This is a genomic window from Photorhabdus tasmaniensis (genome assembly GCF_011189505.1).
In the GTDB taxonomy this organism is placed as follows: Bacteria; Pseudomonadota; Gammaproteobacteria; order Enterobacterales; family Enterobacteriaceae; genus Photorhabdus; species Photorhabdus tasmaniensis.
On the sequence record NZ_PUJU01000023.1, the window covers coordinates 1 to 57,671 of the forward strand.

Below are 57,671 nucleotides of genomic sequence, written 5' to 3' on the forward strand. Positions count from 1 at the left end.
CTTTCCGGCAAATAAAAGTAATAGATCAAAATTGGCGATTGCCGTCAATCCCACTAATGTCATCAATACAAAAAACCTGTGTAAGATCACATTATTTTTAAATCATAAATACGGTGCGGAATGACGGATAAACAGCCCCTTTAAGTTTGGGTTCAACTATGAAATATAACATTTCTACTTTATTAAAATACAAAACCCAATAAAGTTTAGGGCAGATTATTTTAAGATTATTCGCTGCTATTGATGCTTTTTCAAAATTTCCATATCCTTGAAGTACGGATAATATTGCATTTATTGCCATCCTTCCTAATCTCTGCACTACAACGCTTCTTATTACATTTAAATATATCGCTTCTGTTATTACCATAGTAATACCAGTCTTGACTGACTGCCCCGTTGAATATTTAGCGGAAATTTTTATCATATTAGAATATATTCTTTTTTGTGCCTCTTCATCATTACCATCAAATACTTCCTTAACAATTAAATCTATTATTCTTTTAATGAAGTTAACATTTTTTTAGCTCACCTAAATTTAAATACATCCTTTCATCTTCTTTTTTTTTATCATGTACATCCTCGTAACCTTCAAAATATGGGGAAAGCCTATAATACAGTTCTCTTCTCATACCTAAACCAATCGTTTCAGCGATGTCAACCGCCATATCAGCAACATCGCTTACTGAACGCTTTACTGCTGAAGCGCTTACCCGATGAGCTTCTTGCACTCTCATATCAAAATCATTTTTTTGTTCAAATGCTCTTCGTAATTCATTTTCAATATCAAATCCCATATATACCTCTAATCAATGTGTAATCGAATTTTCTTCAAATTTTAGTGTTAATTGTAGCGGCTCGCAATCCAGTCCGCCGGGCTCACAATAACGAGAGCATAAAAAAGTGTGGGGCATTTATGCAGCAACCGTTTCTGTCCAATAATGCTCCGTTTCGTCACCTAATATTATGCCCGGATACCAATGCTCAAATTGGGTTTTCAAATCATCATTAAGTACCGCTGTGCGTGTCTGAAGTAAGTCATGCGCTCCTTGTTGACTCCATTGCATTTGCTGCTTTTTCACCATCCGTTTAGCGATAACTTCATTGATCGTCGATTCAACAAATGATGAAGAAATTGGTTCGCCATATCGGTACATTTCACCGTAATTCGGGATCATCATGCTGTTATTTTCAATATAGGTATACATTTCATCGAGATGTTTTAACAATGATTTATTGTTACCATAATGCGATATGTCCTCATCACACATCGCAGCACCGAGTTCCGGCGCGTTTCTAGATACCCCTTTGGCATATTGTTTTAGTACGGTCAGGCGCATCGTGATATGAAACCAGTCGAGCACGTGCTGGGATTCAGGGTACAAATTAAATTGCAGATCCCTGAGATTATCAGCGCCATCTGATAAGAAAGTAATTTGTTGATTAGCCTGCATTCCCTGTGAAGATAACTGAGCCATAAGTTTTCTTCGGGCATGATTTTCCAGACATTGCACAAAACCAAAGCGTTTGGTTGGGACATGAGTAGCGAATGATTTTCCGGCGATGACTTCGAAATGATGTTTTCTATCGTCCCGATTTCTGACGTAGCCACCATCAATGCCAACCGTCATCGGTTTTCCCGGTTTGGGTAATTTTTCCCATTCTCTGGGATCACCGGGGAGAAAATCAGGCAACCCCTCTAATTCGGCCTCTTGTCTCTTGGCCGTCTGGCAGAGATGATTTCTGACTGTGGCGGTACAGCATTCTCCCACCGGCAGAATATCTTTGAGCAGACTGGCGGTCAATCCATAAGACATCAGTGAAGCGCACCGGTAAACCCGAAATCCCTCCACGGGGATAATGCCAAACAAGGTTCGATACTGAATTGTCTGTTTGCCTTTTATCCGTCGATTTCGTTGACAATGAGGACAAGCACGACGTTCATTCAGGTATTCAGCCGCCTGTTTCTGGATCACCGATTGCTGGATAGCGTTCAAAAGCAATTTGGATTCAGACAAGGAAAGCCCAACGTCATTTTGTTTTTGCCTCCGATCAAGTAAGCCACATAACGTTGCAGGATATTGTCATTGATGGGTGCGCTACGCTCGGTGCCTGATAAACCGAATGTTTAAATCTGTTTTCCTGTATGCCACTATAAAAAACGGAAAGACTATAATTCCATGGAATGGGTAAGTATTAAAAATTTAAACCAAAAACTAGTTAAAGGAAAGGGGTATAACATGAGCCATATTGCAGCATTGAGAAAAGTCAATAATTTAAAGCAAGAATTTGATTTAATAGAAGAAATTTGGTCACCAAAGGTGATAGCTCAAACAAACGAATATAAGATAATCATATTGCTCGCTGAGGGTGATTTTATATGGCACACACATGAAGATGAAGACAAGGTGTTTATGGTTATTGAAGGTGAACTTCGTATAGATTTTAAAAATGATCACGTAATAATAAAACAAGGTGAGTTTTTTGTGGTACCTAAAGGGGAAGAAAGTAAGCCTTCGTCCAAGGAATTAACCAAGCTACTATTAATAGAACCATATATAGTCGCGAATTCAGATAATTAAGTGCTACGTGTGATTTGAGATGGAGGTAGGGGGAGCGACTGATTAGCTCTCCCTACTCCTACAACCTACAAGTCGGCGCGGTCAATGCTGATTTTTTAGAAGTATACTTTCACACCGATACCCACTTCACGCGGTTCCAGCATGTTTCCTGAAGACCCAGCCGCACGATCATGGTATTTGTATGTCGGCACACGTCTGTCAAAGACGTTATTTCCGTAAGCAAAGAGTTCCAGATTGTTGGTCGGATTATATGATAAACGGAGGTTGGAAACTAAATAAGAACTGACTCGTAACTCGGGATCGTTCTGGTCATTTGAGAAGTAACGATCCACGTAACGAAGATCGCCACTCAAACGAACTTTTTCGGTGATGTTCCAGTCAGCACCAACGTTAAACATGTAGCCAGGCGCTTTAGCGAATTGTTTTCCTTCAAACAAATTGCCTCGATAATCGGCGAATTTTTTGATTTCGGTATGAAGCAATCCAAGCCCACCGCGTAGGCGAAGATTGTCCAGCGCACGATAATCTACCCCCAGCTCAAGTCCATAGGTTACCGCCTTATCGGCGTTGACAAGGATAGAACCGTTAGGTCTGTCTTTCGTGTAATCCTGTACAGAACTCTGGAAGCTCTTATAATCTGTATAAAAGATATTACCGGTTACCAGCAATCGGTTATTAAGCGCGTTACCACGCGCAAACAACTCGTAATTCCAAGCCTTCTCCGGAGCGAAGGTGTAATAGGAATGCCCAGAGAAATTCACACCTGTACCACCCGGCGCATAGCCTTTGCTTATCAGAGTACCGACGGTTATATCGTCAGTAACGTCATAGGCGAGAGAAACTTTCGGCAGAATAGCATGGAACCCTTTGCTATATTCATGATAGACGCCGGGCACATAGCTGGTGACCCCTTCATGCTTGACCTGGTCATATTGATAACGCAAACCGCCAGTCAGAGCCCATTTTTCCGCGAAACGCCGAGTAGTCTCTGAGAAAATACCGACACTGGTGCTGGTTAGATCGGCGTCTGCCTTGCCCAACTGATTATCAAGCACATTCGTGGCCTTATCACGCGAGTAATAGAGCCCTGTCACTCCACTCCAGGTTGAATATTCATCACCGAAGTTCAAACGCGTTTCGTTGGTAATATTGTTCGAATCGCGGTTTGCAATACCTGGAAACATCTTCGTGAAAGTGTAATGGTACTTCGATGCAGAATATTGGAGCTGGTTGGAGAGCACCATATCGTTTTCGAACTCATATTGAAGATCTAAGATACCGACATCACTGTTAGTCTTGGCTCTGTTGGTGTTTAGAGTCGAGTTCTTCAAATCACTGTAGGGCAATGAAGCCGACTCACTGTCAGGGTTTTTTGCTGTCATATGGGAGTAGGTCAGTTTGACCAACCAAGGGCTATCCAGCGGTTGCCAAAGTGCCTTAACTCGGGCATCCAGATTTTCGAAGTCTTTGTTCATATCAGAATCAAAGAAACCGGGATTGGTATATTTGATGAACGTATTTCTGCCGCTGTAATCCATAGCGAGGCGTACTGCGAAATTTTCTGTCAATGGGCTGTTGACGGTAAAGGAAGCGCGTTTCTTTTGGTGGCTTCCATACAAAATCTGCCCATCGAATTCGGGGGTAAAGGTGGGATCGTTAGTCTTGACAATCACCGCACCGGAGATGCTATTTGCCCCCTGTGTCGTGGTTTGTGGACCACGGAATACTTCCACTGAATTCACGTCCCAAACAGGCCCTCGCCCCAGACTAAATTCTGCGGAGCTAATATAACGTCCATCAACACTGATGGTCGCTCGCGGTATGGGTTTGGCAAGAAAAGCATTCCCTCCTACGAGAGGCCCGTTTGTCTCAATACCGCGAATACTCGGCGCGCCTGTACTGCTAGTGTAAAGCACATTGGGTGTACCCTGCAAAATATCAGCGATGGTTGTCGCCTCAGGCTTACTCTGTATCTTCTGCCCGGAGATAACCGTGACTGAACTTGACGTTCTCTGTAGAGATCTTTCTGTTTTTTCACCCGTTACCGTGATGACATCGGCGTCATCGCTCCCTGTTTTGTTTTTCTCTGCTTGAGTCAAAGCGGTAGCTTGGCTCCCCAAGGACGATAAGGAAAACAAAATCGCACTGCTAAGTAACACTTTTCTGCGTGAAAAAAGCAGATTCCCCATCTTTATGCCAATAGGCGTGACTGTTTTTATGGATATCATTCTCATTATCATTATCATTCTCATTAATGTTCACTGGCTGCAAATATTATGTTAACCTCTATATTTGTCAATTGCATATTTGTCAGTTCGCTTCAAATACAGCAGCCACTGCAACGCACATACTGCAAGCAGCATTAGTTCCTAATGTGGCATTTAATGGATATTGGCTCGTATTAATGCATTGTAAAAAACGACTGTTCAGTTTGATAAAACGAGAAAATCCATGTTGAATATTGATTCAGGAAAGTTATCGCACATATCCGTATCCCGTTATGAAGAACATCTCTGGCTACTACAGCAACAGAATCCTAACCGAATTCTCAAGCAGCTCTCAGCCTGGCGGCTTCATGACAATGTTAATATTTCAATGATGGTACATGCTATTCAGTCTGTTATTGAGGCAATACCGGATCTAAACGTACGCTATGAGTTAAATGATGACGGTGAGTTGCATAAAACCCAAGTCGTGGGCTGGCAAACATGCCTTGAGTTTTTTCATGCCAGCTCACATACAGACATGATCAAGCAGATGCTAGCAGTGCAAGCATCTGCTTGGGTTCCTGAACAACATCCACCCTTTAACATATTGATAATACAAAAAAATAATGAAATTTTTTTATCTCTTATTTTGCACGAGATATTGGCACAAACTTGTCATGAAAACGAGATACTCGAAATACTGATCCGCGCTTATGCCGGTCACTGGGTAGAGCCCCCATCCCTAAAACGCGTCTCCTTACTACCTTTCGACGGAAAAGCGACTTCTCTCATATCCTGGCTGCGCTGTTGCAATAGTGAGAATACCATCATCCACTCCTCTTTTGATGTAACAGCCGACCTGAGTAAAGATCGGCTCGCACTGCGTTGGAAAACAGGACTTAAAATTAATGAACTGAAAACGTCCCTTCCTCGCGACAGACTGCCCCACTGTGTGTCGGCTATGATTTCAGCCAAATTCGCCCAGTTCATTGGCCTGCTCGACGGTCAAGAAAAGATTGCACTTTGCCTGTTACAGTCGGACGGTTTCCGCCGCATTATTATCGAGTGTGGCATGGCGGAAACACAGATCATCAAATCCGTCATGGATAGGCTTCAGGCGCAACCAGACGAAGACAATCTGCTCTCCGGTGCTCCCGTAACAGGGAGTGATGAGTCCTGGATATATGTTCGGTTGCTATCTCGTCCGAGCGGCCCAGTTGAACAACAGAGCCTACTAAGTCAGCCCATCCTGTTGCCAACCTATGAAATGCGGCCCGATTTTGAACTGGCAATAGAGTGTGAAGGTACAGAAGAAATTAGCCTTATATTAACAACCGGCCAGGCGATTTCCGGTCATACCGGCGAGTTCCTGCTAAATCGTTTTGTGTCATTCCTTAAAAGTGGTGAAGATGCCATTGCGGGTTTAGTCGCGAACGCTGTGTCTGGCACTGCTGTGCATTCTGCTCACAACATCCTCGGCAAGGAGATCTCCGCTGGTACTGATGAAATAGCAGCGATCATATTGTCAGAGTTCCGTGAAACTTTGGCCGTTACAGATATGACACTGGATGATGATTTTTTTGACTGTGGCGGTCATTCTCTGCTGGCAACGCGCATTATCGGTAAACTGCTTGGCACGCACGGGCTGGAAGTGCACTTCGGTGATTTCTTTAGCCACCCTTCAGCCGCCGCCTTGGCATCGCGCGCAGTGATAACAAATCAGAGTAAGGACGCGGAGCCTTTGGCGCAGACGCAAAACGATCGTTTGACGGCACCCTTGGCACTCGCACAAACCTCTCTTTGGAATGCCTATAACGCTTATGAATTTGGCACCATCTTCAACCTGCCATTCGCGCTGGATTTTCTTGATGAGGTTGACGAAACGCTCCTTGAGCAGGCTTTCTCTGATCTTATCGAGCGTCATTCCAGCCTGCGCACTCTATTCCATGTTCAAAATGGTGAGGCCTGTCAGCAGATTGTCGCCATGTCAGACGTGACTAATGATAAGTGGTTCTGGCACAGTCACGAAAGCAAAGGTGTACATCTTGATGACGAAGCTGCTTATAAGTTCGATCTTTCCCGCGAATTGCCAATCAGAATACGGTTGATCCGCAATCCAGAAACCGGACGTCAAATATTGTCATTCCTCGTTCATCATATGGCTATTGATGAATGGTCGTTGAACGTCCTGATGGAGGAACTTGCCCAAGCTTATTTATCGCGTTCCACAGGTATGGCTCCTGTCTGGAAAAAACCCGCATTGTCATTCCATAAGTTTGCTCTGCAACAGCAGGCAGACGGCTTTAATCAAAAGCATCTCGATTACTGGACTAACATGTTGCGTGATGCGACACGCGGGTTAGAACTCGCCTTATCTGACAACCGGAAAACTATCGCAGCGCATGAAAGTTCGTTAGAAGCCGGCTGGATCGAGTACAAACCTAAACCTGAAATCACTCATCGTCTTTATTCCTTTGCTCGGCAAAATAATGCTTCCCTATTCAGTGTCGTCTACGCTGCAATTGCGCTTTCGCTGCACAAGCTTGGCAACCTAAAGGATATCGTGATCGGCACCTCTGCGTCGGGTCGTACTGATCCCGATACCTATGAAACGGTAGGTTATTTTACCACCATGGTTGCTCATCGGCTGCAATTCTATCCAGAGAAACCCGTCGGTGCACTGATCGAAGACACCAGAGACACTATCAATAATTCAATGCCGTATGCGGATGTACCGCTCGATCTTATTCAACAATCGTTGGGGATGACACCTGAGGATGACCTAATCTTCGACGTTTATATTCAGATTCATGCCAATAATGCGCTGAATGGTACCCTTAAAACCTCGTCTGCTAACGATATACGCTACCGACAAATCGATCCCGATAAAAAAGAATCCATGTTCGGTCTTCAATTCGAGATCATGGAAGATGTCATTGATGGAGAAAGAATAATGCGATTGGTGATAACTTACCGAGCAGATCGTTACCCTGAAGAACACGTCCAACGCATCCGTGAAACAATAGATAAAGTTTTCGCATTCTTCACAACACCTGAGGTCTCAATTCTCCCCCTTGCTCAAATTCCTGTGTGATGTCGATGGGGGTGAACCAACCATTACGTATGTGTGGTTCGGTCAGGGGCGGTTTGTTGCCTGACCGAGCCATATAATCCTACTCCGCTCTGAATCTGAAAGAGAAAACGTTATGCGATCTGCTATTACTGTCATATTACTATGCTTGATAGGGACATCGGCCTTTGCCGCAACGCGGCAGGTCACGGATACTATGGGACGGGAAGTCGTTATTCCTGAGGAGCCACAACGTATTGTGGTGATGAGTGAGCCAGCTATCGGTCTACCCTTAATGGAGCTGGGCGTTCAACCGGTCGGCAGTTATGGCCGTTCGGAAGATGGCACCTATCAGTTTGGTGCAGATTTCATCGATATTGTGCTCGGTGAAGGGCACACAAAACCACAAGGCATCAGTGCTGGTCAGGAAATCGACCTGGAAAAACTTTACGCGCTTAAACCCGACCTCATTATTGGAACAGAATTCGATATCGACAAGGTAAAACAGCTTTCAACGGTCGCTCCTGTCTATCTGCAAAATTTCCTTTCTGGAAAATTCCATAATTTCAATATTGAAGAAAATCTGGCCAGACTTACCGGACGTGAGCAGAACTTTCAAAAACGGCGGGATATATATTTACAACGCGTGGCGGCAACGCGCGCCCTTTTGCCGGAAAATCTGGCTAATAAGACCTACCTGCCAATCATTGTAACAGATCAGATCAACGTCGTCGGAGAAGCAACCGGTTTCACTCAAGCATTAGAAGATCTTGGTTTCACCCGCCTGAATCTCTCGGCACAAGGCGGCCCTTCTGTCACCTCATCTCAACTGCTTTTACAGTTGAGTGCCGACAAATTAGGCGAACTCAATCCGGACGTTCTGGTAGTACTCAACAGTTGGGGTAGCAAGGAGCACGATGAGAACGCTATTCGCTCCGCACTTGATCGGATTGTGCCTGGCTGGGCTCACTATATGAAACCCGTTCGCGAAAAACGGACTGTTTTTCTTAACACAGGCGAAGTTTTTACCCCCACGTTTGCCAGTGCGGAACATACTCTCAGAGCCGTGGGAGAATGGGCTAAGACAAAGCAATAAAATGATCTCATCCGCCAGAGGCTGTGCGAATCCAACTTATTTTTATACTTGCTCCTATTAATCAGGATTTTTCAACCACGTGAATAAACTATGAGAGAATTAACGTCAATGCAGGCAGCCTGCTGGGTCGGGCGTAACGTTCAGACCAATTTGGGAGGCGTTGCCGCGCATCTTTATGCTGAGTTCGACGGCTATGACATTGAGGTAGAACGATTTAAACAGGCTCTGGAACGCGTTTGTTCTCTGCACCCCATGCTAAGACTCTGTGTCAACGCTGAAGGGCTTCAGTCTGTTATTCCATCTGGTGAGTCGCTGTTGCTGGAGATTGAGGATTTTAGGGGATTACCAGAACAAGAGGAGGCAAGATTACTTCTCGTTAAACGCGTGGAGTGGACTCATCAGAAGCTTGATCTTTCTTCTGGTCAAGCGTCCCGTTTTTCGCTCAGTTTGCGAGATGGCGGAAAATTTCGCCTGCATGTTGATACGGATATGATAGCTATCGATCCTTCGAGTTTCAGGGTATTGATGGAGGATCTAGCGATATTTTATGATAACCCGGATCAACCGGCTCCGGTCATCGCGTCGTATTTCGACTGGTGCGACCAAGTGCGCACCGATCCCTATCTAAAAGCTGCCCGTGAAAGGGACAGAATCTGGTGGCGCTCACGTATTCCGCACATTCCGCCTGCCCCCATGTTGCCTATTAACAAAACTTTGCCCAATCAGGCTCGCAGCCATCGGCTGGCGGCATGGCTCCAGCCAGACGAGCGTCAGGCGTTGAAAAGACTTGCCCGAACACACAGGATAACCATGTCGAGCCTGATGCTGGGACTTTTCTCTATTGTTCTTGGAAGGCATACCGGAGATAAATGTTTTCGGCTCAATGTGCCGATGTTCTGGCGTTCCCCCCTTGTGGATGACGTGGAGAGGATCGTCGGCGATTTCTCTAATGTGCTCATCCTCGGCGTGGGTATCAATGAAGCAGAAAGCCCAGCTGACCTTTGTCAACGGCTTAGCGGGCAACTGACAGATTTGCTCGCCCATTCGGCTTATCCGGGTGTGAATCTGATGCGCGATCTTTCCCGACATCATGGCGCGACGCAATTGACTCCTGTCGTCTTCACCGCAGCACTGGATATACCGGGGGGAGAGCTTCTCTCAGATCGTGTCAGACACGCATTTGGTCCCATGAACTGGGTTATCTCACAAGGTCCGCAAGTTGCGCTCGACGCACAAGTTGCTTCCGCCGACGGTGGTATTTTCATCAACTGGGACATTCGTCTGGATATACTGCCAGAAGAATGGATAACCCCAATATTCGACAGTTTTGTCAATTTCGTCCGTGAAGTCGCCACATATCCGCAACGCTTCGATGAAGCAATACATTCACCCGCTGAAATGGCAGCCCCATCACCGATAGCCAGAATCAGAACCACTGACTCTACTGTAAAAATCGGCCAGAAGAACAACACGGAAAGACCATTAACCTCCCTGCAACTGGCATATCTGCTTGGGCGGCGAGCAGAATTACCGCTTGGTGGCGTTGCGATGCAAGAATTTCGCGAGTACCGCGGACGCATGGAATTGACACATCTGCGAAATCACCTAGCGGATATGATTCAGCGTCATGAAAGTTTGCGCACCCGAATAGATACAAAGCGACTCGTCCAATATGTTAGCGCAGAAGCGGATATCAATTTACAACAAATCGACCTGAGCGCTATGTCACGGGAAGAGGCACTCCGTCATGTGGAAAACCACCGTGAAGCATTTGCACATGCGCTTTTCGACTTGGACCGCTCTCCGTGGGACATCACGCTGTTCCGTTTGCCGGAGAATAAACCGGAAGAGGATGATCTGATCGCGTTTGTTCGTTTTGACGCATTGATCCTTGATGGACGGTCGATAGCCGCCCTGATGGTAGAGCTTTTCGAGGGCAAAGTATCCATCGTGGCGGATACGGATGCCCCCTTGGAGGGGGAAGATATCTCTGAAAGGCGCAAGATAGATGAAGCGTATTGGAAAACAAAACTTGAGGCAGTCAGCGGTCCATTACGATTTCCGTGGACAAAGCCACTGGCACAAATAGGCACTTCCCTTTATGCACGGCAAAGCCTGATTGTCGCACGGGAAGATTATAGCGCCGTGTCGAAAGCCGGTACCAAGCACATGCTTTTCAAGAATTCTACCTTCATGGCGCTGGTACTTGAGGTGATGTCCCATTGGTTCGAAGAGGGACGTTTGTTCATCGGCGTTCCCGTCGCGCCGCAGGTATCCGGTGTCTTGTGCAATCGTTCAAGTTTTATTGTGGTCAACTGGAATGCTGAACAGGGCCACTTTTCTGAGCGAGCCAACACTCTACAGAACGATGTGCTGGAAGGGCTTGAACATCTTGCATTTTCAGGTATAGACATTACCCGGCTTCTGGTTGAAAAGCAGGGTGCCAGCCCGGTTTTACCTGTGGTGATTACCAACGGACTTTCGTGGCCGGTATCAGGTCAGGACAGTTGTATGCAGTTGCATAGTGGGCTGACGCAGACACCACAAGTCGCGATGGATATTCGTTTTTCGATCAATGCAGACAAAGCGCTGGTCTTTGACATCGATTATGCCACTGCGGCGGTTGAATCGGCGCTTGTTCGAGACATTTTAAGCGCTATCGACAAGGCAATGCAGACTATCGCAACTTCAGGCGTATTCGCCATTTCGGCGCAGGATATTATCGATACGAACTACTATCGATTGAACAGTATTGAAGCTGATTTTCACTGCGTGCGATTTCTCAGCCGGATAGCCACCAATATTTTCGACAGCAAAAACACCAAAACGGCACTCATCAGTGGCGACAGGCATGTCAGCTATGCCGAACTGGGACGTAATGTGCGTCGAATAATGGGAGCTTTCATGGAGAAAGGGCTTTCCAAGGGGAGTGTCGTTGCCCTCTGTATGCACCGTGGGCCTGAGCACACGGCTGTGACCCTAGCCTGTGCGTTGACGGGGGTAATCTGGGTTCCGATAGACGCAGATTCGCCCTCAGAGCGACTGCACTATCTCCTTGAAAACTGCCATCCAGACCTTGTGGTAACTGCAAAAAGAAAAGGGATTGAACATCCAGCAGAAACGCCTGAAAAACTCTTGTCTGCCGAGCCCTTGGCGGAACTCCCGCTTACGCTTGACGCTCTCTCATCAAGCGAAGCGCCAGCCTACTACCTCTACACATCAGGGACAACCGGAAGGCCGAAATGCGTTGTTTTATCCAATAAATCAACATCGAATGTCATCACCAGCACCTTTGACGAATGGTCCGTAACGCATCGGGATGTCTTCATTTCTGTCACGCCTTTGCATCATGATATGTCGGTCTTCGACGTTTTTGGCTGCCTGACGGCAGGTGCGACCCTTGTTCTTCCCGCTATCGGTGAAGAAAAGGATGCACTACGCTGGAACCAGTTGGTTGCCAAGCACAAGGTGACATTATGGTGCTCTGTGCCCGCGATTCTGGAAATGCTTCTCGCGTGCCGCCAGGTGGATGAATTGAAAAGCCTGCGGCTGATTGCGCAGGGTGGAGATTACATTAAACCTGCTGTTATTGCTAGCCTGCGTCTACTCCTGCCGTCAGTACGGTTGATTTCGTTAGGAGGACCAACAGAAACGACTATATGGAGTATATGGCACGAAATAGGATGGGACGATGTTAGCCTGATCCCTTATGGAAAACCCTTACCGGCTAACCGCTATTTTCTGCTAAACGGGCGTGGCGACCATTGTCCGGTGGGTGTTACTGGCCTTATTCATACGGCAGGCGTCAATGTCGCATTGGGTTATCTGGAAAACGGAAGCCTCACCCAAACCAATTTTGTGACCATTAAGGATACGAACGGAGAAGGGGTCCGCGCGTTCCGGACGGGTGATCACGGGCACTATCGTCGTGATGGCATCATTGTTTTTGATAGCCGTGTCAACGGTTACGTCAAGGTGCGTGGAATACGTATTTCGTTGCCGGACATCGAGAATGAACTGGTTCGCCACCCGTCTGTTAAGCATGTTCTTGTGGTGGACTATGGTGAGGAAATGCACGGTGAGACTTCCATCGGCGTACTTTATGTGCCGCTACAAGAGGATGCTTTGTCAGGAGCAGAATTGCGCAAATATGCCTGCCAATGTCTGCCACCATCGCATATTCCAACACGGATCCTGCCGGTCACCGAATTACCGCTCTCGTCAAATGGCAAGCCTGATCGCGCTAAAGCACGCAGCCTGCTGACGGAATCGGTGCATGAGCAACCGCCTATTCCGCACGACTCTTTCCCTGCGCGAGAAACAGCGATGAAAAATAAGGTGCTGGAAATCTATCTGGACGTACTCGGCCAATCGCGCGCTAGCCACATCGATGGAGCCAGCGACTTTATCAGCATGGGGTTGCGTCCTCAGCATCTGAAAACAATTTCAGCACGGATCTATGAGGAATTTGCGATCGTGCTTTCACTCTCGCAACTGCTACGTTGCCGTAACGTGGCAGAAGTCGAACAGCATTTTAATGAAAAAACTTTAGAAAACAGTCCGGATTATTAATATGAATAATATTGACCTGATCGGTATTGGTATTGGCCCCTTCAATCTGGGATTGGCGGCGCTGCTTTCTCCACACTCTGATCTGACCAGCCTTTTCCTCGAACGTAAGCCTGAGTTTCGCTGGCATGAGGGTCTTCTGTTACCTGGTACAACGCTACAGGTTCCATTCCTGGCGGATCTGGTCACGATGGCAGAGCCGACACACCCTCTGAGTTTTCTTAATTATCTTCATCAGCATGATCGTCTTTACAAATTCTACTATTATGAAAACTTTCAGATCCCACGCCAGGAATATGACCATTATTGCCGCTGGGTGACGCAACAGCTTCCCTCCTGCCAGTTCGGTGAAAATGTCATTGATGTGGCTTATGATCCGGTTTCCGATCATTTCATTATTGAAAGTCAGCCTCATACGGGACCGACACATCAGTATTACAGTCGTAACCTTGCTATCGGTATAGGAACTGCTCCGTTTCTGCCTAAGTGGGCTAAAATCCAGACCAAAGCGCCTATCTTACATTCAGCAGAGTTCATAAACAGACGTGCACAGCTCTCAACGTGCCGGCGTGTCACGGTCATTGGTTCAGGGCAAAGTGCTGCCGAATGCGTGCTAGCGCTCCACAATGCGTTGACGCCTGAAATGATAGAGGCCGGCGCTTCAATCCAGTGGATCACCCGATCTGCCGGTTTTCATCCTATGGAATCATCGAAACTCGGTCAGGAATGTTTCACGCCGTCCTACATGAACCATTTTCACGGTATAACAAGAGAGAAACGCCGCAAGATCGTGGCAGGTCAGGGGGGGCTTTATAAAGGTATCAGCGTCTCAACTATCGCAGATATCTTCGACATTTTATATGAAGGCTCCATCGGTGGCCGTGATCCAGGACTTTTGCTTGTTTCAAACTGTGAGGTCGAGCAGGTGGAAAACACCGGAGACTCTGAGGCGTTACGGGTCGTTTTTCGTCATCGGCATTTCGATAAAGTCGGCGTCATTGAAACCGATGCTATTGTCGCTGCTACAGGTTATGAGCATACCAGCCCCGAATGGTTAGAAGGGCTCAAGAATACAGTACTTGCAACCGACGATTATGGCGATTTTATTGTACAAGAGGACTTTAGTGCTCAACGCCTTGACAAAGGAAAAGGCCTTATTTTCGTCCAGAATGCTGAGATTTTTCAGCACGGTATTGGCTCTCCCGATCTGGGGCTTGGCGCGTATCGCAATGGGATTATTGCCAACCAGCTTCTTGGGCGAGAGTATTATCGCTTGCCTCAAAACTCTTCATTCCAGAACTTTAGTCTGCCAAAGTGTTACGATACCGGAGATAAAAATGACGTTGTCCCTTGCTGATAAGAACAGACTAGATGCGTTTTGGCATTACTGTGTTAAAAACCAGTATTTCAATATCAGCTATCCGGAGTCCTCAGACTTTGATTATTCTTATTTACAGAGATTCATGCAGTTCTCTATCAACAATTGTGGTGACTGGGGAGCGGAGTGCAACTATCTCTTAAACTCTTTTGAGTTCGAAAAAGAGGTCATGAAATACTTTGCTGAACTGTTCAAAATCCCTTTCGAAGACAGTTGGGGTTATGTTACCAACGGAGGAACGGAAGGTAATATGTTCGGCTGCTATCTTGGGCGAGAACTATTCCCGGAGGGGACACTTTATTATTCAAAAGATACGCATTATTCGGTGGCAAAAATCGTCAAATTACTGCGTATCAAATCTTGTTTAGTAGAATCCTTACCCACTGGTGAGATAGATGATAATGACCTGATACAGAAGATCATTGCTCATAAAGAACCACATCCAATCATCTTTGCCAATATCGGCACGACATTGCGCGGTGCGGTGGATAACATAAAGATCATTCAACAACGTATGCAGCAAATTGGTATCGCTCGCGAGAATTACTACCTGCACGCCGACGCTGCCTTAAGTGGGATGATCTTGCCGTTCGTAGATAACCCGCAGCCTTTTACCTTTGCAGATGGTATCGACTCCATCTGTGTCTCCGGGCACAAAATGATAGGTTCCCCCATTCCTTGCGGGATTGTTGTCGCAAAACGGAAAAACGTTGAGCGTATTACCGTCGATGTTGATTACATTTCGGCTCAGGATAAGACCATCTCAGGTTCACGTAATGGCCAGACGCCACTGATAATGTGGGCGGCCATTCGCAGTCACTCGTTTGCCAATTGGCAGCGCCGCACCAAACACTGCCTAGAAATGGCACAATATGCCGTCAAGTGTTTCCGTGCTGCCGGGATAGACGCTTGGCGTCATGACAACTCCATTACGGTGGTATTTCCATGCCCGTCGGCAGCCGTCTGGAAGAAGCATTGTCTGGCAAGGTCGGGAGATGTTGCACACCTAATCACCACGGCACATCATCACGACAGTAGTAAAATCGATGCATTAATCAACGATGTCATTGCTGAATCGCACCAGATAGTTCGAGTGCTGGATGCGGTCATGTGAGAGATAAAAACAACTACATTGGGGCTTACCCTGTGATTTTGGTATGCTAGCCAAATCATAACTATTACACTGTAATTTATTTTATATAAGGTAAAATGAAGGAGCCTTTGGTGCTTACAGCAAAAAATATCACCGCAACTTACGGCAAGAAAACCGTATTGCATGATTTGTCAGTAGACTTTGCCCAAGGGCGCATCACTGCACTTGTCGGGTCTAATGGCTGCGGTAAGTCGACACTTCTGAAGTCCATCATGGGTTTCATCCCCCTGAAAAGCGGGGAAATTCTGTTGGAAGGTAAGCTGATTACAGGGATAGGTCGCAAAGCGCTGGCTCGAAAAGTCTCTTATCTGCCGCAGGAATGCCACTGTCCGGATTACATGACACTGGGAGATTTGATCGAGCTGGCAGCTTGTGGGCGCAATTCGCTTTTCGGCGGGCCATCCTCGCGGGATCGCAAATTGTTTCATGATGTACTGGAAATCGTCGGCTTGGCCGATAAGGCAGGCTCTCAAGTCAACTCCCTTTCAGGAGGGCAACGCCAGCGCGCTTGGGTGGCGATGGTGCTTGCACAGGACACTGACATCATTCTTATGGATGAACCAGTGAACCACCTGGATATCAAATTTCAATACACGGTGCTTAAACTGGTTCGCGATCTCTCACTCCAGCACGGAAAAACCATCGTTGTGGTGTTACATGATTTAAATCTAACAACAACTTTTGCCGATGATGTTGTGATGCTGAATACTGGCAGCGTTATTGCAGCAGGTGCTGTCAATAAAACGATAACGGTAGATAATATCCGGCGCGTATTCGATATTCCAGCCGATATTTTTAGTTACAACGGCAGCCTTGTCTGTCAGCCTTATCCGGACATAAACCATCCTGGAAATCAGTCCGGAGTATGGAAATGAAATCCAGTCTGTTCTTTATATTCGCGCCTTTTGTATTGCTGCTGCTCTTTTTTTCTAGTCTCTCTTCTGGCGTGAATATTGCGTCAGTTTCGCAAATTTATGCGGCCTTAACACAGTCCGAACCGCAAAACTATGAGCAAGCAGTTATTTTATACCAGCGGCTGCCACGGGCTTTGATTTCTGTTTATGTCGGTGCAGTGATGGCATGCAGTGGTCTCGTCTTCCAAGGACTTATCCGCAATCCACTGGCCTCCTCATCAACATTGGGAATCAATGCTGGTGCGACACTGTTTGTCATCATAGGCGCAATCAGCTTTGAGTTCGATCTGACATTACAAGGTATAGCAGCCCTTGCCGGCGGGTTATTCGGCTTTCTGTCATCTCTTGCAATATCTCGCCTGGCGGGTGTTAACGGCGTTTCTCGCGACTTGCTACTGATACTGTCAGGCACATTAATCGCGATGCTTTATCTTGGGATAAGCAATGCTGTTCTTCTTGCCTATCCTGCATTACGAACCGAATATTTGAGCTGGTTAGCAGGGGCTATAAATCATGCCTATATCACAAGACTTCACCATTTCTGGTGGTTCGGTATACTGGCCTTGATGATACTTTTATTACTGGCACGTCCACTGACACTTATTCTGCTCGGTTACGAAAAAGCACTTTCGATTGGCGCGAATGCAACGCTTATTTCACGTATTGCACTAATTGCAGCCATAGTTGCATCCAGTTCTGCCGTTGCCATATGCGGTCCGATTGGTTTCGTGGGGCTGGTTGTCCCCCATATTGTCAAGCCTCTGGTTGGCCAGAATTTTATGTTGTCGCTGCCAGCTTGTGCTCTGACGGGGGCAAGTATCTGCTTGATTGCCAATCTCTGTGCGCAGACACTCTTCCAGCCTTATGTCATACATACCGGCATTCTGATGGATTTTTTGGGAGGGCTGTTTTTTATCTGGATTATCAGAAAGCGCTATCTTTCAGCAACATCGGAGAGATCGTTATGAACTTCGGTCAGGCAACAGACGGACAAAGGGTATTACGTTTCGCCAACGGATTGCAGATGCGTACCCGTGATATAAAAATCGGTTTATGCCTATTTACCATCACGATCATACTCATGGCTATTTCTTTAAACGTCGGGGTTACGAACGTTGGTATACGTGAATTCACGCATATGCTTTTCGGATATTCCCTTGAGCACCACCAGTTTTATGCACTCTGGGTTGTACGGATACCTCATATTTTATTGGGACTGATGGTGGGTTGGTGCGCAGCCCTTGCCGGTGCTATTTTGCAGCCGATTGCTCGCAATCCGCTGGCCGACCCCGGCCTTTTTGGCATAAGTCAGGGATCTATGACGATGATCATAGTCTTGCTGGCGTTTGTTCCTTCTGCACCTAAGATGCTGATCGTCCTTGCCGCACTAGCTGGCGGACTAATTGTTGCGTTGTTTTTGACTTTGATCGTCGGCAATAATCGCGCAAGTGGCTTGGCAATTTTACTGATGGGGATTGCCATCTCGTCCGTTCTTAGTTCTGTCAGCTCTTTTCTTATTCTCTATCTTCCGACAGAGTTATCCTTGAATCTTGCTGGATGGATGCAAGGATCGTTGTTTCAGGCCAGTTGGTCAATTATCGCATCATTCATGCCATTATTCTTATTGAGTATTATCGGAATTCTGATAACTGGCCCCGTCTTAAACCGCTATGAGCTTGGAAACGAACTTGCTATGTCCCTTGGGGAACCGATCAAATATTCCCGTCCGTTGCTAATGATGTTTGCTGTCTTGTTAAGCGCAGCATCTGTCACCGCAGTAGGACCATTGAGCTTTCTGGGGATACTGGCGCCGCATCTGGCCAGCTTTATTTCATCGGCCACAGGCCGCGCCCGACTGTTTCTTTCCGCTCTGGTGGGCGGCAATCTGGTTGTCACTGCGGATATCATGACGAAAACAGCACCTACGGGAGTCTTTCTCCCTGTCGGGTTGAGCTTCACACTCATTGGAGTGCCCCTGTTCATACTGACGATGCGGTTGAGCGCACTACGTAAGCGCTGAATATCTGGGGCGTGATATCCATTTATTGAATTAACCTGAGGTTTGCTTAAGAAGGGAACTAATTGCCTGAGGCACGATCAGAGTTTTTGTCAAAGAAAACAAAATCGTGGAGATCCTCAGGCATGTCTAATTTAGAAGAACTTTACTGCTGCATCGATGACTTTTGCCAAAAATTTATTCCTCTCTGGCATCAACAGTTAATTGAACATGGTTTGCTCAAACCTCGCTGCGAAGCTTCCCTTTCTCTCAGTGAAGTGATGACGCCCCTCATTTCCGTAGTAACATGAAGACAAAAGCGTTATCTCTCTGGGATAAACTGATGTTAAGAAGGCGATTTCTGATAGAAACGGTCGTGGATCAGCTCAAAAATATTTCTCAGATAGCGCATTCAAGACACCGCAGTCAGCTCGGTTTTTTATTGGAAATCGTCGCTGGCCTAATTGCTTATACCTTCCAACCTAAAAAACCGAGCTTGAATTTACGAGATTGTGATATCGCTATTTTTAAACGAAGCTGAGGTTTTTTAGATTGGTTTTTTATTCGTCTAAAATTCTGATCTTGGAACAGAATTTTAGTTCAATTTCTTATCCAGAATTCGGGTTAAATATCTTTTTATTTATATCTGTCATCTCAAAAGATAACTTATTTTCATTAAGATTTTGATAGTGATTTATATATTCGGCAGCATTAAAAAACACAGAAGAAAGTCAAATAAATCATTACCATCCTCTATTATAAAAGTTAATCACTTTTACTGTGTGTAAATATCACCTTTCATATTTAAAATATAATAAACACCTTTATATTCACAGCATATAAAGGTGCCACAACTTTACTATCTCCCCCCCTAAGTTCCCTCTAATGCCAAAAACGGGCGAGTAACAATAATTGGCTACAGTTGCGATAACAACCTTATTTCATCAATATTTCTGTGTAAAAACTCAAAGCAAGCTCGCCTTTGCAAACAATGTAGCCATTCTTTACACGAAAAATCTATTGAAAAAATTTGATTTAATCGCAGTTTCTATAACGTAACCGACAAGTAAGTTCGTCGAATTATGTCGTAACCATCAGAATAAGATCAGACGCGAACTGGAAATTGTTTCTCTCAGAACGTATAAAGGGGTTTTTGCGAATATTTGAAGCCTATCCACCAGAAGAAAACACAACATGAATGAATCTTTAAGCCGAATTATTGCAAGTGAGCTACAGGCCCAGCCACAACAAGTACTTTCAGCGATGAGTCTGCTCGATGAAGGGAATACTGTCCCTTTTATTGCACGATATCGTAAAGAAGCCACCGGCGGTCTGGATGACACCCAACTTCGCCAACTTGAGAGCCGCCTTGGTTATCTGCGCGAACTGTCGGACCGCCGCCAAACCATTCTTAAATCCATTGACGAGCAAGGCAAGCTGACACCAGAACTGACCGAAGCAATTAATGGAACCCTGAGCAAAACAGAACTGGAAGATCTTTATCTGCCATACAAGCCGAAACGTCGTACCCGTGGGCAAATCGCTATTGAAGCAGGTCTTGAACCTCTGGCGAACTCTCTGTGGCAAGATCCACAACAAGAACCGGAGCAAATTGCCGCTACCTTTGTTGATACCGATAAAGGGGTAGCTGATACCAAAGCCGCTTTGGATGGCGCTCGTTATATCCTGATGGAACGTTTCGCTGAAGATGCAGCATTATTGGCAAAAGTTCGTGACTATTTATGGAAAAATGCCCATCTGGTCGCCAAAGTCGCCACAGGAAAAGAAGAGGAAGGCGCTAAATTCCGCGATTATTTTGATTACCATGAACCTATCGCACAGGTCCCCTCTCATCGCGCATTAGCCATGTTCCGTGGCCGTAATGAAGGAATACTGCAACTTTCCCTAAATGCTGATCCCCAGTTTGATGAACCACCCAAAGAGAGCTACTGCGAACAGATTATTACCCAGCATCTTAATCTGCGCCTGAACAATGCACCGGCGGATAGCTGGCGCAAAGCCGTCGTAAACTGGACCTGGCGTGTCAAAGTATTGCTGCATCTTGAAACAGAATTGATGAGCACTTTACGTGAAAAAGCAGAAGATGAAGCTATCAAGGTATTCGCCCGTAACCTGCAAGATCTGTTAATGGCCGCACCAGCGGGTATGCGCGCAACAATGGGGCTCGATCCGGGTCTGCGTACCGGTGTTAAAGTTGCCGTCATTGATGCAACCGGCAAACTGATTGCCACAGACACTATCTATCCGCACACCGGGCAAACTGCCAAAGCAGCCGCCAGCGTGGCCGCATTGTGTATCAAACATCAAGTGGAACTGGTCGCTATCGGTAACGGCACCGCTTCCCGCGAGACAGAACGTTTCTTCGCCAATGTCCAAAAACAGTTCCCGGAGATAAAAGGCCAAAAAGTGATTGTCAGTGAAGCAGGCGCATCTGTTTATTCTGCCTCTGAACTGGCGGCCCAGGAATTTCCTGATCTGGACGTTTCACTGCGCGGTGCAGTCTCTATCGCCCGCCGCCTGCAAGATCCACTGGCTGAATTAGTGAAAATCGATCCGAAATCTATCGGTGTAGGTCAATATCAACATGATGTCAGCCAGACTCAGCTTGCCAAAAAACTGGACGCGGTAGTTGAGGATTGTGTAAACGCCGTCGGCGTAGATCTGAATACCGCATCTGTTCTTCTATTAACCCGAGTTGCCGGACTGACCCGTATGATTGCCCAAAACATCATAAACTGGCGCGATGAGAATGGCCGCTTCAATAACCGTGCACAATTACTGAAAGTCAGCCGCCTTGGTCCAAAAGCGTTTGAACAGTGTGCCGGCTTCCTGCGTATCAATCACGGTGATAACCCGCTGGATGCCTCGACTGTTCACCCGGAAGCCTATCCGGTGGTTGAGAAAATTCTGGCAGCCACTGAACAAAAACTCCAGGAATTGATGGGCAATCCTTCCTCATTGCGAGGATTGAAGCCTCAGGATTTCACCACAGAACAATTTGGTGTTCCAACCGTTACCGATATTTTGAAAGAGCTGGAAAAACCTGGCCGTGACCCACGCCCGGAGTTTAAAACCGCAACCTTCGCTGACGGGGTGGAAACGATGAATGACCTGCGTCCGGGGATGGTACTGGAAGGTGCAGTCACTAACGTGACTAACTTCGGCGCATTTGTCGATATCGGCGTTCATCAAGATGGCCTGGTGCACATCTCTTCGCTGTCCGATCGCTTTGTGGAAGATCCTCACACCGTAGTAAAAGCAGGTGATATCGTCAAAGTCAAAGTGCTGGAAGTTGATCTGAACCGTAAGCGTATCGCGCTGACCATGCGGCTCGATGAACAACCGGGAGAAACCCACTCACGTCGCAGTAGTAATACTCAAACTGACCGCCGCCCTGAACGCAATGACAAAAACCGTACTACTCCGCGCGCTTCAACGCCAGCCGGAAACAGTGCCATGAGTGACGCACTGGCCGCCGCATTCGGAAAAAAACGTTGATAATCTTATAATTGCAAACAATATGCACTGCTTTAGCAGTGCATATCTCATCTCTGCCATCAGGCAAAATCCAAATCCACTTATCCTTGTCAACTTGAGTGACTTACTGAACATCCAATGATTAAAAATGCGATTAATATTGAAATTAATGTTGGTTATTATTCTTATTTGCAATTAACATGCATAGGATGAAAATCGTACTTTATCTAATATAAGTACGACTTTAGTTCTCAAGATTCTTTTACTTATCACACATCCCGGAAGGTTATATGCAATTTCTTCCAGACCACAGTTACAAGATCATTGGCTTTTCTCCCAAGATCAGCCCAGCTTACCGACAGAAATTGCTGTCATTAGGCATGTTGCCCGGTTCCTCTTTTCATGTTGTCCGTTTAGCACCTTTAGGTGATCCGATACAAATTGAGACCCGCAGAGTTAACCTGATTCTGAGAAAAAAAGATCTGGAATTTCTCACATTAGACGACGCCCAATGCAACGCATAATCCATTGCAAGCAATAAAACTGTTACTCCTAATTTGGCATCAAAAATATGAAAGCACTGACCATTGGCTTAATCGGCAATCCCAATGCCGGCAAAACGACGTTATTTAACCAACTTACCGGTGCCCGTCAACGTGTAGGCAACTGGGCAGGCGTCACGGTAGAACGCAAAGTTGGCCGTTTTACCACAGAGGACCATAAAATTGAGCTGGTTGACCTGCCGGGAACCTACTCTCTAACCACAATTTCTGAACAAACATCACTCGATGAGCAGATAGCCTGCCACTACATCCTGAGCGGTGATGCTGACATGCTGATTAACGTCGTAGACGCTTCTAACCTTGAGCGAAATCTCTATCTGACATTACAACTGTTGGAATTAGGCATTCCATGCATTGTTGCGCTGAATATGTTGGATATCGCTAAAAGCCAGCATATTCAAATCAATATTGCTGAATTGGAGAAGCAACTCGGCTGTCCGGTCATTCCAATGATTTCAACCCGCGCAACCGGACGCAATGAGCTGAAACAAGCAATTGACCGCCATAAACAAAATTCGGCGCAATCATTGATTTGCTACCCAGACAGCTTGTTACAAGAAGTTGATCAACTCTCTGGTGTAATCTCAAACGATTTTAATACTCAACAACGCCGTTGGTTAGCCCTTCAGGTACTTGAAGGGGACATTTACAGCCTGGAACGCTCCGGCCTTGCGGCCTCAATGCTGGCTGAATCCAAAGAACGCCTGCAACAACAGCAATGCGAAGAACCTGAACTGGTTATTGCCGATGCACGCTATCAAAGTATTAACACATTATGCATGGCCGTGATCGACAACCAAAAAGCCATGCCAAACAAACTCACCCAGACAATTGATAACATCATCCTCAATCGCTGGTTGGGTGTGCCCATTTTCCTGGCTGTTATGTATTTAATGTTCGTACTGGCGATTAATATCGGTGGTGCATTACAGCCTATTTTCGACGCAGGTTCTATCGCTGTTTTCATTCATGGCGTTCAATGGCTTGGTCATACGTTACATTTTCCTGAATGGCTGACTATTTTCCTTGCGCAAGGTATTGGTGGTGGAATCAACACCGTTCTACCACTGGTACCACAAATCGGCATGATGTATTTGTTCCTCTCTTTCCTTGAGGACTCCGGTTATATGGCGCGGGCGGCGTTTGTTATGGATCGTCTGATGCAGGTTCTGGGGCTACCGGGTAAATCTTTTGTCCCGTTAATCGTTGGCTTCGGTTGCAACGTACCCTCAATTATGGGAGCAAGAACGCTGGATGCACCGCGTGAGCGCCTGATCACGATTATGATGGCACCATTTATGTCTTGTGGTGCACGGCTGGCCATCTTTGCCGTTTTTGCCGCTGCATTCTTCGGAAAAAATGGTGCAACCGTTGTTTTCTCTCTTTATATACTGGGCATTGTAGTCGCGATTTTGACTGGCCTGATGCTGAAATACACTATCATGCGTGGTGAAGCCTCGCCATTTGTGATGGAGCTGCCGGTTTACCATATTCCACATCTGAAAACCCTGCTGTTGCAAACATGGCAACGCCTGAAAGGTTTTGTTATCCGTGCAGGTAAAGTCATTGTTATCGCCAGTATGTTTATCGGTGCGCTCAATAGCTTCTCTTTCTCTGGTAAAACCGTGGATAGCATCAACCAATCAGCGCTGGCTTCCGTCAGCAAAGTTATTACACCACTGTTACAGCCAATTGGCGTTCACGCAGATAACTGGCAGGCAGCCGTAGGACTGATAACCGGTGCGATGGCAAAAGAAGTGGTTGTCGGGACACTGAATACCTTGTACACCGCAGAAAGCATTACAAATGAGCCATTTGATGCAGATGGATTCAACCTGCTTGGTGAACTGAAAGATGCTGCTGGTGAGACCTGGGAAAGCCTGAAAGACACCTTCACTTTGAGCGTACTTTCCAACCCAATCGAAGCCAGTAAAGGCGACGGAGAGATGGATAGCGGTTCTATGGGAATCATGAGTACAAAATTTGGCTCCGCTATTTCAGCGTACAGTTATCTGATCTTCGTTTTGTTATATGTGCCCTGTGTTTCTGTGATGGGCGCGATTGCCCGTGAGACAAGTCGTGGCTGGATGACATTTTCCATTCTGTGGGGGCTGAATGTGGCTTACTCAATCTCAGCTCTGTTCTATCAAATGGTGACTTTCTCACAGCACCCACAAAGCAGTCTGATCATCATTCTGGCAGTTACCCTCTTTAACACACTTGTGTTTTCCTTCTTACGACGCGCACGCAGCCGCGTGACGATGAAACTGAGCAGCAACACTGGAAATAGCTGCCACTGCTCCAGTGGAAACTGTCACTAGGAGTTGAAAATGATTAGCCTGTTAAAAGTAAGGGATGCAGTCGCTCTGAATGGACGGGCAGATGCCCGACTGTTGAGCCGCCAGCTTTGTGCGTCCGTACAGATGATTGCCGCTATGCTTGAACAGCTCGTAGTGATGGGCAAACTGGAAAAGGTTGATGCAACTGCCTGCCTGAGCGGCAGTTGCAAACAATGCCCTGAAATACAGAAATGTGATACGGCGGTTTATCGGATCACTGGGAAATACTGAATCATATTATAGAACAGCTCATCATATATTGATGAGTTCAAGATAAACCCTATTTTAAAAAAGTAGAGTTTATCAACAATTTATTTACCAAGTGGGTTATAAACCACAGGTTGATCCTACCGTTATTCATTTAAAAATAAAAACTCTTAGTTCAAGTACATACAGGCTATTGATTTACAGGCATTTGGAAAATAAATGCTCCTCCAAGTGCGGCAGCATAGCGGCTTAAAGTATCCAGATTTGGCACACTCTTGCCATTTTCCATACGGCTGATATTTTGCTTTTGAGTGCCAATTTTCTGAGCAACATCTTGCTGAGTCAGATGCAACGCTTTACGTGCATCCTTAAGCTGTTTCATCAATATTTTACGGATCTGAATATCGTTATATGCTTCCAGAGTCGCGGCATATGCGCCCAATAAAATCACTCAAAAAATTATGCCCACTAACACTCGCGATAACGTCAGTTCACCAACGAGATTGGCAGGTTTTTATTTATACACAGAAAAAATCAATCGAACCGCCGCATCCATGCGGCGGAAGCTCGACTCTTCCAAACCACGCCAATAATAAGTTGGTTATATTATCAGCCTCAAAACGCTTCTCTGCTGATAAAATCAATCAATAATCCAACAAATTCATCAGGATGAGAAATAAAAGGCGCATGGGCGGCATGACGCATCATAGCGGAAACTGAACGCGGCCATTTCTCATCAAGAATTCTGATAACTTTTCTTGGCACTAAACCATCCAGATAACCGTAAATACGCAAGAACGGTATGGAAAGTTCAGCCAAAGGCTCCCTTAAATCTTCAGTACGCAAAATCTCCAAACCAACATTAAGCACTTCAACAGAAGGCATCGGCTGCGCCAATACAACGGATTTCAGTAACCGCGCATCCTGACGGGCACTAGCTGTACCCAATGTCTGCAAAGCAAGGAAACGCTCTACTGTGCGCTGGAAATCTTCACTAAGCTGATGCTCGAAACCGCTCAAAACCTCAGGTTTGATCCCCGGACAGTCACCTTCTGCACTGAAATGTGGTGAAGACGCCACAGTAATTAATCCGGCAACCTTATCCTGGTGGTCAAGCGCAATCCTGCTGGCAACCAGCCCACCTAACGACCAACCCAGCCATAACGCATTTTCAGGTGCATACCGCCAGACTTCATCCGCCATATCATCAAGGCTCATCGGACCGTATTTTTGACTGCGGCCATAGCCCGGCAAATCCACCAGATGTAAACGAAAATGCGGAGCGCATCGCATTTCAATGGAACGCCAAACTTCCGCATTCAATCCCCAGCCGTGCAGCAACACAAGATCACGCGAATCTCCCGCAGAAGTCTGCCAAAACAGATCAGCCATTGTTATTCTCAACTTTATTTGCCATCAAGGAAGAATCCTATGCTAACAATGGTTGGGTACTGTTGGCTATGCCATCAGCCTCTTTGGTTTCCACATCATGGAATATGCAGCTTTTGCAACAAGCGGCTGAAACGTCTGACAAATATGTGCCCTCGTTGTGCACTGCCCTCAGAATTAACTTCACTGCCTTGTGGACGCTGTATCAAGAACCCCCCGCTATGGGAACATATGATCGCGATTACCGATTATCGCCCACCATTGAGCGGCTTGATTCGCCGCTATAAATATCACAGCACACCACAACTTGCGTCAGTTCTGGCGCGTCTGTTTCTGCTGCACTGGCAACAAGGCTATCGCGATGGACGATGGTATAAACCCAATATTCTGCTCAGTGTGCCACTGCACCGACACAGACGCTGGAAACGGGGATTTGATCAAGGTGTATTAATCGCAAAGCAACTATCAGAATGGCTACAATGCGATTATCAGCAAAGCATTCTGCAACGGACGCGTGCTACACTAGCACAAAGAAATTTATCAGCGGCACGTCGTAAAACTAATCTCAGGAAAGCGTTCCGGCTTTGTGGCACCATCACAGGACAACATGTAGCCATAATTGATGATGTGATTACCACCGGTGCGACGATGACCGAAATTTCCCGTTTGTTAATTCGTGCTGGCGCCCGCTCAGTGCAGGTCTGGGCGATTTGCCGAACCTTGTAGTCAAGATGAGAATGGGCGTATTATAACCAACTAAAGCAGTCAACTATTGAGCAAATGATATGATTAATATTACTGAAGCAGCGCAAGCTCATTTTGCCAAATTACTGGCAAACCAAGAACCGGGCACGCAAATCCGCGTATTTGTCATCAATCCGGGTACACCTACCGCAGAGTGTGGTGTGTCTTACTGCCCACCTGACGCCATTGAAGCAACAGATACTGAGCTGAAATTTGAGAAACTGTCCGCTTACGTTGACGAGCTGAGTGCGCCGTTCCTTGAAGAGGCAGAAATTGACTTTGTTACTGATCAATTAGGCTCTCAACTAACACTAAAAGCCCCTAACGCCAAAATGCGCAAAGTCTCTGATGACTCTCCACTGATCGAACGGGTGGAATATGTCTTACAGTCACAGATTAACCCACAATTAGCAGGTCACGGTGGCCGCGTCAGCCTGATGGAAATCACTGACGATGGTTTAGCTATCCTTCAGTTCGGCGGCGGTTGCAATGGTTGTTCAATGGTCGATGTCACTCTGAAAGAAGGGATTGAAAAAGAGTTACTGAACATGTTCCCGGAATTAAAAGGTGTAAGAGACTTGACTGAACATCAACGCGGTGAACACTCTTATTACTGACAACTGACTTTCCCGTTCGGATAACCGTCGGGAAAATATCACTACAATAATAACTTAATGGGATAATCTCTAAGTTCTAAGAGCAATTCAGAATATATATGGAACATTTTCAAACAATCAGCCCTGAACAGGCTTATCAACATTGGCAAGATAAATCCGCCATTATGGTGGATATCCGCGATCCACAAAGTTTCCGGGGCGGTCATGCGTCCGGAGCCTTTCATTTAACCAATGACACATTAAATGAATTTATGTTGCAGGCCAATTTCGAACAACCTGTAATGGTCATGTGTTACCACGGTCACAGCAGTCAGAGCGCCGCTCAGTATTTACTGAACATAGGTTTTGAAGCGGTTTACAGCATTAATGGCGGCTTTGAAGCCTGGCAGAGAGACTATCCTCAAGCTGTTGATTCCTTATTACATAATCTGGCATAACAACACCTCATGATCCGCGTAATAGCTATTTCAAACCCGCGCCTGGCACAAGCTTTTATCGATTATATGGCAACTCATCAAGTACATCTGACTATGCGTCTGGGTCACGATGGGCAGCACGTAGAGCTGTGGCTGGAAGATGACACTAAACTCACCTTGGTTCAACAAGAGCTGGAACAATTTACCCGTGATCCGCTGAACGAACGTTACCAGGCGGCCAGCTGGCAATCCGGCGATGTGAATCACTCATTGAAATACCATAACAACCTGAATTGGCAATATTTGAGTCGTCAGGCTGGCCCGCTGACAATGACGGTTCTGATCCTAAATATCGTTGTTTATCTCTGGATGCAGTTCGCTGGGGATTATCAGGTTATGTCCTGGCTGGCCTGGCCTGATAACAATCAGCACCTGGAGCTATGGCGTTGGGTTACTCATGGTTTACTGCATTTCTCACTATTGCATATCATCTTTAATCTCATGTGGTGGTGGTATCTTGGCGGACAAACAGAAAAGCACCTTGGTACAGGCAAGCTGTTTGTTATCACTATTGTTTCCGCTGTTTTCAGCGGCTGGGGACAATCATTATTCAGTGGCTCTCATTTTGGCGGCCTTTCCGGTGTTGTTTACGCTTTAATTAGTTATGTCTGGTTAACCGGTGAACGTGCACCTGAGCGCGGCATTAGCGTTCCCCGTGGTTTGATGGCTTTTTCGATCCTCTGGCTGATTATTGGCTACTTCGACACGTTTGGACTCGCTATTGCCAACGCGGCCCATTTTTCTGGTTTAATTATCGGCTTACTGATGGCGCTGTGGGACAACCGTCATACCTTCAAAAATAACACTCACAACCGGCATTTTTAAGAAAATTAGGGGACTATCGTGAAGCAAACTCAACGGCATGATGCAATAGTTGAGCTGGTACGTCTTCAGGGCTATGTCAGTACTGAAGAGTTGGTTGAACACTTTAATGTCAGCCCCCAGACTATCCGCCGTGATTTGAACGACTTGGCAGACAAAAACAAAATACAGCGACATCACGGCGGTGCCGCATTGCCATCAAGTTCAGTCAATACCGCTTATAATGACCGCAAAAGCATGTGGTCAGAAGAAAAAGCCCGTATTGCCCAACGTGTTGCCAGCCATATCCCGGACGGCGCAACACTGTTTATTGATATCGGCACGACACCGGAAGCCGTCGCTCACGCACTGCTAAATCATAAAAATCTGCGGATCGTCACTAATAACCTCAACGTAGCTACCCTATTGATGACAAAGGAAGACTTCCGTTTAATCCTGGCGGGTGGGGAAATTCGTACCCGTGATGGGGGGATTATCGGTGAAGCTACACTGGACTTTATCTCCCAGTTTCGGCTCGATTACGGCATTCTCGGCATCAGTGGTATCGATATGGATGGCTCACTACTGGAGTTTGATTACCATGAAGTCCGCATTAAACGCGCAATTATCGAAAATTCCCGTTGCGTCATGTTGGTGACTGACCATTCTAAATTTGGTCGTAACGCTATGGTCAATCTGGGTAACATGAATCTCATTGATTTCTTATTTACTGACCAACCTCCCCCGCCAGGCATCCAAAAAGTGGTTGAACAACATAACGTTCAGCTCGAACTCTGCTAACCATTTTTCTCTTATTGGGGATAACACTATCCCCAGTCCCGCTTCTCATTCCACGTAATACTCTCTTTAATAGCTTCCTAATTAATGCCATATAAATCATACTGGTACGATAATATTTGTTAGCTACATCACGCGAATATATTTTTTCTTAGTTATATATTGGCTATTGAGCAATTTCTGATTACAATTGTGAGCGAAAACGAACATTAAAGAACTGTTTCGAACATTTTAGGGGGATGCATGGAAACCAAAGACTTGATTGTGATCGGCGGCGGGATCAACGGCGCGGGTATCGCGGCAGATGCCGCTGGCCGGGGGCTATCTGTTCTGCTGCTAGAAGCGCAAGACTTAGCTAAAGCCACGTCATCCGCCAGTTCAAAATTGATCCACGGTGGCCTGCGTTATCTGGAACATTATGAATTCCGTCTGGTCAGCGAAGCGCTGGCAGAACGTGAAGTTTTATTGAATCTCGCACCACACATCGCTTTCCCAATGCGTTTTCGTCTGCCGCACCAGCCACACCTGCGCCCGGCATGGATGATCCGCATTGGTCTGTTCCTTTATGACAATTTAGGCAAGCGTGTCAGCCTGCCGAGCAGTAAAGGGCTAAAATTCGGTGCTCATTCCGTTCTGAAACCAGAATTAGTCCGCGGCTTTGAATATTCCGACTGCTGGGTTGATGACGCTCGTTTAGTTGTCCTTAACGCTCAGGAAGTCAAAAAACACGGTGGAGAAGTCCGTACCCGAACAAAAGTTACCCGTGCATGGCGTGAACAAGATGGTTGGATGGTTGAAGCCGAAGATCTGCGGACAGGTAAAACCCATACCTGGCGTGCAAAAGGTCTAGTTAACGCCACCGGTCCTTGGGTTAAAGAATTCTTTGACGATGGTCTGAAACTGAAATCACCTTATGGTATTCGCCTGATCAAAGGCAGCCATATTGTGGTGCCAAGAGTGCATGATGAGCCACAAGCTTATATTCTGCAAAACGAAGATAATCGTATCGTATTTGTGATTCCCTGGATGGATGAATTCTCCATTATCGGAACAACCGATGTGGAATATAACGGCGATCCAAAAGAGGTGAAGATTGACGATCAAGAGATAAACTATCTGTTGGAAGTCTATAACAATCACTTTAAGCAACAAATTAGCCGTGAAGATATTGTCTGGACCTATTCCGGTGTACGTCCACTGTGTGATGACGAATCTGATTCACCTCAGGCAATTACCCGTGACTACACACTCGATATTCATGATGAGCAGGGCAAAGCGCCATTATTGTCTATATTCGGCGGTAAGTTGACCACTTACCGTAAGCTGGCGGAACACGCAATGGAGAAGATGATTCAATACTACCCCAATGCCGGAGAAGCCTGGACTAAAAATGGTCAGTTACCGGGCGGTAATTTAGAAGGCTGTGACCGTGACGGTTATGCTCGCTTACTGCGTAAACGCTACAACTGGTTACCGGAAGGCGTTGCGGTACGCTATGCCCGTACTTACGGCAGCAACAGCGAACTGATTCTGCAAGGTGCTAACAATCTAACAGATCTCGGTGAGTCCTTCGGCCAAGGTTTGTATGAAGCAGAGCTACACTATCTGGTCAATAACGAGTGGGTTGTTGAGCTGGATGATGCCATCTGGCGCCGTACCAAGCTGGGTATGTGGCTGAATGAAGCACAGAAGCAACGTATTGCCACATGGCTGGCGGAGAATGCTAAACCACGTATCGAGATTTGATTTTTCTTCACAATAAGTCATTGCTCTTCCCGTTTAAAAAATGCGACTACCGCGAAAATGTTTTTAACATTCTCGCGGTTTTTATTATGTTGAATTTATGTCATATTTCTCCCTTCAATGTTACATCAGTCTTTTCAATTCAGGATTGACGCATAAATTGGCATAGCTATTTATAATAATGAAGGGTGGATTTACATAATAAATGCAACATTGCTAATCTGGAAGTAAACATATCCGCATTCCTTTAAATGACATAATTCCATGGCTATTATAAAAACAAACTGGCAGAAATAAATCAATAAGATATTGAAGACAGAGTTTCTACTCCATAAAGTGAACGATTTAGCCAATAAACAACAACATTATCTACTGAAACACTGCATACTCCGAAGAAATTCATCAGGCGTTTTATATCACGAAGGATATATAAAAATATCAATCTATTTTTGAACCGGGCAGCTCATAGGGAAGAATAATCCCAGCGCCATCCTTAAAATCTTTAGGGTTTCTGGTAATCAATAGCCGCCCATTTTGTTGAGATGTCGCCCAGATTATTGCATCAGGGAGCTTTATCTTTTTCTCATGCCGGATTGTTACTGCGCGTTCTGCTACGTCACTTGTGACACTGAGAATTTCAAAACTATCTAAAAAAATTCTTGTTGCGTTTTCTTTGTCCTTGTCCAGCTTCTTAGCTCCCACCATAACCTCCATCCAAGTTATGCAACTAATAGCTGGACTGTTCCCATATTTTTTTAATGTCTCGGCAGCTTGTTCATATCCATTTAAATAGTCAATCAATATATTAGTATCGAATAGCGACTTCATAGCAATCATTGCCATTCCTTACGTAAACTATTCTGATATTCCAATCCATCTTGCTTTTTATCCCCCCATAAACCAAAGGCATGGTTATTCTGTTCTGAAATACTGGCATCAAGATAAGCATCTATTGCTTTTCGGATCTGCGCAGCACGTGACTTATCAGGAAAGCGCTCTTTTAAAACTTCAAGCTTTCTGATTGTTTCTTCCGGCAAATCTATATTAATTCTTACCATAGCAACCACATCTACTCCCTCCTATACACATCAGGTATATATATCATATATCTGATCATTTCAATTGTCTATTTTTAATCCAAAAAATTATAACTAGCGAGATGTTACATGGCTACTGATATGAATATTAATGAACTATTGGAAGCAGAAACTTCATTTATGCTGGGAACCCTGACGTTAGAATCTCACATTATCGGGGTTATGGAATACGAAAATGGCTGGATCAATTACATGATACCGGAATAATTTCAATAGATGACAAAGAGTTAGTGGTAACAAAAGTTTACACGGCGGGTCTTATCGAGGGTCATTTATATATAGACCGGGAAATAACGTAACAAGTAACATCTCCAGACAAGATCATTCCAGCACACTATTTACCTGATTTACAATAAATATCTGAGGAAGATCTTATAGGGAAGAAAGTAACTCTATCCGTGAATAATGAAACAAGACACAGAGCAAATGCCGCACACTCAATGGCTCACTTTATGTTCCTAGCGTTAAACAAAGCAACAAATAATACATGGTCTAAAGTCTATGATACCGACGATTTAGGAAATTATAATCTAGATAAAGCTGCAATTTACCAATCTTCTATTACAGAGCTTAAATTAGTTGATATTTATCGTTTTAGTAAATAACTTAAGAAAAAGGCTTCGACAAAAATAAATTAATTGAACATCTTGATGAAATTAATAAATAAGTTAATAACACACTAAATAATTGGTTAGCCCAGGGAGCAGAAATAACTATCGAATATAAATAACTTTTCAAAATAGTGATACACCTTGCCAACGCCTTACACAACAAGGGTTTCAGTATGCATAGCACAAAGCGGGTCAGAGTGGCCATTTTCAGATATCAATCGAATAGACCAACTGTATCGGTATTATGAAATTCTATTTATAAACCTATTTTTCCACATACAGGAAATTAAATATCCTCCCATACTTTTCTGCCATAATTTCCATCCATATTATTTAGGTAGGACTGTACCTTAAAGAATCCCCACCTAATTTAGCAAAAGGTGTTACCCCTGTGATGACATTCTGGCAGTGTACCCCTGATTAGGATGATTCGGTGTTTGTGGAAATGCCATAAGCAAATATTGTTTATCAAGCAGTGGCTTTATATGGCGTTGTCTAAGATTTTTCGCGGAGCGATTGAGTAGCGTACTTAACACATCAATACGGATATAATGAGAATAACAAAGTTCCGTGATAATCAGTTGCATTTGTTCCGGTTCTAATCGTCGGTTTTCATAGGCCGGTCTTGCAATTTTTTGCAATTTTTCTCTTAAATCTGGTGTCATATGCTCTAAGTTATCAATAAATGGCAGGCTAAACGAAGCAGGAATGAGGCGCCCTAACTCATCCCGGGTGATTTGAAGACTTGAAGCCGCATGAGGCAAGTTGGGAGCCTTATGAGGCAAGCTGGACTCCTTATGAGGCAAGTTAGACTCCTTATGAGGCAAGCTGGACTCCCTATGAGGCAAGCTGGGCTCCTTATGAGGCAAGTTAGACTCCTTATGAGGCAAGCTGGGCTCCTTATGAGGAAAGCTAGTCTCCTTTTGAGATAAGTCCAATCCATTGTTAACACTATTTATTGTTTCAGAGGAAAAAATCTCTTCTGGATTCGGTAACGACATACCCGGTAATGTGTAGGATTTATTCCGTTTTTCACCAGACGAAACCAAAAGCCCTTTACGTTCAAGACGAGGAAAAGACAAAGTTACTTCTCGGGAATGTAACGTTGTTAGTTCACAGGCCCGTTGATGATTAATCCATCCCTCTCCGGCAACTGTGGCTAAAATCATTCGATCAAAATTTTCTAGTTGTTCAAATTTAGCACCAAACCTAAGTCTTAACTGCATTAAGATATTTTCAGGAATCAAACTAACGGTAGGCAACTCTAATAAGGTTTGTTCTGGTGTTTGGCGTTCATATAAATTAGGCCGACGCCAGTCAGCAGAAGACCATCCACTATATATTTTAGGTAACCCGGATCCAGCCCGTTCTCCTAAACCAATTAGCAAAAACATTTGATGCATGATCCTATTCCGGCAGTCGCTATCTCCACCTTTAATTGCAAATTCAATCGGTACTCTCATTAATCCAGGATTACGAAAACCAAACATATCAGGTCGTTTTACAACCAATATGGATACCCTTCCTGTAAAATCTGCATGCACTAATGTATTAACCAATGCTTCACGTAACGCAATATGGACCAGTGTGTCATCTTGACGCTGACCATGTTTGATCCCGAAAGGAACTTTAAGATCAGTGATTAATTTCCGGTAGACTCTACGATAGAAATCAAACAAATTCCCAGACCACGTACCATCTGGATAAATACGATCAATCCAACGTAATTCAGTTTTAGCCTCTGGCCTTTCCTGATAATCAACAAAGTAATGTGGAGCAGCCTCCATAATGGCATCCCAGTTGCCAAACATCAGAATACCAGCAAGTGTTAAACCTTCTTGTCCAGTTGCTCGATCTTTACGCCATGCTCGTATTAAACGCAGAAATTCAGGAAGCTCATGTTCCAAGTAAGGATGGTTAGGTTTTGCACTAGCAAGTAGTTGTCGAAAAGTCTTTAGACTATCCATATTAAGGTCAGACATATCGAAGCCAGTCAAAAGACGAGCATCTCGCTCGTCTTCAACCTGCTCTGCCAACCAACGTTTCACTGTCTCAACATTGCAAAGCTGATCACCTTCATTTCTTCTCTGATAGGTGCCTTTTAAAGGATCACCTTTTATAAACACGGGTTTTTGTTTACGTAGCGCAGCAGGGATACGAACAGCAACAACATTCTTTCCCTGTAATTTTACAGATTGAACACAACTATCAGTTAGTAAATTAATACTGACCATGGATGGGTTATTAACGGTATTAAATAAATCGGATTTTATTTTCTCTACGTTTTCAACACCAACTGGCGTGAATTTACCTTTTTTTTCTTTCACACCAAGAATAACCCAGCCTCCTCCGCTATTCGCCATGGCACTGTAACTTGGCCAAAAATCGCGGGGCAATTCGCCTTTGCCGTCTCTGCCATTGGCTAATTTGAATTCAACTTCGCTGGTTTCAACCAATGTTTGGAGATCGAGTATTTCCTGTAGGGTTACGCCCATCGAATTATTTCCTTACTGCCCGTCTATTCTGTTTCTAATCTACCAAGCTTACCAAATAGCTGAGAAAAAAACCGAGGTGCAGATCGTTGGAAGTTTAGCCACTCTCCTAGTGGCTAAACATTAACCCAATCCACCGCCTCACGGGTCAGACGACCAATTTCTTGCCAATTCTGGCTATCCACCAGCACTTTACTCACCATCCATGAGCCGCCACACGCCACAACACGCGGTACTGCAAGATAATCACGGATATTCTTCAGCCCAATACCTCCGGTAGGCATAATCTGGAGTTCAGTATAAGGTGCCAGTATCGCTTTAATCATCGGCAAACCACCGGAAGGTTCTGCCGGGAAGAATTTCAGCAGTTTTAGCCCCAACTCCATTGCTCCTTCAATCGCACTGGGATTATTCACACCCGGAATAATCGGAATATTCAGTTCCTGACAGGCTTTGACGGTATTTGGATTAAAACCCGGAGAAACAATAAAAGTCGCCCCCGCTTCTCTGGCAGCAACCACTTGCTCACGATTCAGAACGGTTCCTGCGCCAATCAGCATATCCGGCCGAGCTTCTTTTAGCAGACGAATCGCTTCTGCTGCTGCCGCAGAACGGAAAGTAATTTCTGCTATCGGCAAGCCATTGTCAGCCAGCGCGTTACCCAGCGGAATAATATCTTCCGCACGATCAACCGCAATCACCGGGACAATTTTTAGCTGGCGTAACTGCTCAATCATTTGTTTCATCGCTTTTTCTCCTCCCCTTAAAAGAAGCTATCAATTATCGTTTTGGTGGCGCTAATTGGAATAATCGCCCCTTTATGCTGAATAACGATACCCGCAAGACCATGCCCCATTTTTACCGCTTGTTGTACTGAGCAATCTGTCAGATATCCAGCCAAAAAACCGGCGTTAAAAGCATCTCCCGCAGCCGTGGTATCGACCACTTTACTAACCAGCTCGGTTGGGATCTGTTCAATCGGCGTACCCTGCACCAAATTCTGATAATAGCAACCGGCGGCACCCCCTTTAACAATAGCTTCTTTAACCCCTGCCAATTCGAGGCGAATCATGATTTCTGTCACTGATTTATCACCCCATAAATTGCTTTCATCGTCATCTGTCACCAGAGCCAATGAAGTGAAAGAGAGTAATTTCTGATAACAAGTCCGGGTTTCTGCCACATTTTCCCATAATGCCGGACGGTAATTACTATCAAAAACTATTGTTTTTCCTTGTGCAGCCAGTTCAGCTAACAGATTCAGTAATATTTCACGATCATCAGCAGGCAAGATAGCCAGGCTGATGCCACTGAGATAAATAGCATCCATCTGTTGCAACGATTGAATAACAGAAAAGAAATCAGGATGGCGAACCATATAACGAGCGGCAGAATCATTACGCCAGTACAGAAAACTGCGTTCTCCCTGCTCATCAAGCTGAATCAGATATAACCCTGGCTGATGAGCAGGATCACGCAACACCAGATGCGTATCGATGCCCTCATCCTGCCAATGTTTGATCATGCCTTCGCTGAGTGAGTCCATTCCCAGCGCAGTCACAAAATGAACCGCAATCTTTTTCTGGCTTGCCCGTGCTAAATAAACCGCACTGTTCAACGCATCACCACCAAAAGTCTGATGCATAGTGCCGAAAGGCGCGCCATTAAGCTCAATCATACATTCACCAAGAAATGCAATCCGCTTCATTGGTTTTCTCCCGGCAAGGCAAAATAACGGCGGGCATTATGAAAGCAAATATTCTCAACCATCTGCCCTAACATTGCTCTGTTATTAGGAATTTCCCCATTTTCTGCCCATTGCCCCAATAAGTTACAAAGAATCCGACGAAAGTATTCATGTCGTGTGTATGAGAGAAAGCTACGGGAATCGGTCAACATGCCGACAAACTGACTCAACAGCCCAAGTTGGGAAAATTGTTCAAGCTGGCGCAACATGCCATCCTTCTGATCATTGAACCACCAGCCTGAACCAAACTGTACTTTACCGGCAATACCGCTCCCCTGAAAGTTACCCGCCATCGTAGCAATCACTTCGTTATCCCGAGGATTCAGGCAGTAGAGAATTGTTTTCGGTAATTCATCTGTCACATCCATGCTATCCAGCAACCGGGATAGCGGCCAGGCGATATTGCTATCACCAATGGAATCAAAGCCACTATCCGCACCGAGCAAATGAAACATGCGAGTATTATTGTTACGGATAGCGCCGATATGCATCTGCATGACCCAACCACGGCCCGCATATTGACGGCCAAGCCATATCAGAACCGCCGTTGTGTACTGCGTAATTTCGAGTTCAGAAAGAATATCGCCAGTCAGCCGTTTTTGCAGGATCCTATCCAATACAGCTTCATCAGGAACCGGTGCATAGCGCAGATTTTCTATACCGTGGTCAGCCGCCCGACAGCCATGCACGGCAAAATGATCAAGACGACTCTCCAGCGCATGTAATAGATCAGCAAAAGCAGAGATCGACACATCAGCCGCAGCCTCAAGCAGTTTGATGTAATCCGTGAAACCCGCCAGCTCAATTTTAAATACGCGGTCAGGACGCCAACTGGGTAATACTTCGATATCGAAATTGTCATCTGCGGCGATTTGATGGTGATATTCCAGAGAATCCACCGGATCATCCGTCGTTCCAACCATACGCACATTCATCTGCCGCATAATGCCACGAGTTGAAAATTCCGGTGTCGCCAGCTTTTCATTGCATTGATGCCAGATTTCATCCGCAGTTTCCGGCCCGAACACTTTCCCAGTAATACCAAACGGACGGCGTAATTCCAGATGAGTCCAGTGATAAAGCGGATTTCCCAACGTCAGTGGTACTGTTTTCACCCACGCTTGATATTTTTCATCATCACTGGTTTGTTTGCCGGTAATCAGTGATTCATCAACCCCCGCAGAACGCATTGCCCGCCATTTATAGTGATCCCCTTCCAGCCAAATCTGACCGAGGTTATCAAAACGGCGATTTTCGGCAATTTCACGCGGATTAAGATGGCAATGATAGTCATAAATCGGCATAGCTGCGGCGTGTTCATGATATAGCTGACGGGCTGTTTGATTGTTCAGAAGAAAATCTTCACACATAAAATTTTTCATCTCTTTTTCCTACGCCCAGATCAGCGTGTCGCCACAGCGCGACGTGCGCCGTAGTCTAATAATTGTTGGTAAGCGTCACTCACTACCCGCACAAAATGCGGATTGTCTGACAATGGGCCACCAAAAACAGCCAACAATGCGGGAACTACATCAACAGATAATCCATGTTGCCGATAAATAGATTTAAATTGGTCAACCAACGGATCACGTACATCAATCAATTCGCCTTGCTCATCTTTGCCGCTGATATAACGCATCCAGCCAGCAATGCCCAAGGCCAGATACCAATAATCGCTGTCATTCGCCAGATGATAAGTGACAGAATCAAGCATACGTTGGGGTAATTTCTGGCTGCCATCCATTGCTATCTGCCAGGTCTGGTGCTTAAGTCTGGAATTACTGAAACGCTCAATAAGGAGGTGTGCATATTGGAAAAGATCCGTTCCTGCCGGCATCGTCAGAGTTGGTGCCTGCTCTTTCAGCATCAGATCCAAAACGGCTTGCCTGTAATCGGGGTTCGTCATTGCGTCAGCAATATGCGCATATCCTCCCAAATAGCCCAGATAAGCCAAAAATGAATGGCTGCCGTTGAGCATTCGCAATTTCATGGTTTCAAAAGGCACCACATCCTCAACAAATTGTGCTCCTGCCACATCCCAGTTTGGGCGGCCACTCACAAAATTATCTTCAATTACCCATTGGTGGAAAGGCTCACAGGCAATTGCGCATGGGTCATAGACACCCAATTGTTCAGCTATTTCTTCCAGCAATTCAGGCGTCGTCGCCGGAACAATGCGGTCAACCATAGTGCATGGGAACGTCACATTCCGCTCAATCCACTGCGCCAGTTTTTCATCTCGTAAACAGGCAAAACCAATCACCGCTTCACGGGTAACTTTGCCATTCTCTCTGACATTATCGCAGGACATCACCGTCAACGGTGATAAGCCACGCTCATAGCGCAAGCGAAGCGCTTCAACAATATATCCGATAGCCGATTTAGGCGCTGTTGGATTGGCTAAATCTTGTTGAATCAACGCATTATTCACATCCAATTTGCCACTGGCAGTATCGGTACAATAGCCTTTCTCGGTAATTGTCAGCGAGATAATCGCCACCTGCGGCTGTGCCATAGTTTCCAGAATACCTTGCTGACCCACCAACTCAGGGTGTAAAGCATCGATCATCGAGCCGATAATTTTCAGCTCAGTTTGTTCTGCCCCTTTTTCCGCAATGGTACACAAGCAATCTTGATCTCTAAGTTGCTGAATAAGCGTCTGACCGGAGAACAAACTGACTTCACAAATCCCCCAATCACTGCCGGTTTTTTCCAGCATGTGATGAGTAAAAACCGCCTGATGCGCCCGGTGAAAAGCGCCACACCCCAGATGAACAATGCGGGTATCCAGTTTCTGGCGATCATAGGCAGGAAAAGAAGCAACAGGACTGATTTCACCGTTGGCTATATTACGGATCATGGAATAGTTCCTTTAACGAAGCAGATTATCTGAATAATCAGTAACTCAGTAACATCTGAGGCAACCACAGGCTCAGTTGCGGCATAAAAGTCACCAGCATCAGAGCGATAATCAAAGCACAGTACATAGGCACCAAAGGTTTCAGTACCTTATTAATGCTGACCTCACCGATAGAGCAGCCAACAAACAGCGCACTACCTACCGGCGGCGTGCAGATACCAATAGCCAGGTTGAAAGTCATAATGATACCGAAGTGTACCGGGTCAACCCCCATATTCTGTGCCACCGGCAGGAAAATCGGGGTGAAAATCAGAATCGCCGGGGTCATATCCATAAAAGTGCCGATCAGCAACAAAATAAGATTAATCACCAACAGAATAACCAACGGGTTTTCAGAAACCGCCATCAATGCATCAGCGATCAAATAGGGCAGATCAGCATTCGCCATTGCCCAAGACATTCCCATTGATGCACCAATCAGCAACAGAACAATGGAGGTGGTCACAGCAGAATCGAGAATGATTTTTGGCAGTTTAGCGATACTGACTTCACGATAAATCAGTACCGCTAAAACAAAGCTGTACAACACAGCAATCGCCGAAGCCTCTGTCGCAGTAAAAATACCGGCAATGATACCGCCCATAATGACCACAACCAGCATCAGGGAAGGCAAGGCGCGAACCAAGGTGGTAAAAAACTCGTTCCATGTCGGCTTTGGCGATACCGGATAATTACGGCACTTGGCAATAATCGCCGCCACAATCATCAGGGATACCCCCATCAGAATGCCGGGAATATAGCCTGCCAGAAACAGGGCGGCAATGGATGTACCACCAGAAACCAGTGAATAAACAATCAAGGTATTACTGGGCGGGATCAACAAACCCGCAGGACAGGAGGCAATGTTGACAGCAGCAGAATATTCCGGCTCATAGCCCTCTTTTTTCTGCATTGGTGCCATCGTCCCACCAACTGCCGCAGCCGATGCCACCGCTGAACCTGAAATCGCCCCGAAAAACATGTTCGCCATAATATTGACGTGAACCAGAGAGCCAGGCAAACGGCCACCAATGACTTTTGCCAGATTAATCAGCCGGGCAGCGATCCCCCCCTGATTCATCATATTTCCCGCCAGAATAAAAAACGGGATCGCCAGTAAAGAGAAGTTATCAACACCCACAGCCATACGTTGAGCGACAACGGTAATTGCCGCCTCCATTGGCAGAGTCATCATAATTGCCAGTAATGACGACAAACTAATCGCAAAGGATACGGGTATACCAAGTGCTAACAGCACAGCAAAGCTACCAAACAAAGCTAAAACCACTTGCCAATCCATAAACTCATCCTCTTCTGTCTGGTGATGTTAATGACTTTCAGAAACCGCAGTGTCTTTACCTGAAAAATTCTGAATCAGAGAAACAATGTCTGCCAGCACATAGAAAATCATCAGCACTCCACTGATTGGCAAACATAAGTAGACATATCCCATCTGTAGCCCTAACGCCGGTGTAATTTGCCCGTTTTCAAGCGTTGAGATAGCCAATACCGATCCGCCATACACCAGTACGACCGCAGCAAACAACGCTACCGCCGCCTGTATCACCAAACCCACAATATTTTTACCTGTCCCCTTAAGTTTCATCATTAACAGGTCGATAGCTAAGTGACGGTGTTGACCTGTGGTATATGCCGCGCCAATCATGGCGACCCACATAAACAGATAACGGGCAAGCTCATCCGTTACCGTACTCGGCGTACCCAGCACATAGCGGGAAACCACCTGCCATGTGACACAAAACACCAAAAAAGTGGAAAGGCAGAGGGTAAAAAATGCCAAACCTTTATTGATGCAATCCACCAGGTTTTTCATGGGGTTTGTCCTTATTGGCCTTAATGAAGCCTCGTTTGGTTAACCAGATAGGGGAAAACTGCTTGACCAAAATAAGTAAAAAGCACTTTACGTCACCCGGATTATAAGATCCAGGTCAAAAAAACATCCAGTGAGCGGGATCACAAACTGATTGGTTAACCAAAAAACCGGGCTGTTTTGGGATCTTGGTCAACCAAATGGTTTTTACTTTTTGACGAAAGCCAAAGTGGTGTTTATGGTTTGACCGTCAGTTCAGTTGTACCCGTAACCTATTTACAGCAATTGGAGAACGAACAATGAACAATTCTAAGCGTGTTTTATGCACTGTCATCGGCGCAATGTTCGCCTTGGGAGCATCACAAGTCATGGCAGTGACAACATTAAAACTCAGTCATAACCATAACCGCGATCACGCAGTACACAAGGCAATGACTCAGTTTGCTGATGAAGTTCGCCAAAAAACAAATGGCGATGTTCGTATTCGGATTTATCCAGATGCACAATTGGGCAACCAGCGGGAATCGATGGAGCTGATGCAAAATGGGGCGCTGGATTTAGTCAAATCTAACGCGGCAGAACTGGAAGCTTTTACACCCGCCTATTCTGCGTTTAATTTACCCTATCTGTTCCGTGATAAAGCACACTACGAAAAAATCAAAAACGGAGAGATCGGTAAAGAGATCCTCGCTTCCAGCAAAAACAGCGGGTTTGTCGGAATAACCTATTATGAAGCCGGAGCACGCAGCTTTTACGCTAAAAAGCCTATCCGTACTCCTGCGGATTTAAAAGGCATGAAAATCCGTGTACAACCTAGCCCAACCGCCATTTCAATGGTGAAAAACTTGGGCGGCAACCCAACACCATTGGCTTACGGCGAACTGTATACCGCCCTGCAACAGGGTGTCGTAGATGCCGCAGAGAACAATATTCCCTCTTTCAACCTGAGCCGTCACAGTGAAGTTGCAAGGTATTTCTCACTGGATAAGCACACGATGGTGCCGGATGTCCTGGTGATTTCTAATAAATCGCTAAATAAACTGTCATCAACACAACAAAAAATCCTCATGGATGCGGCAGCCGACTCTTCGGAATATATGACAAAGCTATGGGAAAAATCAGAAGCGAAGGAGCGCCAGAACGCAGAAAAAATTGGGGTCAAGTTTGTTGATGTTGATAAAAAATCGTTTGAAGAAGCGGTCAAACCTATGTACGACGACATCAAGAAAACTGATCCGATGCTTTACCGTATGGTAGAACGCATCCGCGCAGTAAGATAATCATCATGGTGAAGGTCAAATGACCTTCACTCTTAAGCGGCATTTTTGGTTGACCAATTCCTGTTTTTAACTATGATCTATGCAATACAATAATAATTATCATAATGGTAGTGATGTGATGAAGCATTTACTTGAGCCCAAACGCCCTTACCAAGAAGTCGGCGTTTCATTAAGGCAGATGATTGCCAACCAGCAATATCGTATCGGAGATCGTTTACCACCGGAACGAGAACTTGCTGAATTATTAAGAGTTTCCAGAACCGTTGTGCGTGAAGCCTTAATCATGCTCGAACTGGAAAACCTAATTGAAGTTCGCAAAGGTTCTGGGGTTTATATTATCAACCTCCCTCACTTGCCGTCGTCTTCATGCTCAGTCAACGCGGCAGGGCCTTTTGAACTGCTACAGGCTCGCCAATTGCTGGAAAGTAATATTGCTGAATTTGCCGCCATGCAAGTTACACCAAACGACATTGCGAATATGCGCCGAGCACTGAAAAGAGAGTCGGAAGATTTGGCTTCCGGTGAAGATGAATCCGGTGACAGAGAATTCCATCTGGCAATTGCGGAAGCGACACATAACAGCATGTTAGTCGAACTACTTAAGCAATCCTGGGCATGGCGGGAAAATAATCCCATGTGGCTGAAACTCCACACCCGAATCACCGACAAAGATTACCGTAAAGAATGGTTGCATGATCATCAGATCATTTTGGCCGCCATGATCAAGAAAGATCCGGCGGCAGCCAAACAGGCAATGTGGCAACACCTGGAGAATGTGAAATTACGTTTGCTGGAATTGTCTGATATTGATGATCCCTATTTCGATGGTTATCTGTTTAATTCATATCCCGTTGAAATAGCAAAGAAGCGTAATTAATTCAGTACGATAATTTATAAATAAGTTTTTATATCCAGTTATTCTGGTGACTGTTTTTCATTCTGAATTTGTGCAAAGGTAAATAACAATGGAACAAACCTGGCGTTGGTTCGGCCCAAATGATCCTGTTTCCTTAGATGATATTTGTCAGGCTGGTGCAACGGGTATCGTCACCGCATTACACCATATTCCTAACGGGCAAGTTTGGCACAAAGATGAAATCCTGGCCCGTAAAACCCTAATCGAAAATAAAGGGCTTATCTGGTCGGTTGTTGAAAGTGTGCCTGTTCATGAAGAAATTAAAACTCAGACAGGTCACTATCAACAATGGATTGATAACTACAAAATTTCGCTGAAAAATCTGGCTGAATGCGGCATAGATACCATCTGTTATAACTTTATGCCAGTGCTGGACTGGACACGTACTGATCTTGAGTATCTACTCCCTAATGGCTCTAAAGCCCTGCGTTTTGATCAAATTGCCTTTGCCGCATTTGAGATCCATATCCTCAAACGCCCTGGCGCGAAAATTGATTATACGGTTGAAGAACAAGCTCAGGCAAAAATCTATTACGACAATATATCTGATGCTGATATTGATAAACTCACTGCTAATATCATTGCTGGCCTGCCGGGTGCCGAAGAGGGCTACACACTGGAAAAGTTTCAGGCGCAATTGGATCGCTACAAAGATATTAGCCGCGATAAACTGCGTGAGCATCTGGCTTATTTCCTACACCAGATTATTCCTGTGTGTGAAGAACAAGGTTTACGTCTGGCAATTCACCCGGATGATCCACCTCGCCCGATTCTGGGCTTACCCCGTATCATTTCCACCATTGAAGATATTGAATGGCTGACAACCATTGAACCCAGCCAGGCTAACGGCATCACGATGTGCACCGGCTCCTACGGCGTTCGTGGTGATAATGATCTGATTGAGATGATTCAGCGCTACGGCAACCGGATCTATTTTACTCACCTGCGTTCCACCCAACGGGAAGAAAACAGTAAAACTTTTCATGAAGCCGCTCATCTGGCAGGTGATGTAGATATGTATAGTGTAGTTATGGAAATCCTGCGTGAAGAATATCGCCGCAAAGCAGCCGGCGATAACCGTTTAATCCCAATGCGTCCTGATCACGGCCACCAAATAATTGATGACCTGAAAAAACAGACGAACCCCGGTTATTCCTGTATTGGCCGATTAAAAGGTCTGGCAGAATTTCGCGGGTTGGAATTAGGTTTAAAACGCGCATTTTTTGAGAGAAAATAATAAATACAAGTTACTTAATATATTTATTAGTAACCCTATAAAGGGTTGCTTTTTATATTTATCGACAGTGATATTACTATCAGGATATTGAAATAAAACTCTACTTTATTATTTTAATTAATCTGCTAATGGCAGGAAAATATTGGCGAATTCTCTGTTTTTCAATAAATAAGAATAAGTTTCGGTTTTGCATACTAACTGAATTTACTCGGGTAAATTATATAAATAGTTGTATTGAGGGCAATGGTAATATATACAAATAATATAGTGCCGGTTAGTTTTTATTTAACTGATTCGATAAGTTATTATATTTAATGAAGCTATTTGACACATTAAATAAACCCCACGAAATATATTTCATAACCACATGATTTTAATTTGTTTACAAATTTAATTTTTCGTATAATATTTCACCTTAACGATTGTAGTGTTAATTTAGGCTCGCGTAAAAGGAGGGTAGGGTATAGTGATATTTTATCGTTAAGTTTGTTTAATATTTCATGATGAAAAATTTGAAAAGAAATTATTATGTATTATTTTATTATTTCTGACGGAAAATACTAAGTTATATTGCTGGGATTATTAATCCAGTAATAAGTTATAATAATTTAATTTCTGAATTAAGAGGTATATATGTCTACAAAAAATATGAATACAACTGATCAAACAGTTGGTAAAGATTCAGTTGTTGTTGGGAATGCAGAAGCACCAGCAATATATGCTATAGCAATTGGTGCTTCACCACTAGTTTCTAAATCAATTAGTGAGGCCGCTATTGCTATTGGGCAAAATCAACTGGCGGGTAGAGAAAAGCATAAGAATGAGGATGATAAAGTCATATGGCCAATTGCGATTGGTGCTGATTCTGTATCCAGTGGTTCAGCGTCTATTGCCTTGGGGCAAAAGGTTGTTGCTAGTGCGGTTCAGGCAGTCGCAATTAGTCAAAACTCCACTGCAACAGGAAATGCGAGTGTTGCATTGGGATCAGACTCTATATCCAGCGGTTCGGCTGCTATTGCTCTGGGAAAAAAAGCTATTGCCAGGGGGAATCAGGCAGTAGCAATTAGTCAAAACTCCTCTGCAACAGGAAGTGCAAGTGTTGCATTAGGGGAAGGCTCTGTATCCAGCGGTTCGTCTTCTATTGCTCTGGGGCAAAAGGTTTCTGCCAGTGGGTCTCAGGCAATTGTGATTGGTCAAAACTCCTCTGTAACAGGAAGTCGGAGTATTATATTAGGATCAGACTCTAGATCCAACTCTTCGTCTGCTATTGTCGTGGGGCAAAAGGTTAGCGTTAGTGCACCTCAGGGAATTGCGATTGGCCAGAACGCCTCTGTAACAGCAAGTGGGAGCATTGCATTAGGTGCAAATTCTGTTGCCAGCAAATCGAATGTTATTTCTGTAGGAAAACCGGGTAATCAACGTAAGATTGTGAATGTTGCTGCCGGGGATATTTCCAAGAACAGTACGGAGGCGGTGAATGGTCAGCAATTATATGTTGAATTGACAAGAATGAGTGCATTGGATATAAAAAATAAGCAACTGGAAATGGATATTAAAAAGCTGGAGAATACTATAGATAATCTTACCCGTTCTATTACTAATCTTACTCTGTTGTGCCAGAAAAATGCAGATGAAGTTGATTTGTTGAAGAAATAAATTCTTAACACATTGGATGATTAATAATAAATGGATTCGGCTAAACTAATAAGTGCATTTTCATGAAGGGAGGTTAGTTGCTATTATCTTAGCATCTTTCCTTTTCCAAAGGAAAATGCACTGAAGTCCATCAACCATTATCAGAACGTTGAAACAAAATTAGGAAATAAATTTTGTGGTAAACCAATTGAATCATCGTCCGCGAAAAACCCGTGGAGGCAAAACACCGAATAAATTATTTAAGGGAATATGAGCATATTTACTTGCAGAATTACGATGTTGCACTTATTATGTGAATCTGCTAAAAATAGATAATAACGCAATTAAAGATATCAAAATCATATAATAAAGGCAGAACATGAGTATTACAATTCTGCCTGATGAAATACATTTGATAGAAAATATCTTTTGGTTCTAGATAAAATCACTCCCATCCAATCAGAGAAATGCTGTTCTCAATTCGTATTGGCAACCCTATCAATTAAACCCGGACAAACTCTATTTTCCAACAACGTATATCATTGACATAAAGACGAGGCGTATTCGTCTCAGGGTCCAGCTCAAAATCAATAATAAGTTCAGTACTAGGATAAAAATAACTATTCCCGTAAATTCGCCGTAAGGCTTCTTTTTTCCCGGGTAAGACAACCGCATCAATATAAAGCTTGTCACCCGAAGCTTCAATAGCAAATATCGCTTCTGTTTCGTGGCTATAATAACGCCCTGATATTAGCTGAATATCGATACCACCTTCATCGATCATCTTTTTCAAATAAAAAACATTCCCTTCTTCATCAATCTGCTCCAGTGCGATAACACGCTTATTTTCAATTACCGGTCTAAACCGGATTTGACTTCCCCTCTCGTGGAATGTCCCATCATGGCTAAAAATAATCGGGTTACCCTTTTCGAATAAATTACCTAATAAGTAGCAATCTTCCTTAGTAATAATATAGGGATAAGGATCTGCCCCTTTGAACATACCAGTGATATCAAGATTATTGGTCTGGCAATCCGGTTTTTCTGGCTCAGTCATGTCAGTATTAAATAATACATCAAGACATCGATCAATAAATTCAACAACATTAATACCTGTTGCAACAGTAATAACAATACCTAATTTGGCATCAGGTAAAATACAAACTTCGGCTTTAAAGCCAGCATAGGAACCATCATGTCGTATTATCTTTTGTCCTTCACGTTGGCTAATAAAAAAACCGTAAGCATAATTATTACGATTACCATTGGTCAAATCTGGCATACGGGATAATTGAGGCAACAAATCCTGCACAATGGATGGCGAATAAAATGCTTTGATCCAGCGACACAAATCATTCACCGTAGAACGAAGCCCTGCACTACCCACTGTTGAATCGTTATGATCATCTCTTATCCACCGCTTCAAATTCTCTTTATAGGAATAGCCTATCGCCCGGTCAGAGATAATCTCGGTGACATCATCATAGAAAGAAGTATTATTCATCTTTAATGGGATAAAAATATTTTCCTTTGCATATTCTCTCAACGATTTACCCGAAACCACTTTAACTATTTCAGCCAGTAAATTATAGCCGGTGTTGCTATAAACATGGCGTTCCCCCGGAGTGAAATTAAGTGCTTGTTGCCGTTGAATCAGTTTTCTCAACAAATCTATATTGCGGTGATCAAAATTTGAATTTTTGCCTGCCAAGCTATAGGGGACATATTTATCCCGTAACCCACTAGTATGGTGAATAAGATGCGCAATGGTAATGTCAGAGAAATCGGCGGGGACATAATCCACATATTTTTCGACCTTATCATTGACGTTGAGCTTTTTTTCTCTTTCCAGCAGAGCAATGCAAAAAGCAGTAAATTGTTTTGAAATACTTGCTAAATAGAATTTAGTATTAGGGTGTATAGGAACAGCGTGTTCAATGCTGGCTTGCCCAATATAACGATTATAAATGGTCTCATTTCCATAAGTAACAGCAACTGCGAGGGCACCGCCATCTTTTTTATTTTCAATATCAACCAGTTTTTCTATTTCCTTGAGAAAAAATTTAATATTATCGGTAGATATCGTGGCTTCCATCATGAATTTCCTTATTTAAAATTATACCTTGGATTCACATACTACGTATGCACACAAGTACTGGCAGAATATGATCATTCTGCCAGGGATGAAGTTCATCTACCTTTTAGAAACAAACAAAATCCCTCCCATCCTGCTAAAGAAATGCTATTCTCAATTCGTATTTGCAACTACATCAGTAAACTGAGACGAACTTCACCCTCCAACAACGTGAGTCACTGATATAGAGATTAGGCTTATTCGTTTCAGGATCCAATGCAAAATCGATAATAAGCTCAGTGCTTGGTGAGAAATAACTATCCTTGTAAATACGCCGTAAAACTTCTTTTTTTCCAAGATAGACAATACCCTCAATATAAATCCCATTACCAGAAGCTACGACAGTCAGAGTCGCTTCTGTTTCATGGCTATAATAGAGACCTAATAACTGCTTAATATCGATACCACATTCATCAATCTTCTTATGTAAATAAAAAATATTTCCATTTTTGTCAATCTCTTCCAGTGCTATTACACGGCCATGTTTAATGATAGGCCTGAGTCGGATTTTACCTCCCTCTTCCTGAAATGTGCCATCAGGGTTAAAGATAATCGGATTGCCTTTTTCGAATAAATTCCCTAATAAATAGCAATCTTCCTTGGTAATAATATAAGGATAAGGAGCCATCCCTCGGAAAATACCAGTGATATCGATATGACTAGTTCGGCAATGCGGTTTTTTTGGCTCAATCCTGTCAGTGTTAAACAACACATCAAGCCCCTGACCAATCAATTTAGTGACACCAATACTTGTTGCAGCGGTAATAGCGACACCTAACTTGATATCAGGCAAAATGCAAACATCGGATTTAAAGCCACCATAAGTGCCATCGTGCCGTATCATCTTTTGTCCTTCATGCTCACTGATAAAAAAACCATAAGCATAATCATTACGATCGCCATTCGTTAAATCTGGCGTACGAGATAAATAAGGCAACAAATCCTGTACAATAGATGGCGAATAAAATGCTCTTATCCAGCGACACAAATCATTTACCGTAGAATGAAGCCCTGCACTCCCTACCACCGCATCGTTAAGATCATCTCTTTTCCATCGGTTCAAATTCTTATCATAAGCGTAGCCTATTGCTCGATCAAAGATAATCTCGGTTATATCATCATAGAAAAAAGTATCTTTCATCTTTAATGGGGCAAAAACATTTTCTTCTGCATATTCTCTCAGTGATTTACCTGAAACCACTCTGACTATTTCCGCCAGTAGATTATAGCCGGTGTTGCTATATAGATGGTATTCCCCAGGAGTAAAATTAAGTGCTTGTTGCCGTTGAGCCAATTTTCTCACTAAATCAATATGGCGGTAGTCAAAATTTGAGTTTTTACCCGCCAAACTATAAAGCAAAAACTCATCCCGTAACCCACTGGTATGATGAATAAGATGCGCAATGGTAATATCAGAGAAACAGGCAGGAAAATAATCCAAATATTGTCTGACTTTATCATTAACGCAGAGTTTTCCTTCTTTTTCCAACAAGGCAATGCAAAAAGCCGTAAATTGTTTTGAAACACTCGCCAAATAGAATTTAGTTCTGGGATGTACAGCAACCGCGTGTTCAATATTGGCTTTACCAATATAACGTTCATAAATAGTTTTATTTCCGTGGGTGACAACAACAGCAAGGGCCCCACCATTTTTCTTATCTTCAATATCAACCAGTTCGTTTATTTTATTGATAAACAACTTAATATTATTTGTAGATATATTCGATTCCATTATTAATTTCCTTACATTAAGGTTATACAAACAGGACATACAGATGCAGTCTAATAGATAATATCTTTAGGATCCCAATAGAATCCACGCCATAATGCCAGAAAAACGCTGTTCTCCATTCCTATTTTATTTTCAACAATGCCAATTAAACCGGAACAAACTCTATCTTCCAGCAACGTGAATTACTGATAAAAAGGTGAGGTTTATTCGTGTTAGAATCTAATTCAAAATCAATAACGAATTCAGTACGGGGAGAGAAATAACTATTCCCATAAACCCACTGTAAGACTTCTTTTTTTCCAGGATAGATAATTCCATCAATATAAATTTCGTCGCCAGAAGCTTCGATAGTAAGAGTCGCCTCTGTTTCGCGGCTATAATAGTTCCCTAATAACCGCTGAATATCGATACTATCTTCATCAATCTTCTTCTCTAAATAAAATGTATTTCTATCTTCATCAATCTGTTCCAGTGCTATCACACGATCATGTTTAATGATGGGTCTGAATCGGTCTTTACCTCCCTCCTCTTGGAATGTACCATCATGGTTAAAGATAATCGGGTTACCTTTTTTCAAAAAATCACCCAATAAATATGAATCTTCTTTGGTAATAATATAAGGATAGGGTTTCACCCCTCTAAAAATACCAGTGATATCAACATTACTGGTCCGGCAAGGCTGTTTTTCTGGTTTAGTACCGTCAGGATTAAACAATACATCAAGACATTGATCAACCAGTTTAACAACATCAATACTCGTTGCGGTAGTAATAGCAATACCCAATTTGGCATCAGGCAACATGTAAATATTAACTCTGAAACCAACGTAGTTACCACTATGTTGTATTATTTTATGTCCTTCACGTTGGTCAATAACAAAACCGTAAGCATAATTGCTAATATTGCCATTGGCTAAATGTGGCGTACGGGATAGCTGAGGCAGTAGATCCTGAATAATAGATGGTGAATAAAACGCTCTAATCCAACGACATAAATCATTCACCGTAGAATAAACTGCTCCTGCACCGGCCACTGAATCGTTGAGGTCATCTCTTATCCACTGGTTCGACTCCTCTTTATAAGCATAACCCATCGCCCGATCAAAGATAATCTCGGCAGCATCATCACAGATACTGGTATCCTTCATCTTTAATGGGGTAAAAACATTTTCTTCGGCATATTCTCTCAGTGATTTACCTGAAACCACTTTGACTATTTCCCCCAGCAGATTATAGCCAGTGTTGCAATACAGATGGTATTCCCCCGGCGTAAAGTTAAGTACTTGTTGCCGTTGAATTAGCTTTCTCGCTAAATCAATACTCCGGTGGTCAAAATTTGCATTTTTACCCGCCAAATTATAAAGCAAAAGCTCATCCCGTAATCCACTGATATGATGGATAAGCTGTGCAATGGTAATGTCAGAAAAATCTGTAGGTAAATAATCCAAATATTGTCTGACCTTATCATTGACGCAGAGCTTTCCCTCTTTTTCCAACAACGCAATACAAAAAGCCGTAAATTGTTTTGAAGCGCTTGCCAAATAAAATTTAGTTCCGGAATGTGCAGCGACTGCATGTTCAAGATCAGCTTGCCCAATATAGCGCTGATAAATGGTTTCATTTTCGTGGGTAACCGCAACCGCGAGAGAACCACCCTTTTTTTTATTTTCAATATCAACCAGTTCGTTTATTTTATTGAAAAATAACTTAATATTATCTGTAGACATAGTCGGTTTCATCATTAATCTCCTTATTTTAAGGTTATAAAAACAGAGCATATATATACAGTCTGTTAGATTACGCATGAGGGCAATACTGTAAGACGGAAATAGTCAATATCCAAGTGATAACTATTATCATTTAATATCTAAGGAGCAATACAAAGTGACTGCGGGCACTCATCCAGATCAGTGAACTCATACTGGCAATTATTTTAGAACTAATAATGGCATCAAGGAAAAGACTATTGCCGGGCTAATTGCGACCCGGCGACACAGCTTTATTTAGTGGAAAGAGATATTTTATTGGTGCGGAAAACCAATACAAGTCCTGACAAAATAGCAGCCATACCCAGTAGACTTAGAACCGGCAACGAATTCCCCAAAAATAAATAATCCATTACGGCAGTAACACCAGGAACAAGATAAAATAAACTTGTTACATTCACCAAATTACCACTCTGAATAAGCCGGTAAAGTAATAGTTGAGCGACAACGGAAATCACTAACCCAAGCCATAATAATGAAATAATAAAGCCAGGCACCAGTTGAAATTCAAAAGGCTGGAAAGGAACAAACAGCAAGCAAAGCAGTAAGCTAACACTATATTGCAAAGGTAAAACCGCAGAAGGAGCTTGATGAATTCGTTTCTGTAAAATCGCACCGGTGCTCATACAAGCTAATGCCGCCAGCGCAAAAGTCATACCCGCAAAAGAAAACCGGGATAGCACCAGGCTTTGATACACCACTAATATCAACCCCAGTAACGCTAATAATAAACCCGCTAAACGTACGACCGAAAAACGACGCTCGATCACTAACAATGTGATAATCGGTTGAATTCCCATTACTGTCGCCAGAACGCCAGGCGTGATCCCGTTATCTAAAGCAAAAAAGTAACAAATAGAATAGCCACCAATTAACAAAATACCGGTACCGGCTATCTGTTTGCGTGTGCCGTGTACAGGCAGATAATGGCTATTACGCCTGAATAATAATCCCAGAAATAACAAAAAAATAAGCGCAATCGCAAAACGCATTGTGAGAATGGCAAACGCGGTACTGTGATCAAGTCCCCACCGCGAAAAAATCGCACCACTGCTCCACAATAAGACAAACAGCAAAGTTGAGCCATAAGAGATCCATTGAGCTTTAGAAATCATAAGAATTCACACCTGTCTCACATTTAACGTACCCAAGCCAACGCAGCCAGCCAAATCTGGCAATACATTGAATGTAGACCATCTCTCAAAGACGATCATATTATACAGTTATGGATAATAACGGAGGTGGTGGAGAAGCAGGAGGAAAAATGAAGGTAAAACGCATGCACACATCCGCTTCGGCTAATACTAACCTGCCAAGTGCAATCAGTGTGCATACGAGTAACAGCATAGTTTACATCTTCTAACATTTACATTAGTCATTTTTAAATATAGATGCATATTCCGTTATAGTCAAATATCTGTGAACAATTTTCAACATCATGAACACGTCTATGTCCACCAAATAAGATCACCATTTTGCAGTAATCCCATAAAGCAGGTCACCAATAAACGCCGTTCTGGTGAAGAGATAGTCTTACCATTTAGTACCGCATGGACTAAATTCCCATTTAGCAATACCAAATCTCCCGCCTCGATATTAATCACCATACTGGCATGATCTTCCAATAATTCAGATGGGTATGGGAAACCACTGTAGGTTAAACCAAGGACACTGCGTGATTGGTCATCAGGTTGAATGTTCCATACTTTTAATTGTCCGCCATTTTGAGGAACATCAGCGTAAAAATTTACCGCCATGACACGATTAATTTGTTGGATCTCAAAATCACTCTGACGCGGATCACTCAACTGTGCAAGATCATCATGAGGTAATAAAAGGAATTCGCCGAAATTATTCCAATACACAATTTTTGCATTTCCCGCAGCAACACCATGATACATGGCAGGACGTATTACCTGTAAGTTATTACCACTAAAATGAGTGATTTGCTCAATGAAATGATCCATTGGATTGATCGTATCTTGAAACATCTCATTAATTGCCGGGCGGAAATTTTCTGCTTCTTCTATATATTGACGGGTATCTTTTTCAATATGAGATGCTCCAATAAAATACCCTTCAACGCCATCAATACCTTCGCCGTAACGAGGAGTTCGTGCTGGAGAACGCCAAAAATTCTCAATTATTCTCTTTCTGTGTTCTGGCGGAAGAAAATGACGAACCCGACAAGCAGCAAGGTGACCATTCAAAAGGCCAGAAACCGCATGTATTGATATATTGTTTGATGTTTCGTATACAATAAATTCTGATTCTGCCAGCTTTATACCTCTAATGCCGGATCCTTCTTGCATAATAACAGACCTCCCCAACAGTAAATTCTTCGGGCTATCTATCAAACCTGTCGTGATTAATTGGGATTATTTTTCCTTTATAGATCTATGCAGCAGAGATCTACGCCTATGTAAAAAACCTAATATCGCAGGTACTGGACTAACAATCCTCTTCTGCGCAGCGAGCTGGGTTGAATACTTCTTGCGTAAATCAGGTAACAATTTCCAGTGAGTGCCACCTGAGATATGATGTTCTTGATGATAGCCATCATTAAACATGAATAAATTATAGATGCGGCCATAATAGCTCACTGAGTTTGCAAATCTGCTCTCCGGTTGTGCCCCGTAATGTTCGTAGTAGTTTTGAATATTAACCAGAACAAAAGCAAAATAGAGAGAAGGTAAATAACAAAATAAAGCCCATTCCCAGGACAGAGTGAATAAGATAATCATCCACACCGCCTGGAACAATCTATCTAACCTTAATTGCCATAACTCTTTAATTTTATTGGTTCTGGCACTCGAAAGGAGTTTTTCATACCCTTTATCAGCTTTACTAAGTGGTTTGTGCCAGATAAATAGAGACCAGCACATACGAACAAAACTGTTATAAAAGGTCGATGCTGCGCCAAGAACAGCATAGTTCCAAAGAGTACTATGTTCCCCGATTTCTTCTCCATTTATAAAGGTAGAAGAGGTATCCTGGGGCCCACCTTCACCGACTCCCCGATCGTTATTATATTTGTGGTGATTACGAACATGGGACAGGTGATAAGCCTGTACAGACTGCCCAATATTCATTGAATTCAGTATCGACACAAACATATTCATCACACGAGAAACAAACCAGGGAGTATGGGTGAAAAAATGCGATATCACTATTATGTTGTAAATTGTCATCAATGTAAGAAACACAATATTGACTAACCACCCCATAATAGTGAAATGATCCCAATACATGACCAGTGTAACCGTGGCTATCGTTTGCAGAATGCTGAATATGAACATGACTGCATCCCAAGCGGAATATTTCCAGATAGCCATCATTACTCTCCTAATCAAGATAAGACTGTAAACTTCCGCGCCGTCTTACATCCACTGTTGCACAATGGAAGGAGCCACCGAAGGAGTTAAAGTTTCTGAAATTACATGGAATCGGCGTAAAGCCCCAACGTTTCATCGCCGCGATCATGGGTTCATCCTGCTTTTCAACAATTACCCGCTTCTCATCCAGCATCAGAATATTCATGTTGATCCATTTACTGGTCATATACAGCGGATGATTGTCAGGAATAATCGGTTCAGGCGCATGCAGCACATCCCATCCCTTAAACAGTTCAGGAACTTTTAACACCTTTTTCGGGTTAATTAATAGTTTCCCAGGTGCCATAGGAACAAATGTGGCATCAATATGCATAGGACTATCATCATTAAATTCAAAAACATGAATACGATAATCATCACCTAAATGACGACGAAGCCACTCGATACCAAATTCATTCGTGACATGGCTTTTTTGCGCAATAATATCGCGCCCACACCGGATAAAATCCGCAGCATCAAATGTCGGTTCAAACTCAGTCACAGCAAGAGGAACACGATCCTTGCCATTAGGTTGATCCCATTCGAAATTATATTGTTCATCGATCAACTGTGGCTTTGGCCCAGAGCTCCATTTCGCGCCCTGTTTAAAGTAATCTTTAAGTAAAGTCTTATATGCCGCCGTTTCAAAATAACGGGAGCGCCACGCCAGCGGACATTCAATAATATCATCACCAATAACCAACAATACATCACGGGGCATTGCACAATATAGCCCTGTGCTGCTCCAGCCCGGTGCACCAAACACCAGAGATTGATCCTGAGG

The 57,671-nt window shown here is 44.0% G+C and carries 46 protein-coding genes and 2 pseudogenes (1 of these 48 running past the window's edge); 27 read left to right on the forward strand and 21 right to left on the reverse strand.

What is annotated here, in order from left to right:
* Window positions 1–509: 509 nt before the first annotated feature.
* Window positions 510–794: a hypothetical protein gene (locus tag C5471_RS12290; RefSeq protein ID WP_133814372.1), complete on the reverse strand. Its 285-nt coding sequence runs from the start codon at window positions 792–794 to the stop codon at window positions 510–512.
* Window positions 795–911: 117 nt separating this feature from the next.
* A pseudogene (locus tag C5471_RS12295) lies at window positions 912–2,033 on the reverse strand (ISKra4 family transposase); the annotation flags it as partial.
* A 204-nt stretch (window positions 2,034–2,237) separates the two neighbouring features.
* Here C5471_RS12295 and C5471_RS12300 point away from each other — a divergent pair.
* Window positions 2,238–2,579: a cupin domain-containing protein gene (locus tag C5471_RS12300; RefSeq protein WP_133814373.1), complete on the forward strand. Its 342-nt coding sequence runs from the start codon at window positions 2,238–2,240 to the stop codon at window positions 2,577–2,579.
* Window positions 2,580–2,674: 95 nt separating this feature from the next.
* On the opposite strand, the gene C5471_RS12305 is transcribed toward C5471_RS12300, so the two are convergent.
* Window positions 2,675–4,813: a TonB-dependent receptor gene (locus C5471_RS12305; RefSeq protein WP_207627313.1), complete on the reverse strand. Its 2,139-nt coding sequence runs from the start codon at window positions 4,811–4,813 to the stop codon at window positions 2,675–2,677.
* Window positions 4,814–5,030: 217 nt separating this feature from the next.
* Between C5471_RS12305 and C5471_RS12310 the strand changes: the two genes are divergently transcribed.
* The 14 genes and pseudogenes from C5471_RS12310 to C5471_RS12370 all read left to right on the forward strand — a co-directional run bounded on the left by C5471_RS12310 (window position 5,031) and on the right by C5471_RS12370 (window position 25,593).
* The gene (locus C5471_RS12310) at window positions 5,031–7,880 is read left to right on the forward strand and encodes a condensation domain-containing protein (protein ID WP_207627314.1); all 2,850 of its coding nucleotides are present in this window, start codon (window positions 5,031–5,033) and stop codon (window positions 7,878–7,880) included.
* A 112-nt stretch (window positions 7,881–7,992) separates the two neighbouring features.
* The gene (locus C5471_RS12315) at window positions 7,993–8,952 is read left to right on the forward strand and encodes an ABC transporter substrate-binding protein (RefSeq protein WP_133814374.1); all 960 of its coding nucleotides are present in this window, start codon (window positions 7,993–7,995) and stop codon (window positions 8,950–8,952) included.
* A gap of 90 nt (window positions 8,953–9,042) precedes the next feature.
* The gene (locus C5471_RS12320; RefSeq protein WP_207627315.1) at window positions 9,043–13,524 is read left to right on the forward strand and encodes an amino acid adenylation domain-containing protein; all 4,482 of its coding nucleotides are present in this window, start codon (window positions 9,043–9,045) and stop codon (window positions 13,522–13,524) included.
* 1 nt (window position 13,525) lies between these two features.
* Window positions 13,526–14,878, forward strand: coding sequence for a putative histamine N-monooxygenase (gene basC / locus C5471_RS12325; protein WP_133814375.1), 1,353 nt, complete (start codon window positions 13,526–13,528; stop codon window positions 14,876–14,878).
* Window positions 14,859–16,013 (forward strand): histidine decarboxylase, encoded by a 1,155-nt coding sequence (locus C5471_RS12330; protein WP_133814376.1) that lies wholly within the window; start codon window positions 14,859–14,861, stop codon window positions 16,011–16,013. The genes basC and C5471_RS12330 overlap by 20 nt, the downstream gene beginning before the upstream one ends.
* A 110-nt stretch (window positions 16,014–16,123) precedes the next feature.
* Window positions 16,124–16,927, forward strand: coding sequence for an ATP-binding cassette domain-containing protein (locus C5471_RS12335; RefSeq protein ID WP_207627316.1), 804 nt, complete (start codon window positions 16,124–16,126; stop codon window positions 16,925–16,927).
* Window positions 16,924–17,934, forward strand: coding sequence for a FecCD family ABC transporter permease (locus C5471_RS24350; RefSeq protein ID WP_133814378.1), 1,011 nt, complete (start codon window positions 16,924–16,926; stop codon window positions 17,932–17,934). Before C5471_RS12335 ends, C5471_RS24350 begins: the two co-directional genes overlap by 4 nt.
* A gap of 56 nt (window positions 17,935–17,990) precedes the next feature.
* Entirely contained in the window at window positions 17,991–18,986 is a 996-nt protein-coding gene (locus C5471_RS12345; protein WP_479687638.1) for a FecCD family ABC transporter permease, read from the forward strand.
* 122 nt (window positions 18,987–19,108) lie between these two features.
* Complete coding sequence (locus tag C5471_RS24355) at window positions 19,109–19,273, forward strand: hypothetical protein (RefSeq protein ID WP_242688683.1); 165 nt, start codon at window positions 19,109–19,111, stop codon at window positions 19,271–19,273.
* Window positions 19,261–19,503 (forward strand): annotated as a pseudogene (locus tag C5471_RS24360) (transposase); the annotation flags it as partial. The gene C5471_RS24355 and the pseudogene C5471_RS24360, both read left to right, overlap by 13 nt.
* A 653-nt stretch (window positions 19,504–20,156) precedes the next feature.
* Complete coding sequence (locus C5471_RS12355) at window positions 20,157–22,481, forward strand: Tex family protein (RefSeq protein WP_133814380.1); 2,325 nt, start codon at window positions 20,157–20,159, stop codon at window positions 22,479–22,481.
* 269 nt (window positions 22,482–22,750) lie between these two features.
* On the forward strand, window positions 22,751–22,984 hold the full coding sequence (feoA, locus tag C5471_RS12360) for a ferrous iron transporter A (protein ID WP_133814381.1): 234 nt from the start codon (window positions 22,751–22,753) through the stop codon (window positions 22,982–22,984).
* 47 nt (window positions 22,985–23,031) lie between these two features.
* Window positions 23,032–25,344 carry a Fe(2+) transporter permease subunit FeoB gene (gene feoB / locus C5471_RS12365; protein WP_133814382.1) on the forward strand — a complete coding sequence of 771 codons (2,313 nt, stop codon included), beginning with the start codon at window positions 23,032–23,034 and terminating at the stop codon, window positions 25,342–25,344.
* A 9-nt stretch (window positions 25,345–25,353) separates the two neighbouring features.
* Window positions 25,354–25,593, forward strand: coding sequence for a FeoC-like transcriptional regulator (locus C5471_RS12370; protein WP_133814383.1), 240 nt, complete (start codon window positions 25,354–25,356; stop codon window positions 25,591–25,593).
* Between the two features lie 166 nt (window positions 25,594–25,759).
* On the opposite strand, the gene C5471_RS12375 is transcribed toward C5471_RS12370, so the two are convergent.
* Window positions 25,760–26,020, reverse strand: a complete 261-nt coding sequence (locus tag C5471_RS12375; protein ID WP_341351431.1) for a helix-turn-helix domain-containing protein — start codon at window positions 26,018–26,020, stop codon at window positions 25,760–25,762.
* Between the two features lie 164 nt (window positions 26,021–26,184).
* A complete protein-coding gene (gene bioH, locus C5471_RS12380; RefSeq protein ID WP_133814385.1) occupies window positions 26,185–26,961 on the reverse strand; it encodes a pimeloyl-ACP methyl ester esterase BioH in 777 nt (258 codons plus the stop codon).
* A 39-nt stretch (window positions 26,962–27,000) separates the two neighbouring features.
* Here bioH and gntX point away from each other — a divergent pair, with 39 nt between their 5' ends.
* The 6 genes from gntX to glpD all read left to right on the forward strand — a co-directional run bounded on the left by gntX (window position 27,001) and on the right by glpD (window position 32,140).
* Entirely contained in the window at window positions 27,001–27,684 is a 684-nt protein-coding gene (gene gntX, locus C5471_RS12385) for a DNA utilization protein GntX (RefSeq protein ID WP_166295911.1), read from the forward strand.
* A gap of 59 nt (window positions 27,685–27,743) precedes the next feature.
* Window positions 27,744–28,319: a Fe-S biogenesis protein NfuA gene (gene nfuA, locus C5471_RS12390; protein WP_133814386.1), complete on the forward strand. Its 576-nt coding sequence runs from the start codon at window positions 27,744–27,746 to the stop codon at window positions 28,317–28,319.
* 98 nt (window positions 28,320–28,417) lie between these two features.
* A complete protein-coding gene (gene glpE, locus C5471_RS12395; protein WP_133814387.1) occupies window positions 28,418–28,756 on the forward strand; it encodes a thiosulfate sulfurtransferase GlpE in 339 nt (112 codons plus the stop codon).
* Between the two features lie 9 nt (window positions 28,757–28,765).
* Window positions 28,766–29,620 carry a rhomboid family intramembrane serine protease GlpG gene (gene glpG / locus C5471_RS12400; protein ID WP_133814388.1) on the forward strand — a complete coding sequence of 285 codons (855 nt, stop codon included), beginning with the start codon at window positions 28,766–28,768 and terminating at the stop codon, window positions 29,618–29,620.
* 18 nt (window positions 29,621–29,638) lie between these two features.
* Complete coding sequence (locus tag C5471_RS12405; RefSeq protein ID WP_133814389.1) at window positions 29,639–30,397, forward strand: DeoR/GlpR family transcriptional regulator; 759 nt, start codon at window positions 29,639–29,641, stop codon at window positions 30,395–30,397.
* Between the two features lie 240 nt (window positions 30,398–30,637).
* Entirely contained in the window at window positions 30,638–32,140 is a 1,503-nt protein-coding gene (gene glpD, locus C5471_RS12410) for a glycerol-3-phosphate dehydrogenase (protein WP_133814390.1), read from the forward strand.
* A gap of 435 nt (window positions 32,141–32,575) precedes the next feature.
* Here glpD and C5471_RS12415 read toward each other — a convergent pair whose 3' ends face one another.
* Together C5471_RS12415 and C5471_RS12420 are read right to left on the reverse strand one after the other, a co-directional pair.
* Complete coding sequence (locus C5471_RS12415) at window positions 32,576–32,974, reverse strand: type II toxin-antitoxin system VapC family toxin (RefSeq protein ID WP_133814391.1); 399 nt, start codon at window positions 32,972–32,974, stop codon at window positions 32,576–32,578.
* The gene (locus C5471_RS12420; protein ID WP_479687637.1) at window positions 32,971–33,204 is read right to left on the reverse strand and encodes a ribbon-helix-helix protein, CopG family; all 234 of its coding nucleotides are present in this window, start codon (window positions 33,202–33,204) and stop codon (window positions 32,971–32,973) included. Before C5471_RS12420 ends, C5471_RS12415 begins: the two co-directional genes overlap by 4 nt.
* Window positions 33,205–33,303: 99 nt before the next feature.
* On the opposite strand from C5471_RS12420, the gene C5471_RS24365 reads away from it, so the two are divergent.
* Entirely contained in the window at window positions 33,304–33,441 is a 138-nt protein-coding gene (locus C5471_RS24365; protein ID WP_242688684.1) for a hypothetical protein, read from the forward strand.
* Between the two features lie 191 nt (window positions 33,442–33,632).
* Window positions 33,633–33,839: a hypothetical protein gene (locus tag C5471_RS24370; RefSeq protein ID WP_242688685.1), complete on the forward strand. Its 207-nt coding sequence runs from the start codon at window positions 33,633–33,635 to the stop codon at window positions 33,837–33,839.
* Between the two features lie 389 nt (window positions 33,840–34,228).
* Here C5471_RS24370 and C5471_RS12430 read toward each other — a convergent pair whose 3' ends face one another.
* The 7 genes from C5471_RS12430 to C5471_RS12460 all read right to left on the reverse strand — a co-directional run bounded on the left by C5471_RS12430 (window position 34,229) and on the right by C5471_RS12460 (window position 42,817).
* Window positions 34,229–36,340: an RNA-binding domain-containing protein gene (locus C5471_RS12430; RefSeq protein WP_133814392.1), complete on the reverse strand. Its 2,112-nt coding sequence runs from the start codon at window positions 36,338–36,340 to the stop codon at window positions 34,229–34,231.
* Window positions 36,341–36,453: 113 nt separating this feature from the next.
* Entirely contained in the window at window positions 36,454–37,083 is a 630-nt protein-coding gene (locus C5471_RS12435) for a bifunctional 4-hydroxy-2-oxoglutarate aldolase/2-dehydro-3-deoxy-phosphogluconate aldolase (protein ID WP_133814393.1), read from the reverse strand.
* A gap of 17 nt (window positions 37,084–37,100) precedes the next feature.
* Entirely contained in the window at window positions 37,101–38,045 is a 945-nt protein-coding gene (locus tag C5471_RS12440) for a sugar kinase (RefSeq protein WP_133814394.1), read from the reverse strand.
* Window positions 38,042–39,466 (reverse strand): glucuronate isomerase, encoded by a 1,425-nt coding sequence (gene uxaC / locus C5471_RS12445; protein ID WP_133814395.1) that lies wholly within the window; start codon window positions 39,464–39,466, stop codon window positions 38,042–38,044. Before uxaC ends, C5471_RS12440 begins: the two co-directional genes overlap by 4 nt.
* 20 nt (window positions 39,467–39,486) lie before the next feature.
* Entirely contained in the window at window positions 39,487–40,944 is a 1,458-nt protein-coding gene (locus tag C5471_RS12450) for a fructuronate reductase (RefSeq protein WP_166295914.1), read from the reverse strand.
* Window positions 40,945–40,981: 37 nt separating this feature from the next.
* On the reverse strand, window positions 40,982–42,283 hold the full coding sequence (locus C5471_RS12455; RefSeq protein ID WP_133814396.1) for a TRAP transporter large permease: 1,302 nt from the start codon (window positions 42,281–42,283) through the stop codon (window positions 40,982–40,984).
* A gap of 27 nt (window positions 42,284–42,310) precedes the next feature.
* The gene (locus C5471_RS12460) at window positions 42,311–42,817 is read right to left on the reverse strand and encodes a TRAP transporter small permease (protein WP_133814397.1); all 507 of its coding nucleotides are present in this window, start codon (window positions 42,815–42,817) and stop codon (window positions 42,311–42,313) included.
* Window positions 42,818–43,113: 296 nt separating this feature from the next.
* Between C5471_RS12460 and C5471_RS12465 the strand changes: the two genes are divergently transcribed.
* The 4 genes from C5471_RS12465 (at window position 43,114) to C5471_RS12480 (ending at window position 47,903) form a co-directional block, all read left to right on the forward strand.
* Window positions 43,114–44,094: a TRAP transporter substrate-binding protein gene (locus C5471_RS12465; RefSeq protein WP_133814398.1), complete on the forward strand. Its 981-nt coding sequence runs from the start codon at window positions 43,114–43,116 to the stop codon at window positions 44,092–44,094.
* Window positions 44,095–44,212: 118 nt separating this feature from the next.
* A complete protein-coding gene (locus C5471_RS12470) occupies window positions 44,213–44,971 on the forward strand; it encodes an FCD domain-containing protein (protein ID WP_133814399.1) in 759 nt (252 codons plus the stop codon).
* A gap of 88 nt (window positions 44,972–45,059) precedes the next feature.
* Window positions 45,060–46,247 (forward strand): mannonate dehydratase, encoded by a 1,188-nt coding sequence (gene uxuA, locus C5471_RS12475; protein WP_133814400.1) that lies wholly within the window; start codon window positions 45,060–45,062, stop codon window positions 46,245–46,247.
* Between the two features lie 633 nt (window positions 46,248–46,880).
* Window positions 46,881–47,903, forward strand: a complete 1,023-nt coding sequence (locus C5471_RS12480) for a hypothetical protein (RefSeq protein WP_133814401.1) — start codon at window positions 46,881–46,883, stop codon at window positions 47,901–47,903.
* A 481-nt stretch (window positions 47,904–48,384) separates the two neighbouring features.
* On the opposite strand, the gene C5471_RS12485 is transcribed toward C5471_RS12480, so the two are convergent.
* The 7 genes from C5471_RS12485 to C5471_RS12515 form a co-directional block, all read right to left on the reverse strand.
* Window positions 48,385–49,980: a serine hydrolase domain-containing protein gene (locus C5471_RS12485; protein ID WP_133814402.1), complete on the reverse strand. Its 1,596-nt coding sequence runs from the start codon at window positions 49,978–49,980 to the stop codon at window positions 48,385–48,387.
* A gap of 172 nt (window positions 49,981–50,152) precedes the next feature.
* A complete protein-coding gene (locus C5471_RS12490) occupies window positions 50,153–51,748 on the reverse strand; it encodes a serine hydrolase domain-containing protein (RefSeq protein WP_133814403.1) in 1,596 nt (531 codons plus the stop codon).
* A gap of 145 nt (window positions 51,749–51,893) precedes the next feature.
* The gene (locus tag C5471_RS12495) at window positions 51,894–53,489 is read right to left on the reverse strand and encodes a serine hydrolase domain-containing protein (protein ID WP_133814404.1); all 1,596 of its coding nucleotides are present in this window, start codon (window positions 53,487–53,489) and stop codon (window positions 51,894–51,896) included.
* Between the two features lie 257 nt (window positions 53,490–53,746).
* Entirely contained in the window at window positions 53,747–54,628 is an 882-nt protein-coding gene (locus tag C5471_RS12500; RefSeq protein ID WP_166295920.1) for a DMT family transporter, read from the reverse strand.
* A gap of 333 nt (window positions 54,629–54,961) precedes the next feature.
* A complete protein-coding gene (locus C5471_RS12505) occupies window positions 54,962–55,825 on the reverse strand; it encodes a 2OG-Fe(II)-dependent halogenase WelO5 family protein (protein ID WP_133814405.1) in 864 nt (287 codons plus the stop codon).
* Between the two features lie 66 nt (window positions 55,826–55,891).
* Window positions 55,892–56,851, reverse strand: coding sequence for a fatty acid desaturase family protein (locus C5471_RS12510; protein WP_242688686.1), 960 nt, complete (start codon window positions 56,849–56,851; stop codon window positions 55,892–55,894).
* Between the two features lie 7 nt (window positions 56,852–56,858).
* Window positions 56,859–57,671 carry the 3' portion of an amidinotransferase gene (locus C5471_RS12515; RefSeq protein ID WP_133814406.1) on the reverse strand. The gene runs 288 nt beyond the window's last position, so the window shows 813 of its 1,101 coding nt (coding positions 289–1,101); its start codon lies off the right edge, out of view — the gene reads right to left on this strand; it ends in the stop codon at window positions 56,859–56,861.

Bases quoted from the DNA above. Each gene is read 5' to 3' on its own strand.
- C5471_RS12290 (WP_133814372.1), bottom strand. From the start codon at position 794: ATGGGATTTGATATTGAAAATGAATTACGAAGAGCATTTGAACAAAAA.
- C5471_RS12300 (WP_133814373.1), top strand. From the start codon at position 2,238: ATGAGCCATATTGCAGCATTGAGAAAAGTCAATAATTTAAAGCAAGAA.
- C5471_RS12305 (WP_207627313.1), bottom strand. From the start codon at position 4,813: ATGAGAATGATATCCATAAAAACAGTCACGCCTATTGGCATAAAGATG.
- C5471_RS12310 (WP_207627314.1), top strand. From the start codon at position 5,031: ATGTTGAATATTGATTCAGGAAAGTTATCGCACATATCCGTATCCCGT.
- C5471_RS12315 (WP_133814374.1), top strand. From the start codon at position 7,993: ATGCGATCTGCTATTACTGTCATATTACTATGCTTGATAGGGACATCG.
- C5471_RS12320 (WP_207627315.1), top strand. From the start codon at position 9,043: ATGAGAGAATTAACGTCAATGCAGGCAGCCTGCTGGGTCGGGCGTAAC.
- basC (WP_133814375.1), top strand. From the start codon at position 13,526: ATGAATAATATTGACCTGATCGGTATTGGTATTGGCCCCTTCAATCTG.
- C5471_RS12330 (WP_133814376.1), top strand. From the start codon at position 14,859: ATGACGTTGTCCCTTGCTGATAAGAACAGACTAGATGCGTTTTGGCAT.
- C5471_RS24350 (WP_133814378.1), top strand. From the start codon at position 16,924: ATGAAATCCAGTCTGTTCTTTATATTCGCGCCTTTTGTATTGCTGCTG.
- C5471_RS12345 (WP_479687638.1), top strand. From the start codon at position 17,991: ATGCGTACCCGTGATATAAAAATCGGTTTATGCCTATTTACCATCACG.
- C5471_RS24355 (WP_242688683.1), top strand. From the start codon at position 19,109: ATGTCTAATTTAGAAGAACTTTACTGCTGCATCGATGACTTTTGCCAA.
- C5471_RS12355 (WP_133814380.1), top strand. From the start codon at position 20,157: ATGAATGAATCTTTAAGCCGAATTATTGCAAGTGAGCTACAGGCCCAG.
- feoA (WP_133814381.1), top strand. From the start codon at position 22,751: ATGCAATTTCTTCCAGACCACAGTTACAAGATCATTGGCTTTTCTCCC.
- feoB (WP_133814382.1), top strand. From the start codon at position 23,032: ATGAAAGCACTGACCATTGGCTTAATCGGCAATCCCAATGCCGGCAAA.
- C5471_RS12370 (WP_133814383.1), top strand. From the start codon at position 25,354: ATGATTAGCCTGTTAAAAGTAAGGGATGCAGTCGCTCTGAATGGACGG.
- bioH (WP_133814385.1), bottom strand. From the start codon at position 26,961: ATGGCTGATCTGTTTTGGCAGACTTCTGCGGGAGATTCGCGTGATCTT.
- gntX (WP_166295911.1), top strand. From the start codon at position 27,001: ATGCTAACAATGGTTGGGTACTGTTGGCTATGCCATCAGCCTCTTTGG.
- nfuA (WP_133814386.1), top strand. From the start codon at position 27,744: ATGATTAATATTACTGAAGCAGCGCAAGCTCATTTTGCCAAATTACTG.
- glpE (WP_133814387.1), top strand. From the start codon at position 28,418: ATGGAACATTTTCAAACAATCAGCCCTGAACAGGCTTATCAACATTGG.
- glpG (WP_133814388.1), top strand. From the start codon at position 28,766: ATGATCCGCGTAATAGCTATTTCAAACCCGCGCCTGGCACAAGCTTTT.
- glpD (WP_133814390.1), top strand. From the start codon at position 30,638: ATGGAAACCAAAGACTTGATTGTGATCGGCGGCGGGATCAACGGCGCG.
- C5471_RS12415 (WP_133814391.1), bottom strand. From the start codon at position 32,974: ATGATTGCTATGAAGTCGCTATTCGATACTAATATATTGATTGACTAT.
- C5471_RS24365 (WP_242688684.1), top strand. From the start codon at position 33,304: ATGGCTACTGATATGAATATTAATGAACTATTGGAAGCAGAAACTTCA.
- C5471_RS12430 (WP_133814392.1), bottom strand. From the start codon at position 36,340: ATGGGCGTAACCCTACAGGAAATACTCGATCTCCAAACATTGGTTGAA.
- C5471_RS12435 (WP_133814393.1), bottom strand. From the start codon at position 37,083: ATGAAACAAATGATTGAGCAGTTACGCCAGCTAAAAATTGTCCCGGTG.
- C5471_RS12440 (WP_133814394.1), bottom strand. From the start codon at position 38,045: ATGAAGCGGATTGCATTTCTTGGTGAATGTATGATTGAGCTTAATGGC.
- uxaC (WP_133814395.1), bottom strand. From the start codon at position 39,466: ATGAAAAATTTTATGTGTGAAGATTTTCTTCTGAACAATCAAACAGCC.
- C5471_RS12450 (WP_166295914.1), bottom strand. From the start codon at position 40,944: ATGATCCGTAATATAGCCAACGGTGAAATCAGTCCTGTTGCTTCTTTT.
- C5471_RS12455 (WP_133814396.1), bottom strand. From the start codon at position 42,283: ATGGATTGGCAAGTGGTTTTAGCTTTGTTTGGTAGCTTTGCTGTGCTG.
- C5471_RS12460 (WP_133814397.1), bottom strand. From the start codon at position 42,817: ATGAAAAACCTGGTGGATTGCATCAATAAAGGTTTGGCATTTTTTACC.
- C5471_RS12465 (WP_133814398.1), top strand. From the start codon at position 43,114: ATGAACAATTCTAAGCGTGTTTTATGCACTGTCATCGGCGCAATGTTC.
- C5471_RS12470 (WP_133814399.1), top strand. From the start codon at position 44,213: ATGAAGCATTTACTTGAGCCCAAACGCCCTTACCAAGAAGTCGGCGTT.
- uxuA (WP_133814400.1), top strand. From the start codon at position 45,060: ATGGAACAAACCTGGCGTTGGTTCGGCCCAAATGATCCTGTTTCCTTA.
- C5471_RS12480 (WP_133814401.1), top strand. From the start codon at position 46,881: ATGTCTACAAAAAATATGAATACAACTGATCAAACAGTTGGTAAAGAT.
- C5471_RS12485 (WP_133814402.1), bottom strand. From the start codon at position 49,980: ATGATGGAAGCCACGATATCTACCGATAATATTAAATTTTTTCTCAAG.
- C5471_RS12490 (WP_133814403.1), bottom strand. From the start codon at position 51,748: ATGGAATCGAATATATCTACAAATAATATTAAGTTGTTTATCAATAAA.
- C5471_RS12495 (WP_133814404.1), bottom strand. From the start codon at position 53,489: ATGATGAAACCGACTATGTCTACAGATAATATTAAGTTATTTTTCAAT.
- C5471_RS12500 (WP_166295920.1), bottom strand. From the start codon at position 54,628: ATGATTTCTAAAGCTCAATGGATCTCTTATGGCTCAACTTTGCTGTTT.
- C5471_RS12505 (WP_133814405.1), bottom strand. From the start codon at position 55,825: ATGCAAGAAGGATCCGGCATTAGAGGTATAAAGCTGGCAGAATCAGAA.
- C5471_RS12510 (WP_242688686.1), bottom strand. From the start codon at position 56,851: ATGATGGCTATCTGGAAATATTCCGCTTGGGATGCAGTCATGTTCATA.